Source organism: uncultured Rhodococcus sp., from assembly GCF_963525155.1.
Taxonomy (GTDB): domain Bacteria; phylum Actinomycetota; class Actinomycetes; order Mycobacteriales; family Mycobacteriaceae; genus Rhodococcus_F; species Rhodococcus_F qingshengii.
Map to the genome: position 1 here is coordinate 1 of NZ_CAURKP010000025.1, position 48,552 is coordinate 48,552.

Consider the following 48,552-nt stretch of genomic DNA (forward strand, 5'->3'; position numbering starts at 1 on the left):
CCGGAACACAGTTGCCGGAGCCTATCGCTTGCTCGTGGCGGCGGGAGTTGTGGAGACACAGGGCCGGCGCGGCAGCTTCGTGCGAGCCATACCGTTCCTGAAAGGAGAAGGCGGTATCGCTCTTCCTGGCAGCGTGGATCTCGCCAGCGGAAATCCTGATCCGGCATTGCTGCCTGATCTCAGAGCCTCGTTGGACCGGACCACTTACACGCCCCGGTTGTACGGCGCCGCAGCCACCGAGCCTCTACTCGATTCCTGGGCACGTTCCTCGATCGAGGACGAGGTTCTAAGGCCGTGCTCGATCACCATCACCAACGGTGCCGTTGACGCGGTCGAGCGACTGTTGACCGCTCATTTGACCCGAGGTGACGCCGTCGCGATCGAGGATCCGTGCTTCCTGGCGAGCATCGGAACGCTCAAAGCCAACAGCTTCCGAGCGGTACCGATGGACATCGACACTTCGGGTATTACCCCGCAAGGGCTGCTGCGTGCTCTCGAAAGTGGTGTGCGCGCGATTATTTGCACCCCTCGTGCGCACAACCCCACCGGGGTCAGCATGAGCGCCGACCGAGCGGCGATTCTCGGAAGCATCCTGGCCGAGTTCCCTCACGTTCTGGTAATCGAGGACGATCACTTCTCTGCCGTGTCCAGCAATCGGTACTGTCGGCTCGCTCCGATGAGCACGACGCGGTGGGCGCTTGTTCGTTCCGTGTCGAAATTTCTCGGGCCCGACCTGCGCGTGGCAGTGGTCGCCTCGGACCTCGACACCGGCATTCGGCTGAGCACTCATCTCCGGTCGGGCGCCAACTGGGTCAGTCACCTGCAGCAGCGCTTGAGTGCTGAACTGCTGAGTGATCCGACGGTGATCGACGGCCTCGCCAATGCTCGCGCTGTCTACGAGCGCCGCCGAACCCTTCTGAAATCTGCACTGTCAGAACATGATATCGAGGTTCCTGACACTTTCGACGGACTCAATGTCTGGGTTCCGCTGGATCGGGATTCCGAACCGATTGTCGAGCGACTCGCCGAGTCTGGCTGGCTCGTGCGGGACGGAAGTCAGTTCTCGGCGACGCCGGGTCAGTGCCACCGGGCACTTCGTGTGACCGCCTCCACCATCACCTCTGACCAAGCACGCGAGTTCGCCAGTGCCCTGGCTGAAATATTGGCGAGCCCGTAGTTGTCCAGCTGCACTACGGTGCGAATCTGAGTCTCTCGCTTCTCGACGAAACTACCGGCGACGGCTGGATCGATAGGATCGGTTCGAGCGACGACGAAGGGTGTAATTGTGGCGAGGGCGGTTGTTGTCGGTGCGAGCCGAGGTCTTGGTCGTGCGTTGATCGAGGGTCTGAGGAGCGATGGCGACGAAGTTCTCGGCATATCGCGTCGGCGTCCTGACGGGTTCGACGTCTCCGAGTGGATCGAAGCCGACCTGACCGATCCTGTTACGGCAGCGAATTCGATCGATCAGGAGCTTGTCGGTGGTGTAGATACCCTGATCTGCAACGTCGGAATTTGGGAAGGGGATGCCTTCACTTCCGATTATGCGTTCACAGATCAATCCGATGTCGAAATGCTCGAAATGATCAACGCCAACATCACGGCCACAATTCTCCTGCTCAAGCGCCTGATCCCGAGAATGATCGGCCGTCCTCGACCTCGGATCATCTTGACCGGGTCCACCTCGGGACTCCCGCGAAGCGGTAGGCCGGAGGTTGCGTTCGGTGCATCGAAGTTCGCGATCAACGGCATTGCCGACGCGTTGAGAGAGGGCTACCGGAAGGACAGACTCGCCGTGACTGTCCTTCATCTCGGATATCTCAATACAGAAGACGGACTCGACGTGCCCCGAGACGTCGCTGCCGCCAGGGGAGAGGGATCTCTGGTCCCGGTACAGGACGTTGTGGATACGGTGCGCTCGATCTCGAGTTTGTCGTCTTCGACGTCAGTGCGGGAAGTAGTCCTCACTGCGATCGACGATCCGCGATTCTGATTTGCGGCTGTCGACTCAACCTGGTTGCTGAACAGACGTATTCAGAGAATCTAGACCCCGATCAAGAAGTAAGCTCCGGTCAGATACGTCAGGGTGAGGCCCGCCAAGGCCCACGCCATGTACGGCCGAATGTAGAGGCGCCGCAGGCGGTGCAATCGCAGGGAGGCTCGCAAGAACGCGCCCACGGTCCCGAGCAGCAACATCAGGCTCGGGACGAAGACCGCCAGTCGGCGATCCTTCTGTGAGCACAGCAAGGTGTCGGTACCGAAGCATTCGCCCCGCCGGGAGCCCAACCACACGATCGCGATAACCAAAACCGTGGTAGCCAGAACGACTGACACGCCGTACGTCAGGGTTCGCCTGTTGATCTTTCGCTCTCGACGCTGAATTACATCTGACGCGTCAGAACTGTCGGTCATCACACCGGCTCCTGTACATCGCACCTCACTTCGTGGATCGGCGGTGGGAGAGGGCGTACAGCACTACTCCGACGGCCAAGAGTAATGATGCGCGTAGCCACGTCGCAGCGCTCTGCTGGGTGAGCAACGCAACGCACGTACCGAGAGCGAGGATCGGGAAGATGATCGGCGTTCGGAAGTGTTTGTGTTGCACTGCGTCACGGCGCAGAACCAGGACGGCGATGTTGGTGCTGATGAATACGAAAAGCAGCAGGAGTACCACCGTCTCCGCCAGGGCTGACAGCGATCCGGTGACGCAGAGAGCCATGGCAACTGCTGTGGTCGCGATAATCGCCACCCAGGGGGTCCGTCGCTGCGGCAGTACCCGAGCGAAGACGCTCGGGAGCAAGCCTTCCGATGCCATCCCGTATGTCAGCCTGCTCGCCATGATCATTGTCAGCAGTGCGCCGTTGGCGACGGCGACCAACGCGATCAGGCTGAACAGGCGAGGCGGAACGCCGACGTCGGCAGCTGACACAACTTCCAGCAGTGGCCCGGAGGATGCGGCAAGTTCGTCGGCGGGCAGGACCACCGAGACAGCCAGGCCGACAAGGACATAGGCGGCGCCGGCTGTCAGTAATGCTCCGAACAGTGCGCGTGGGTAGACCTTGCTCACGTTCTTCACTTCTTCGGCGACGTTCGCGGACGTTTCGAAGCCGACAAAAGAGTAGTACGCGAGGAGTGCCGCAGCCAGCACCGCGAGTGCAGGCGATCGGCTGTCGTCGAACTCCACGACGCGGCTCAGGGTTCCGTCGCCGCGCCCGAGAACTATGCAAGCGAGGACGACAACGAGGACGAGCCCGGTGACCTCCACGACTGTCATGACGACGTTGGCGCGCATCGACTCCTTGATGCCTCTGGCATTGAGAAGTCCCACCAGGAGCAGGAAGACGAGCGCCGCTGGAACGGTTGGGACGTCGATGAAGGCTTTGAGATAGTCGCCCGAGAATGCGAGGGCGAGTCCCGCCGCACTGGTTACGCCGGCCGCCAGCATCGAGAAGCCGACAAGGAACGAGATCAGTGGTTTCCGATACGCCCGTTGGGCGAAGACGGCTGCGCCGCCCGCTCGCGGATATTTGGTGACCAGTTCGGCATACGACGTTGCTGTCAGCAATGCCATGACGAGCGCTACGAGCAGTGGTACCCAGACGGCTCCACCAACTTCACCGGCGATGACGCCCACCAACGCGTAGATACCGGCGCCCAGAACATCTCCGAGGATGAACACGAAAAGGAGTGGGCCGGTTATCGCCCGGGTCAGAGTGTTCGTACCGCCGCCTTCGTCGCGGCGTGCGGTTTCGTCCACGTTCTCGGCCCTCGCGGCGCGTCGCATGTGCAAGGTTCATCCTGTCTTCATGGTGACGTGCCGCCACCTCAGGAGCAGTCATGTACCCATTGGCCGAGGTTTCAAACGTAGGTCGCCCGCCTTCCCGTGCTTTGCTTGTAGGGGAATCGCAGAAGTAGTGACTGGAGGACGAAGTGGCCGAAACGACGGTTGCCGCGGTGATGGACGAGTTGGCTGCTCTCGAAGATCCGAAGGCGCGTGCGGTGAACGAGAAGCACGGTGACGATCACGGTGTGAACCTCACAAAACTGCGCGCTGTTGCGAAGCGATTGAAGACTCAGCAGGAACTCGCACAACAGCTTTGGGCGACGGGCGATACCGCGGCGCGATTGTTGGCCCTTTTGATCTGCCGCCCGAAGGCGTTCGAGCGTGACGAGTTGGATGTCATGTTGCGAGAGGCCCGCACTCCGAAGGTGCAGGACTGGCTCGTCAATTACGTGGTGAAGAAGAACCCGCATGCCGAGGAGTTGCGGGTGGCCTGGACCGCTGACCCTGATCCTGTGGTCGCTAGCGCCGGGTGGGCTCTGACCACCGAACGTGTCGCGAAGAAGCCCGAGGGACTTGACCTTTCAGGGCTACTCGACGTCATCGAGGCGGAGATGAAGGATGCTCCTGACCGCCTGCAATGGGCGATGAATCACTGCCTGGCTCAGATCGGGATCGAACATGCCGAGTACCGCGCCCGGGCAATCGAGATCGGTGAGCGACTGCGGGTGCTCGAGGATTACCCGACTCCACCGAACTGCACCTCGCCGTTTGCGCCCATCTGGATCGCGGAGATGGTGCGACGACAGAGGGCAAAGTAGAGCGCACGACAACTGAGGATAGGGTTACCTTCGTGCTACGTTAGGCGCCGTCACCCGCTCGGGGTGTCTGAGCAGGTCGATCGACCGGGAGGTCCTGGCGTGGCGAGAATTTTGGGACGAGGGCTGTCAGAGCGACGAAGTGGTGGCAGCCGTGTCCGCCGGATGGTAGCCGTCGTGGCGGCGTGCGGGCTGGCGGCCGGAATGGCGGCCTGCAGCAGCAACGGCGACAAAGACAGCACCGACGACAAAGACAGCACCCGGACTTCATCCGCAGTCGACGCCGCGTTCCCGGTGACGATCACGTCGGCCCTCGGCACGGCCGAGATCAAGGAGGAGCCCAGGCGGGTCGCAACCTGGGGATGGTCCAATCAGGACGCCCTCCTGGCGCTCGGTGTCGTCCCGGTCGCGATGCCCACTTTCTCCGGACCTCAGTACGGGGCCGACGCGCAGGGCATTCTGAAGTGGGACGCCGAGGCACTCGACAAGCTCGGTGGCGAGCAGCCGATCTTGTTGTCGGGTGACGGAACGGGCGAAGCACCTGTCGAGCAGTTCGCCAAGGCTGAACCAGATCTCATCTTCGCCCTGTACTCCGGGCTCACTCAGCAGGAATTCGACGCACTGTCGAAGATCGCGCCGGTGGTTTCCTTCCAGGACGAGCCGTGGACCGCGTCGTGGCAGGACCAGGTGACCATCGCTGGTCAGGCGCTGGGTAAACAGGCCGAGGCCGGCACGCTCATCGACAAGACCAACGCCGCGATCAGCGCGACGGCTGCGAAGAACCCTGCGTTGCAAGGTAAGACCGTCACCATCGGACTCCCGAACAGTCCGAGCACCTTCGCGGTGAGTAAGAACGCCGACGTGCGTGTCGAGTTCCTCGAGCAGCTGGGTCTGAAGAACGAGCCGACGATCCAGCAGGCCGATCCCGCCAAGGATCCCGAGGCCGTGTACTTCGAGCTGAGCACCGAGCAGGCGCCGCTGATTGCGTCTGACGTGCTGTTCGTGGTGGCCTACGACAAGGACTCTCTGAACGCGTTCCTCGCCGAGCCACTGGTGGCAGCTCAGCCGGTGATCGTCGATGGGCGTACGGCATCCACCAAGGACTTCAGCGTCGACAAGAACTTCGCGTTCGGCGGACTGACGGTCCTGACCATCCCGTACATCCTCGACGACGTCGCCACAGTTCTGAACACCGCTGCCGGCAACGCCAAGGGCTGACCGGCCCGCTAGCGGGAAGTTCGAAACTGTGTCCGGTACCGCTGTGGACTGGTACCGACCAGGTCTCGGAAGCGTTCGCGGAACGTCGTGACGGCATTGAATCCGACCTGTCCCGCAACACGTTCGATCGAGTGGTCGGTAGTCTCGAGCAGAAATTGCGCTTGGCGGAGCCGCGCGTGATGGAGCCACTGCAACGGCGTCGTACCGATTTGTTCCTGGAAGCGGCGGTTGAGCGTGCGGGTGCTCATCGTTGCCCTGGCCGCGATTGTCGTGATGTCGAGCTGCTCCCCGAGATTCTCTTCCATCCAGTTCAGTAGTGGTCGAAGGGTTGTTCCGCTGGGTACGGGAGGCTCGTGAACGATGAATTGTGCTTGCCCTCCGGCACGTTCGAGCGGCATCACACTCAGCCGCGCCGTGTCGGCGGCGACCGCGGACCCGTAGTCCTGACGAACCATGTACAGACACAGGTCGAGTGCGGCCGCGGCGCCGGCGGAAGTCAGGACGTGCCCGTTGTCGACGTAGAGAACGGCAGCGTCGACGTCGACAGCCGGGTGCCGGCGGGCCAACTCCGACGCAGCCGCCCAGTGCGTCGTCGCGCGAAGTCCGTCGAGCAGGCCTGTGTCGGCGAGGGTGAATGCGCCGACGCACAGTGAGGCGATGCGCGTGCCGCGATCCGCGGCAGTTCTGAGGGCTTCGATGATCTCGGGGTCGATCGGCACGTCGAGATCGGCGGTGCCCGGGATGATGATCGTGCTTGCCTGGGCGAGGCGTGAGAGTCCGTGCGGTACTCGCATCGTGAACGTTCCGGTCTCCACCTCCTCGGTGAGCGCGCACACGGAGGTCCGGTACGCCGGTGCACCCGAGGGGAGCCTGCATCGTCCGAAGACTTCGAGGGGTGCCGCCAGGTCCATCGGCACCACTCCGGGCAACGCGAGAACTGCAACGTCATGCATGTCTGAAACGTAGCGTATGTGGCGCGAGATTCTGTGATCGCGTGTCGTGAAATATCCTCTCAACTGGTATTTCACAGAATATGTGAGGTTGGCTGAAAGCCGTCGAAGGTTGGCTTTCAGCCGTCGCCGCAGGGGTCAACTTCCTCCTACTGTCGTAGGAACAGCGACGCGCACAGGAGCGCGTCGCACAAAATCGGAGGTTGCAGTGCACGCGCAGATCGTGTTGTTCGACGGATTCGATCCCATGGATGTCGTGGGTCCGTACGAGGTGCTCTACGCCGGGGGTCTCGCCAGCGGTGGGGCGTTGAGTGTCGAACTCGTCAGTGCGGAGGGGCCTCGGACTGTCCTGAGCGGAAGTGGTGAACTCGCTATGACCGCCACTGCAACCCTCGATGTCGAACACGCGGATCTGATCATCGTTCCCGGAGCATCGGGTCTCTTCGAACCCAATGCGGACCAGCCGGGCACCAGTTTGCCGGAAAGACTCGCGGCCACAACGGAAACCGAACTGCCTGTCATGATGCGCCGTGCACTCGACGATCCTGGTGTGCTCGTTGCGACCGTCTGTGGAGGATCATTGGCGCTGGCGATGGCGGGGCTTCTCGAAGGGCGTCGCGCCGTGACGCACCATCTTGCCGTGGACGCATTGGCGGCCGGCGGTGTAATTCCGATCCAGGCGCGAATCGTCGACGACGGTGACCTGATCACCGCCGGCGGTGTGACATCCGGTCTCGACCTGGGCCTGTACCTGTTGGAACGATGCCTCGGGCCCCGGATAAGTCTCGAGGTCGAAGCGCTCTTCGACTACGAGCGTCGTGGAACGGTGTGGTCGGCCAAGGGCGCCGAGCCTGTAATCACCTTCGCCCCGGACGCTGCGTGAATACGCTTGTGCGTACCGAAACGCGAGAAATCCCATGACCGGAATCCTGCTGTCCCTCCACGTGATTGCGGCCATTCTTGCCATCGGCCCCGTCGCTGTGGCGGCGAGTATGTTCCCGGTGGCGAGCCGCGCCGCGCTCGCCGATCCGGACAGCGCCAGTGTTGCGACGACGGGCATGCTGCATCGCATCGTTCGGGTGTATGCCACGATCGGCGTTGTCGTTCCGATGCTCGGTGTCGCCACCGCCGTCAATCTCGGAGTGCTCGGTGACCTGTGGATCCTCACCTCGATCGCACTCACCGTCGTTGCCGCCGTGATACTCACCGCGGTCGTGCTTCCCGCCCAACGGCTGACAATGGCGGCGATCGAAGGAACCGGGTCCGTTGTGGATGTCGCAACGCGGCTCACCCGTCGACTGGGCACAGCGACGGGGATCTTCAATCTGCTCTGGGTCGTTGTCGTCGTGCTGATGATCTTTCGGCCAGGATCGACAACCGGCGTGTGATCCGAGGCGATATTTCCCGTGTCGGAGACAGCGACGCTTGACCTTGACACAGTGACAAGGACTCCAATGGTCGACGAAGGAGGTGGTTGTCGTGAACACAACCAACCATGGTGGACAGAATGCTCACCTCGTCGACGCATTGGCCGCGGCTGATCCCTCGGTTCGGCTGCGCGCCGCGCTCGCTGTCGGCACGCGCCCGGACCCTGAGCTGACGGATGCCCTGATCGATCGGTGCGCCGTCGAGCCGGACTTCTTCGTCCGCGACATGCTGACCTGGGCATTGTGCCGCTTGCCGGCCGAAATTACGGTGCCGAGGCTGATCCGTGAGCTCGGGTCCGATGGTTCGCAAGCCCGCAGTCAGGCGCTCCACACCTTGTCCAAGATCGGCGATCCGATCGCGTGGCCCGAGGTCTCTGCGCTGGTGCACGACCAGGACGACGAGGTCGCGCGCAGTGCGTGGCGCGCCGCAGTGGCACTCGTGCCGGCAGGAGTCGAGGGTGCACTCGCAGCGGATCTGGCGACCGAACTCGGGCGGGGTGAACTGCAGATGCAGCTCAGTCTGAGCCGTGCTCTGACCGGGCTCGGCGAGGCTGTACTCCCGGTGCTCGACGCGGCCGGTATGAGCCCGAATCCGCGTGTCCGGGCGCATGCTGATGCTACAAAGCAACTCTGGCACGACCCCGACGGTGGGTTCGCACTCTCTCACGAGTTGGCGAAGCGCGTCGCGGCAATCGGCCCGGACGCGTAGGAAGGGGAGACGGATGTTGATCGGCGAGGTCTCGCGGCGTTGTGGTGTCAGCACACGGATGCTGCGTCACTACGACACCTTGGGACTGGTGAAGCCGACGGGCCGCACGTCCGGCGGCTACCGGGAGTACTCCGCCGACGACATCCGTCGACTCTTCCACGTCGAGAGCCTGAGGACGTTGGGGCTTTCGCTGAACGAGGCCAAGCGTGCACTGGACGAACCCGACTTCGCCCCGGCCGATTTGGTGGGTGAACTCGTGCAACACACTCGGCAACGGATCGCGGCGGAGGAAGAATTGCTGACCAAACTCGAAAGGGTCGACGCATCCGCCCCTTCGGAGTGGGACGACGTCCTGCGCATGGTCTCGCTGTTGCGTGCACTCGAATCCGAGTTCGCTGCCCACCGTCAGCAAGCGATCCTGTCGCAGGATGCGAATGCGGCATTGCCCGTCGACGCACTCGTCGAGGCCATCCTGTCGGAGAAGGATGCCAACGTGGCCGGCGCGTTGCAATGGGCGTTGGCGAGGACCGAAGGTGCGGGCCTTGCAGGTCTCGCGAAGGGGCTCGAATCGGAGGACGTCCAGGTTCGGCGCCGCGCGATGTCCGCCATCTCCGGGATCCACACCGAGGAAGCAACGCGGTCTCTGAGGTTTGCTCTCGATGATTCGGACGCGAAAGTCCGCGCCGACGCTGCTCTCACCCTCGGAACTCGCGGAGAGGCCGTTTCGATGCCCGTTCTCCTCGAGATGGTCGCCGACGGGCAACGCGACGTCGAGGCCGGCGAGGTATTGGGCCTTCTGGCGGAGCGCTCACCTGCAAGCGGCGAAGTCGTCGCAGCAGTGCAGGACAGGCTCGACAACACCGACGACGCCCCGACGAGGTTGCGAATCACGCAGGCAATCGCTGAGATTCCCGGCGCGGCGGCCCGGGAAGCGCTCGCCCGGCTGACACGCGACAACGACAAGACGGTCGCGTCCACGGCAGCCGCGATCCTCGCGATGCGGGACCGTGGACCACGCCGACGCGAACGACCGCGTATCGGGAACTGAAATCGGAGAACTAGGGCACCTCTGACAAATGCGGGCCCGGGTGGTCAGCGCCGCAACGATTTTGCCGCGGCGTTGCCCTTCAACGCTGCACAGAGCAGGACAAGGAGCACCGCTAGAAACACGACTGTTGAGGCGACAGCCGACACCACAGATCCGAAACCTGTCACGACACCGATGACGACCTGCATGCACAGTCCCACTACGGCTGTCCACGCCGTCCGGCGTAGAAGGGGCCACGCAATCCGATGGGCCAATTGCCACGCCTCGGGGCTCGAGATCGTCGCCTTCGTGCGTATGCCGACAACGGGATTCGGTTCATCACCGACGAGTCGCGGCATGAGCCCAGCAACGAACGCGAGGATAAGCGTCGACGACGTCAGTGAGACCGTCAGACCCAGTAAGTCAGGCGATTCCATCCGTCCAGCCCCCAATCGGCAGATGTTGACGCAGCGGACATTCCAGTCTGGGGTGCCGCTGGGACACATCCGACTGTATGCGAACGAATGTATGTACTGCTGATCGGGTGACGCACTTTCAGGCTTTGTCGGATGAGCAGTGGACTCGATCTCGGACTAGTTTTCAGACAAGCCCTAGTGTGGATTGCCTAGGCAGAAAAGGTTTCCCGCCGGATCTGCCAACACGTGCCGGATGATCCGCCCGAATCAAGTCGAGGTGAACCGTATTCCTTTGGCTGCGAGCCTGATCGATCTCAGGCAAAGCCTCGAAGCTGCTGCGCACCCGCTGCGCGGTGATCAACGGATATGGTTTCTCACGTGGTGGATCAACGGCGAATGAGTTTGCGACGCAGGTACCTGAGCCTCGGCCTCGGCGAACTGGCGGCCGCGGCCGTATTTGCCGCTGTGGCTGTCGGCGTCGTGATGCCTCGGCTCGAATGCCCGAAAGACTCCGCTGCGTTGTGGTCGGCGCTGGCCCCACTGCTCGTGGTTCTCGTACAAGCGGGTGTCTATTGGCTGCTTGCCCGAGGCTGGGTCGAGCAGGCGCCGATGCCGGCCCGCCTCGCAGCGCTCTACCGCGTGTTTCGGGTCCTCGATGTTCTCTTGTTGGCGATAGCTCTTCTCGGCGTTGTCATCTGGCTACCAGATCACTCCGGCGCGGCCGTGGGCGTGGTGGCGGTGTGGGCTTTCGGCGTCGCCGAGTACGCCAACTACTTCGTGGCTCGTCTCGCCTACCCGCTGCAGCGGTGGCCTTTCGAGGTCGGCAAGTTGCGGAGGCCCCAACTTGTGCACGACCTGCATTCGGCGCGGTGATACCGGCGATGAAGCCTGCCTTTGCCGCAACGGCAAAATTTGATGCGGGATCGGAGTGAATTCGGAAGGATCGGTTCTGCCCACCCAGGAATGAAGCCTCTATGTCGTTCTTCACCGAGTAAGGAGAACCACCATGGCAGCGTCGCGTCGCAGCCGCCGTGATGCCCCACCACCCCGGTCCGGAAATAGCGAGGTCGATACGCTACGCGCGTTTCTCGACTACTTGCGTGATTCGATCGCTGCCAAGGTCGAGGGTGCTCCGGAACCTCAGGTGCGCACCACAATTGTTCCGTCTGGGACAACCTTGCTCGGGCTGGTCACTCACTTGACCTTTGTCGAACGATCGATGTTTCTCGCAGAAAACGTGACGGATTGGAAAGCGACGTTTCAGCCGTCATCGGAAGACAGCGTGGACGGTGTCGTCAGTCGCTATCGCGAGACGGTCGAGCGTGCCAACGCAGTTCTCGACGGATGCACAGATCTTGCCGCGCCCATCCCGCGACCGGGGGCGAAACGACCCGCTCCCAGTGTCCGCTGGGCGCTCGTGCACATGATCGAAGAGACCGGACGCCATGCCGGGCACGCTGACATCCTCCGCGAACTGATCGACGGTGCGACCGGCCGGTGACATCGCAACAATGGATAGAATCCGTCGGTACAAGTGGCAGATCCTGGACGACAACCGTGGCGGTGAGGTCTTCCATCCCGCCCACAGCTTCCGCGCTTCATCGAGGCAGATGTCCACGACCGCCCACTGGTACAGCGTCGACAGTTCCGTCGGGAGTCGTTACTTCCCAAGCTAGTCCGGTGGCGGCCGAGGGAATGAGCCCGTCGATCCATTTGGCCACGACACCGACGACAACTTTCTCGAGTTCCACACGTGACCACTTTCGCGGTCGATGCGGAGCCGGCGGTTCCCAGCCTTCCTCGCCCCAGATCACGCCGAATATCTCTCTCTCATAACCGATTTGCTGATTCAGGCTGAATGCGTCTGGACCCTCGAATCGTGCCCAGACGCCGAATGTTCCCTCGCCGTCCTGATCGACCGAGACATCGATGACGATCCCTTCGGTGCGCGGGGTTGCCGCGTGGTGAATCGCAGCCAGTCGATCGCTCACTACCGCCGACACGGTATCGAGGACAGACCTCAGCGCGTCGCTGTACTCAGCAGGTTCCATCGGCACAGGATATAGAAATTCAGGCAATCGACTTCGAAGTCAGTGCCCCCGACATGGCCGCCCATTGAAGAAGAATGACCGTCTTACCGTCGACGATTTCTCCGCCGGAGATCATGTCGAGTGCCGTGTCGAACGGCAACTCCAGGACTTCGATGTCCTCGCCTTCGTCTGGCACCCCGCCACCGCTGCCGGTTCTGTCCGCCGGACTGTATCGAGCGGCGTAGAAATGCACTCTCTCGGTGACGGATCCGGGGCTCATGTACAGATCGAACAGATGCTGCACCTCACCGATCGCGACGCCAAGCTCCTCGCTCGTCTCTCGCCGAATGGCTACTTCCGGCGTGTCGTCGTCGAGCAAACCGGCTGCGGTCTCGATCAACATGCCGTCGGGGTGTGCGTTGACGTAAGCGGGAAAGCGGAATTGCTTCGTCAGCAGGACGGTGCGCCGTTCTGGGTCGTACAGCAAGATCGTCGCGCCGTTCCCACGGTCGTAGGTTTCTCGTTGCTGTGTCTCGACAGTGCCGTCCCGTCGCCGGTACGTGAAGGTGCTGCGACGCAACACATGCCAACCGTCTGAGGTGACCTCGACTCGTTCGACCTCGACATTCGGATTACCGTGCAGCCCGAAGCCTGTTCGGTCGAGGCCGGTGCGACCCCGGCTGTCCGGAATGTCGACGCCGGCGCAACCCGCCGTTGCAGTTGGGTGTATCAGCCGGTCGCTGAGAGGTTCGGTCATGTCATCCACCGTAGCGAAGATCGGCACCTCGCCGTTATTGGGTAACAACAGCTTCAGCGTTGAGCGGCGTCGCGGCGGAAACTCTCAGTCCAACTGAGAAGTCCCGCCCCCGTCCGGAGACGGGAGCGGGACTCGGGTGTCAGCGAACTCGGCAGCGCGTCAGACTGCTTCCTTTGTCGCCTGCGCTGCGAGGGTGAGCGCGATGTCGACGATCATGTCCTCCTGACCACCCACCAGACGGCGGCGTCCAGCTTCGAGCAGCAGTGTGCGAACGTCGATTCCGTAGCGCTCCGACGCAGTTTCGGCGTGGCGCAGGAAGCTCGAGTACACACCGGCGTAGCCGAGAGTGAGGGTTTCGCGATCGACGCGGACCGGCCGGTCCTGCAGCGGTCGGACGATGTCGTCGGCGGCATCCTGCAGGGCGAACAGGTCGCAGCCGTGCTCCCACTCTTCGATGTTGGCGACGGCGATGAAGGCCTCGAGGGGGCAGTTGCCGGCACCGGCGCCGTGACCGGCAAGCGAAGCATCGACGCGGGTGACGCCGTTCTGCACTGCGACAACGGAATTGGCAACCGAGAGTGAGAGATTCTCATGGGCGTGGATACCGATTTCGGTGCCCTCGTCCAGGATGTCGCGGTATGCACGAACACGATCCGCGACGTCGTTCATCACCAGACGTCCACCCGAGTCGGTGACGTAGACGCAGTGCGCGCCATACGATTCCATCAACTTGGCCTGCTTGGCCAGTTCTTCGGCAGGCGCCATGTGGCTCATCATCAGGAAGCCCGAGACGTCCATGCCGATCTCGCGGGCGGTTTCGATGTGCTGCGCGGAGACGTCGGCCTCGGTGCAGTGCGTGGCAACGCGAACCGAGCGAACACCGAGGTCGTAAGCATGCTTGAGTTCACTGATCGTGCCGACACCCGGAAGCAGCAGCGTGGTGAGACGAGCGTGCTCGAGTACCTCGGCCGCTGCTTCGATCCATTCCCAGTCGGTGTTCGAGCCGGGGCCGTAGTTGAGCGAGCCGCCGGCGAGGCCGTCACCGTGTGCTACTTCGATCGCGTCGACGCCGGCAGCGTCGAGAGCTGTGACGATCCGCTTGACGTCGGTGGGCGAAATGCGGTGGCGGACAGCGTGCATGCCGTCACGAAGGGTGACGTCCTGGACGAAGATCTTGCGGTTGCTCACTTGGTTGCTTCCTTCTGCTGGGCGATGCGCTCCGCGATCTGCATTCCGGCGGACGTCATGATGTCGAGATTGCCGGCGTACGCAGGCAGGTAGTGTGCCGCGCCCTCGACCTCGAGGAACACCGACACCTGGTGGGTGGGGCGATTGCCGTCGACGAGCAATGTCTCGACGGGCTGGTCGGCCGGGATCTCGGTGATCTGGACTTCCTGCTTGAGTCGGTAGCCGGGGACATACGCGGAGACGTCGCCGACCATCTTCTCGATCGACTGACGGATCTCGTCGTGAACAGCCGGGTCCGGTGCGTCGACGAGGCAGAAGACCGTGTCGCGCATGATGAGCGGCGGCTCAGCGGGGTTGAGGATGATGATGGCCTTGCCGCGACGAGCGCCGCCGACTGCCACGATCGCCTCGGACGTGGTCTCGGTGAACTCGTCGATGTTGGCGCGCGTTCCGGGACCGGCCGACTTGGAGGCGATGGACGCGACGATCTCCGCATACGCCACCGGGACGACCCGAGAAACAGCGGCAACCATCGGGATGGTGGCCTGGCCGCCACACGTCACCATGTTGACGTTGGGTGCGTCCAAGTGCTCGTCCGCGTTGACAGCCGGTACGACGTACGGTCCGATCGCGGCAGGCGTCAGGTCGATCATGCGCTTGCCGAGGGGAGCCAGCCGCGCGTTGTTGGCCACGTGAGCCTTTGCCGAGGTGGCGTCGAAGACGATCTCGATCTCGTCGAAGTTCGGCAGACCGACAAGGCCTTCGACGCCTTCTGCCGTGATCGGCACGTTCAGACGCGCCGCGCGAGCGAGGCCGTCCGACGCGGGGTCGATACCGACCATCGCGCCCATCTCCAGGTAGTCGGAGTTACGCAGCACCTTGATCATCAGATCCGTGCCGATGTTGCCCGATCCGATGATCGCGACCTTGACCTTGCTCATGCGTTGTCCTCTTCGCTGGAGAAACTGGTGGTGACGGAACCGAGCCCGGAGACGGTCACGGTGACTTCGTTGCCTGCGGTGACCGGTGCCATGGGGCCGAGAGCGCCGGACAGGATCACCTGCCCTGCGGTCAGCGGCTGCCCCAACTCACGTGCAGTGCGGGCGAGCCAGACGACGGCTTCGATCGGATCGCCCAGGCAGGCGGTTCCGACGCCGGTGGACACCTCGGTGCCGTCGACGGACATCGACATGACGACGCCGGCAGGTTCCACCTCGTCGAGGGTGCGTCGTTCGGTTCCCAGGACGTACACGCCCGAGGACGCATTGTCGGCGACGGTGTCACCGAACTTGATGTCCCACGACTCGATGCGGCTGTCGCAGATCTCGATCGCGGCGACGGCGTAGTCGATCGCACCGCGCACCTGCGCGTTGTCCAGCGGTCCATCCACGAGGTCGGCACCGAGCACGAAGGCAACTTCCGCTTCGACCTTGGGCTGGATCAAACGGCTCATGGGGATGGCGCCGCCGGCGGGGAACTCCATGTCGGCGTACAGCACGCCGAGGTCGGGCTGGTCGACACCGAGCTGCTGCTGGACTGCCACCGAGGTCAGGCCGATCTTGCGGCCTACGACCACGGCCCCCGCCTGCCGACGGATTTCGTCGACGCGGCGCTGGACAGCGTAGGCGGCGACGAGGTCGTCGGCGCCGATCAGATCGCGTACTGGCGCGCAGGGAGTGCCGCTCGCGATGGCGGCTGCGAGGCGGTCCGCAGCAGCTGCGATGTCGGTCTCGCTAGCTGTACTGGTATTCGTGGGCTGGCTCATGGCCACTACTTTCGCCGCGGCACCGAGATTGCGCCAGGGAACTGTCTCACTCAGCGATACGCTGGGGAGGTGACTGGCAGCGCAAACCTCGACACCGTGCTCGGCAAGGCGGTGACGATCCTGCGCGCCTTCCGGGCCGACGACCACGTGTTGCCTCTGGCCACCCTGGTCCAGCGGACGGGCCTGCACAAGGCGACGGTGCACCGCCTGGCCAACGAACTGGTCGCGAACCGGCTACTCGACCGTATCGACGGTGGCTATCGGCTCAGCGGCGGCCTCTTCGAACTCGGCATGCTCGCCTCTCTCGAACGTAGCCTCCTGGAGATGGCGATGCCGTTCCTCCAGGACCTGTACGAGCGGACCCACGAGACAGTCCACCTGGGGGTCCGTGACGGCCACGACGTCGTATACGTCGCGAAGATCGGCGGACACCGGCAAGCCAACTCACCGTCCCGGACCGGTGGCCGGATACCGCTGTATTGCACCGCAATCGGCAAGGCGCTCCTGGCATTCTCCGACAACGAGTTTCGCCGCGAGGTGCTGTCGGAGCCGATGACGCGCCGAACCCCGCACACAATTGTTGCGCCCGGCATTCTCAACACCCAACTGAACCGAGTGGTCGAGACCGGTATTGCGTTCGAGCGCGAGGAATCAGCGCCGGGTCTCGCATGCGTTGCGGCGCCGGTATTCGGAACCAATGACAAACCCGTCGCGGCCATCAGTGTCACCGGTCCCACCAGTCGCTTCGTCCCCGAGAGCCAGGTGTCCTACGTGCGCGCTGCTGCCGAAGGCCTACACAGCACGATCGCTCGCCGCGAACGATTGCGGTGATCTGGCCGTCCCGACCCGGACGAGCCCGGTCAATGCGTGCGGCAATGGCCCCTCGTGTAGGACGCCGAGACGTTGGGTCGCGCGGGTGAGGGCGACATAGAGTTCAGACGCACCGCGTGGGCCGTCGGCGATGATTCGCTCCGGTTCCACGACGAGCACGGCATCGAACTCGAGGCCCTTCGTTTCCGAAACCGGCACAGCGCCGGGCACACTCGCAGGTCCGATGACGACGCTCGTACCCTCGCGTCCGGCCTCGTCCTGATTGAATTCGTCGATGGCGGAGGCTAGTTCGTCGGCGGAGATTCGCTTGGACCACGGTTGGACCCCGCAGGCGCGGACGGACTCGGGTGGCTGGACGTCTGGCGCGAACTCGGCGAGCAAGGCGGCGGCGACGCTCATGATCTCGGCGGGGGTGCGATAGTTCACCGACAGGGATCGGTAGATCCAGCGGCCGGGAACGTACGGCTCCATCATCGTCGCCCACGAGCGAGCACCTGCGGGTGAACGTCGTTGCGCGAGATCGCCTACCACCGTGAAAGACCGGTCCGGGCAACGGCGCATCAGGACTCGCCAGTCCATCTCGGACAGCTCTTGTGCCTCGTCGACCACGATATGCCTGTACGTCCAGTCTCGGTCAGCAGCAGCGCGTTCGGCGAGCTCCCGGGTATCGCGTTCGACGAAACGATCCGCCAGGTCCTCGCCGTACAGCATGTCCTGGGCGAGGAGATGATCCTCGTCGTCCATCAAGTCTTCGCGACTGATCATCATGTCCAGCACGCCCGCTGCATACGCAGCCTCGTCGCGGCGTTCACGTTCGGCACTCTGGTCGACGGGCTTGTCCCGGCCGAGCATGTCCACCAATTCGTCGAGAAGCGGAACGTCGGACACCGTCCAGGCATCGCCCTCTCGGCGCAACAGTGTCTCGTCTGCGCCTGCCTTGCGTAGGCGTTCCGGCGAAGTAAACAGCTGTGTCAGTAGCTCTTTCGGTGTCAGGATCGGCCAGAGTGCGTCGAGTGCGGCGGCAAACGCGTCATTCTCCGCCAACTCTGCGGTCAGATCTGCGCGCACTTGTTCCCAGGCTTCACGGTCACTGCGTGTCAACCATCCCTTGCCGATCCGCGCTATCGCCCGCTCGGTCAGTGCCCAGGTGACGATTTCGGTGAACACAGTGCGAGCGTCGTTGTGGGGGAGTCCGCTCGAACGAGCTTCTTCTCGGGCCCACTCCGCAGTTTCGGCGTCGATTCGCACTGTGACGTCCGCCAATTCGATCAACAACGGGTTCTCGGGCAATCGCTGATGATCGGCAATCGCTGCGCCGAGAACGTCCAGGATCTTCAGCGAGCCTTTGAGCCCAGCGGCCTCAGGAGCGTCCTCGGCGGTGACGCGTAAACCCGGAACGAGATCACCGGTGGTCATGAACACCACGTCGGACTCGCCCAGCGAGGGCAGCACGCGGCCGATGTGGTTCAGGAACGCCGGGTTCGGCCCGACCACGAGAACGCCGTGACGTTCCATTCGCTCTCGCTGCGTGTAGAGCAGGTAGGCGACGCGGTGCAAGGCGACGACGGTTTTCCCGGTACCGGGGCCACCTTCGATCACCAGCACCCCGGGGTGTTCGAGTCGGACGATGTCGTCCTGCTCGGCCTGGATCGTGGCCACGATGTCGCGCATGCCCTCACCTCGCGGTGCGTTAACCGCAGCGAGCAAGGCGGAATCGCTGTGGGTGTCGTGTTCCGCGCCGTCAGGGCGCCCGAGTACCTCGTCGGTGAAATCGACCACGTGTCGACTGCGTGTGTGGAACTGACGGCGTCGACGCATGTTCTCCGGGTTTGCAGCGGTGGCAACGTAGAACGGGCGAGATGCCGGCGCCCGCCAATCGAGCAGCACCGGTTCGTAGTCGTTGTCCGCATCGAGAAGGCCGATTCGGCCGATGTACGAAGTCTCACCCGACAGCGAGTCCAACCGGCCGAAGCACAGGCCGTTGTCGGCTACGTCCAGCCTCTTCACCTCTTTGGCGAGCGCGCGCACCTCGGCGTCGCGTTCCATGAGTGCTTCGCCGTTTCCGCGCAGAGCGGTGTTGTACCTGCCCTTGACTCGGGCGCGCTCCGCATCGAGGCGAGCGTAGAGCCCCTCCACATAGTTCCGCTCGGATCGCAGTTCTTCTTCGTATCCCTGGGTTGGCACGTGCCCTCACTTCCGCTGGCTGTTCCGATCCCGTAGTGGGTCGTGCGGGATCGGAAGAGCCATTCTGCGGCACTACCCGGGCCTTGCCGCAAGGCCCCCGGTGCGATATACATTGATAGTGGAAGGGAGTGTCGATCCTCCCCCGGCTTTTTCCCACAGATCCTCTCGCGACCCCCCCAGCCTGATGCACGGCTCCCAGCCTGGTCGATGTTTGGACCCCGAGTGTCACGGGTACAAATCCAGTGACCGGTGTTCCAAAAACGGTTCCCCTCATGAACTTACGTGGATCGAGGGATTGTGAAGGCGATACTGGCAACGGCCGCGAGCATCCTTCTGGTGGTTGCCTTGGCCGTCGCCGTCTTGCTTCTCCTTTCCGGATCACCGCGCGAAGGTACTTCGCACGAGCTCGCCGATACGGTTCACACGATCGGTGGGAAGCCGACAACCTGCACCGAGTTGTTCGGTGAAACATGCAGCTTTGCTTTGCAGTCGGACTACAACCAGTGGGGACAAAACCTCGAGGGTTTTGTCAATGCCGGGATCCTCGGACCTTTCGCCCGCAGTATCGGCTTCGTGGCGGAGGCGAAACTGAGCTTGCAGGCATGCGAGGTCAGCGCAACCGCCGGGCGGACGATTCTCGATTTCTACACTCTCGCCGAGATCGACCACCCCACGGCCACCACCACCGACCTCTTCCCCTTCTGGAACGAGTCCCGCCAATTCCTGTGCCCGGTAAACAGTTTCTGAGAATGCTGTTTGCTATTTGAGATGTTCGAGACGCATCGCTCGATCGGAGCCAGGTTGGGCGCAAGCGCGCGAATCGTGGACAGCGTTCCGCCCACGGGGGGATCGGTCTGTAACTGGCTCATGAGCACTGAATAACACACGAGAGTGAACGGCACTCCCCTCGGTGGCCGCTTCTTGTACGCGTTGCGGCGTGTCGGTGCACGGATGTTTATGCGAATTTCGACGGGGTAGGGCCTTCTGTGGGGGATTCCTACCTGTGTGGGATTCCTGAGCAACAATCCGAAACGTATTGGAGGGTCAACGTGCCAGATGACAAGAGCGGTCCCAGCGAGGGAATCAAAGGCGTCGTAGAGGACGTCAAGGGTAAGGCCAAGGAAGCCGTGGGTGCGGTTTCCGGAAACGACAGTTTGACCCGAGAGGGCCGCGCCCAGCAGGACAAGGCCGAAAGCCAGCGAGAAGTCGCGAAGAAAGAGGCAGAAGCCGAGAAGGCTCGCGCAGAAGCGGCCGCGGACGAAGCGCGACAGAAGTCCGAGCAATAGCCCTGACGCACTCGTCACCCTCGGCCGGGGATTGATCCCAGCCGGGGGTGAGTCGTGGCTCCGCGTTCAGTTTGAAATCTCTACTTACATAGGGCGTAACAAGATTCTTGCGCCCAGCATGACGATCAAGAGGAGCTGTTCGATGCCTTCATCTCAGTCCGTCCCAGGTGCACCGGCCCCGAAAGCGCCGGACCTGAAAGAGCCGGTCAAGCCTCGACAGCCGTTGCCGCCCAAGGATGACCAGCGGCAGCCGGAGGTGCGTACCGTCGCGGGTGCCGAGGAGAAGGTGAAGGGAAACGGTCGCGGCCAGCGGGGGGAGTACCTCACCACCGCAACCGGTACACGTCTCTACGAGACCGACCACTCACTCACTGCCGGCGAGCGCGGCCCGACTCTTCTTCAAGACCACCACCTGCGTGAGAAGATCACACACTTCGATCACGAGCGAATTCCGGAGCGCGTCGTCCACGCCCGCGGGGCGGCCGCACACGGAATGTTCCTGGCGAATGGCGCAGCCGAAAACATCTGTAAAGCATCGGTGTTCGCTTCCGGTGCTCGAACCCCGGTGTTCGTGCGGTTCTCGACGGTGCTGGGTTCACGAGGTTCGGCGGACACCGTACGCGACACACGCGGTTTCGCCACCAAGTTCTACACCGACGAAGGTGTCTTCGACCTGGTGGGCAACAACATCCCGGTGTTCTTCATCCAGGACGGCATCAAATTCCCGGACATCATCCATGCCGCGAAACCCCACCCGGACCGCGAGATCCCGCAGGCGCAGAGCGCGCACGACACATTCTGGGATTTCGTGTCGCTGCACACCGAGGCCACGGCGCACACATTGTGGAACATGTCCGATCGCGGCATCCCGCGCTCCTATCGCATGATGGAGGGCTTCGGTATTCACACGTTCAGGCTCGTGAATGCCGACGGCGAGACGAATCTGGTGAAATTCCACTGGAAGCCGGCCGCCGGAGTGCATTCACTCGTGTGGGAGGAAGCGCAGATCGCCGGCGGTGTGGATCCGGATTTCCATCGACGCGATCTTGCCGACGCCATCGAGGCGGGCGCATATCCGTCCTGGGATCTGGGCGTGCAGGTGTTCCCTGATACCGAAGACGAAATGTTCGAAGGCATAGATCTATTGGATCCCACCAAGATCGTGCCCGAAGAACTCGCGCCGGTTCAGGTCATCGGAACGATGACACTCGACGCCAATCCGACGAACTTCTTCGCCGAGACCGAGCAGGTTGCATTCCATCCGGGTCACTTGGTTCCGGGTGTCGACATCACCAACGATCGTCTCCTGCAGGCACGTTTGTTCTCGTACCTCGACACCCAGATCACGCGACTCGGTGGCCCCAATTTCGATCAGATCCCGATCAACCGGGCTCACGCGCCTGTCAACGACATGCTTCGCGACGGCTTTCATCAGGACGGTGTACATACCGGAGTTGCGCCGTACCATCCCAATTCGTTGGACGGTGGGTGCCCGTTCTTGGCCTCGGCGGAGAGCGCGGCCTATATCGAGGTGCCCGAAGAAGTTTCAGGGCGAAAGGTGAGGCAGGCGCCGGCGTCGTTCGACGATCACTTCTCGCAAGCTCGACTCTTCTATCGCAGTCTCTCCCCTGTCGAACAGGAGCACGTCGCGCAGGCGTATACCTTCGAATTGGGTAAGTGCTACGAGGAGAACATCAAGACCCGGAATCTGGGCATCTTGGCAAATATCGACGCGGGTCTCGTGTCGATCGTCGCAGGGGGGCTTGGCCTTCCGGTTCCCGAACCGACCGAGCCGTTGAGTGATCCGGAGCTCAGCCCTGCACTGTCCCAGGTTGGTGCGGAATGGCCGGTAGACGGAAGGATCATCGCACTACTGGTCGATGAGAACTCCGATCTCGAAACGGTTGTCGCGGTTCGAGACAAGATCTTCGACGCCGGCATGGTGCCGCTGATCCTCGGCCCGCACGGTGGAACCATCGGGGACGGTGACGACGCGGTGACGGTGCAGCGAACGTACCTCACAGCTCGTTCGATCGAATTCGATGCAATCCTGCTGAGCGGCGACGTTTCTCGGATAGGCGAGGGAAAGTTGGATCCACGGGTGGAGACTCTGCTGAACGAAATGTATCGTCACAGCAAGGCAATTGGTGGTTGGGGAGAGAGCATGAGTGCGCTGGCTGCGGCCGGTATCGACGAGTCTGCATTGGGAGTCGTCGTCGATGCAGACGCGGAAGGAGCGCTCGCCTCGCTGGCTCAGCTTCTGAAGACGCACCGCGTGTGGGGGCGTTTCGAGGTGCCGCCTACATCCTGAGTGCCGACGTACGTTCACTCCGACGGTGTGGCCGAATTGCCAGTTCGGCCACACCGTCGGAGTGAAGACGAGTGAAGGGACGAAACAGTGGCTCGCAAGGACTCACAACCTCAACTCAAGGATCAAGAACTCTACGAAGAGCTACGCGAGAAGGGCGATTCCAAGGAGAAGGCGGCCCGAATCTCCAATGCGGCCGCCAATCGAGGGCGGTCGAATGTCGCCAAGTCCGGCGGACAATCCTCGCCGTACGAGGAGTGGACAGTCGACGAGCTGAAGAAACGTGCCAAGGAACTCGATCTGCACGGCTATTCGAAGCTGAACAAGGGTGAGCTGATCGAGCAGCTCCGCACTCACTGAGCTGTGTTCTGCTCGAGTCGTATTCTGCTTGAGCAGAATACGACTCGAGCGGTCGGTTCAGTGCCCTTCGTGATCGAAGAGTTCCTGACCTTCCAGTCGTTTGACCCGTCGGTGTTCCATCAAGATGGCCAGTGTTCCGACGATGAAGGACACCACGCACACGACGCCGGCAATGACTGCCCAACCACGAAATCCGTAACCTGCTGCCACCAAGGTCAATCCGAGTGTTGCCAGGCCCAGCCCGATCAGCAGGTATCCGGGATAGTTGCGACCGTCGCTGATTGCCTCCCCTACGTGCGATCGATTTGTGTGTTCGTCATCTACCGGTGAACTTTCGCTCGCGTTTGTCACGGCACACTCCATCCTGAGCTCATGAAGACTTGCGATTCTTCGCTCGTCGTCGGTCCACAGGGCAACTACCCGATCGGTGACTGGATGAAACGGTTGGAGTAGTGCCGAAAGGGGTAGAAGGTCGTACGCTCGAAGTATCGGAAGTGGATGAAAACCGGTGCGAGGAAGGCCTATGAACGCGAAGCCGACTCCCGACATATTCTCGGTAGGTACACCGACTCTCGGTGTCGAAGAGGAGTTCTTGCTCTGCGATCCGCAGACTGGACATCCCACTCTGCGCAACTCCGAGGTTGCTGCCGCCGGGCGGGAACTCGGTATCTCGCTGCAACTCGAACTCACACGCTGTCAGGTGGAGACGTCCACTTCGATCGGAAGCCATATTCGTGATCTTCGTGATCAACTCTGTGAGTCCCGTGCCGTCACCGCCGACGCCGCTGCCCGTGTGGGTTGTCAACTCATCGCAGTCGGGACGCCGTTCTACGATCCGCCGGTAGACGAGATCACTCAAACGTCGCGATACCAGCGAATGGCCGGTCAGTTCGGAGCGATCACCGAAGGTGTGATGTGTGGTTGCCACATTCATGTCGGTGTGGAAGATCGAGAACGATCGGTCCAGATCATCAACCATCTGCGCCCTTGGTTACCGACCTTGTTGGCATTGACGGCGAACTCTCCGATCAGCGCCGGTCGCGATACCGGTTATGCGAGTTGGCGTTACGTTCTGTTCGGCCGATGGCCCAGTTCGGGTCCGCCGCCCTGCTTCGAGTCCGTGGCGCACTACGAAGATGCTGTTGCAGCGATGCTGGAGACAGGGGTCATTCTCGATCCACACATGGTTTATTGGGATGTACGTATGTCGGATCACCTTCCCACCGTGGAGATTCGGATCAGCGACGTGCCCGCCACCGTGGAGGAGACGATGACTCTGGCCACACTGGTGCAGGCACTCGTCGGTACCGCATCCGCCGCGATCACGAAAGGTGAAGCAGCGCCTGCCGTCGATCACGAGCTACTCCGCGCGGCTTGCTGGCGGGCGGCGCGTGACGGACTCGACGGGAGGTCGTTGGACGTGGAATCCGTGCGCTTGCTGACTGCACACCAAGCGGTTCGGCAATTGGTGGATCACGTCGAACCTGCGTTGACTGCATTCGGAGAATTCGAGCAAGTCACGGCCTCCTTGGACAAGGTGTTCAGCAACGGAAACGGGGCGATCGTGCAGCGCCGTCAACTCACGCGTCGGTCACGTGTGGCTGATGTGATCGACGAGTGCGCTCGACGCACTTTCGAAGGGTGTAGTTCGCAAGGGGTCAGTGACATGTAGGCGGCGGGAACCTACCGGCTACGGGGAGGCGTTGACTTCCAATTTTGTGCCGAGTTCACTGGAAATGAGGACTTGTCGACTCCCCGTGCGGAAATCATCCCGTCTGCAGGCCGCGTCGCGAGTCGCATGATGGCGAAGGGTTAGTCATGACAAACGAATCTGGTGAACGGGCGTCCGAAGAACCGCAGTCTGCGCGTGGAGCCCCGGGCTCCCGAGGCACGGGCTCGAATGAACCAGGCGGCGGTCCGGTCGATCGCCCTTCCGGCTCGTTCGACGACGAGGAGACTATCTCGGGGGTAGAAGGAACCGAGACGACGCCCGCCGAGCCCACCGCATCCGAACCGGCTGTGCCGCCCTACGAGGGACGTCAGGAAACCGCAAAGAAGTCGGCCTTCAAGGAGGCCGAGAGTTCTGGTGGGCCGAATACTGGAGGGGCCGGCGAACCTGTCGTCGATTCTGAGTTCAAGGCACCACCGGCGGAAGAGACTCCTGGTGGAAGAACTGCATCCCCTGCTGACGAGCAACCCGCCGCGGAGGCGACTGAATCGGCTTCCAGCGAAAGCGGAGTGGGGCCGGCACATCAACCGGGGGTTGGGAGGAGTGAAGACAAGAGGGACAACATATGAATGGCGATCCGCGCCCCGGACTTTCCGTCGGACAAGGACCTTGACGCGCTGTGCAGTCGACCGGCCACCGTGGTCGAAGAGCGTGGTCTGACGGTCGCCACTGCGGATCGTTGACTTGGGTGCGGCGCTGGCGCTGGCCGTCACCGGTGAAGCCGGTCCTGATGCCCAGGAGAACGTTCGATCCGGAACTGTGTGGTTCGGAATCGTCGACCATGGGACGGCCGAAACGGAGAAGCAAGTTTTCTCGGGCGACCCCGAAGCTGTCCTCGGTGCAACTGTCGAGCACGCGATCCAACTACTTCTGCGTCACGCATCCGATCGCCACACTCCGAGTTCGAGAGTTGTGTACTAGTCGAGTTTTCAACTCTTCGAACGGTTCTTCTTGTGACGACCTGTGTGTTTCGCAGGCGCCTGCGCGGTTGGAACCAGATGACCGTCGGCCGTGTATTTTTCGACTACGAGGTTCTTGCTGACTCCTCGGTTCGCATCCACTGCGCAAGTGATTGCTTCCTTGTCGGAGTTGAAAGGTTCCTCGGTCGAAGAGCCGTCGGGCATCGTGATTTTGTACCGATCCATACATCGACTATTGCGGGTTGATCCGTCTCCGACAACCCGAGCTCACGGAAATATCGGTCTGGAATCAGGTGGATCAGCGGGTCCAATACTCCTCGGGACGTTGACCCGGACGGAATCCGTAGTGCGCGAGCATCGCGGTCGCTTCCGGAAAATTGGCTGCCAGAGCTTCGGGCACATGTGCATTGCTGCCGAATGTCACCGCTTTACCTCCCTCTTCGCTCCACCATTGGGGTATCCAGGGCCACAGCCGACGGGTGTTCATCTCGAGGATCCGGTCGCTGTCGGCGATGGCGCGCATCGCATTTCGGAATCCCTCTTCGAATCGACGGGGATCGAAAGGTCCGGCACTTTCGATCGGCCATGCACGCACCGCGTAGTCGATATGGGTGAACACCTCGAAGGTCCGAGAGCCAGCCACCATACGCGGGATCTCATCGAGGTATGCCCACATGACTTCGTCGGCGCTCCACTTTCGAAACAGAGTGTTCGGTTCACTCCGATCGTCGCCGACTTCGAGGGTGTGCAAGGAACCCAATACCCGGTCGATGACACCGAGATCAAGGAGGTGTGACGCCTGCGCTTCGTGCAGGTGCGGTTGTCCGAACTCGACGCCGGTGAGTATCCGCAATTCAGGAAAACGGTGTCGGCATCGTTCGATGCTGTCGAGATAGCCGTCGACGTCGAGGATCGGTGCGCGGACATAGCCGTCGGTGCTCAGCAGGTGATGTTGATGGGGCATAAGATCTGCGGCGGTTGTGCGCCACCGAGCATCGAAGTCGAGATACTCGGTGAACACCAACGCCGGCAATCCGATTGCTTCGGCACGCGCGCAAGTCTGTTGCATTCGTCCGGATGCGTGCGACAGCGGTCCGCCGGTGTCCCACGACCACTCGCTGTGAACATGACAGTCCGCGGGTAGTTGCATGTTCAGTTCGTACCAGAGCCGGGAGTTTCGGGGGGCGGTTAAGGCTCGGACTGTCGCGCGAATTCGCTCTGTGCAGTTGTTCCCCAGATCTCGGAGGACTGAGTCTCGGGCTCGCTGTCCAGCTTTCGGACGTCGTGAATGAACTCCACACCGTGCAGTTCGTCGGACGGAACCGACAGAAGCTTGCACGTGGTGCTGACGAAGAATCGCTGGACATCTTCCAACTCGAGACGCCCACCGGGCCGGTACCAATGCGCGACCCCGGTACACATCTCGAGTATCGCGAGTCGGCTCAATGCCAGATCTTCGATGTCGAAGGCGCCCACGCGTTGTCCGCGTTCGAGGATCTGTCCGAAAAGTTGCTCGTACTCGTCGCGCAGGGTCTGCAACTCGATGCGGTTGTCTCCGGTCAACCCGCGCATCTCGTACTCGGCGACGCGGGCAGTCAGTTGGTTGACGGCGGTAATGCCGACGTGTGACGACACCAGGCCGGCGAGCTGGACTACGGGATCGGCGCTTCGGCGCATTGCCCGCTCTCCCGACTGCGTCAGCTCGTCGAGGCAAGACCGAATGATCGAGGCCAACAGTGACTCTTTGCTGCCGACGTAGTGGTAGAGCGTTGCCGAGTTGATGCCGGCTTCGGCTCCGAGCTCACGAATGCCGGTGGCGGCGAATCCTTTCGTCGCGAACAGCGTGACTGCCGCCCGTTGAACGCGCCCCAGGTCCATGATCCTCATTTCGGTTGGTTGCCCAATCATGCTAGCATCGCCGCCGAAATCGACCGGCTGTCAATCAGTCGATTGATAGCTGTTTGTGTACTGGCAAATTGCATCTCAACTAATCAATCGATCGATTGAAAAAAGCTTGACTGTGCCCTGGATCACTGCATAGTCTCCTTGTCGAGCCTCCCTCTCGGTGCGAGAGCTAACAGGGCACTCCATACAAGGAGCAATGACATGAACGACGCGAATCCCCCATCTCCCGCAACTGTCGACAGGCCTGCCCTGCGGCGTGTGGCCGGATCGGTTCTGGTCGGCACCACGATCGAGTGGTACGACTTTCAGATCTACGGCGCCTCCGCCGCGTTGGTCTTTGCGCCGCTGTTCTTTTCGGACGCAGACCCCGCGCTGGCGACAATTCTTTCCTTCGCCACCTTCGCGGTCGGCTTCCTGGCGCGGCCACTCGGCGGTGTTGTGATGGGCCACTTCGGCGACCGCATCGGACGCAAGAAGGTCTTGGTGCTCGCACTTCTCTTGATGGGAGCAGCGACGTTCCTGGTCGGCGTCCTTCCGACCTCCGCCCAGATCGGTGTGTGGGCCCCGATTCTTCTCGTATTGCTGAGACTGATTCAGGGCTTCGGCGTCGGGGGTGAGTGGGGCGGTGCAGTTCTGACTGCTGTGGAATACGCACCCAAGAACCGCCGCGGCTTCTACGGCAGTATGCCGCAGGTCGGTGTGCCTGCTGGCCTTCTGCTGGCGACGGCCGTCATGTTCGGCACCAAGGCGCTCACCGGGGACCAATTCCTGGTGTGGGGGTGGAGGATTCCCTTCCTGCTGAGTATCGCGTTGGTCGCCGTTGGGCTTTACATTCGCACCGCGTTGGAAGAGACTCCCGCATTCGCTCGCGTGAAGCAGCAGAACACTGCGGTCAAGATTCCGATGGTCGACGCGTTCAAGAACTACCCTCGTCAAATCATTCTTGCCGCAGGTTCGATGATCAGCACGGGCGCTTACTTCTACATCCTCAACACCTACAGCCTGACCTACGCCGATCAGTTCGATCTGCTGTCCGGAAACCTCATGCTCGGAGCGGTCATGGTGTCCGCGCTCGTTGCAGTCATCTTCATTCCGATCTTCGGTCAACTGTCCGAAAGATTCGGCCGACGCCGGATCCTGATGGTCGGCATCACCGGCATGGGAGTGTGGGTCTTCGTTGCATTCGCCGCGATAGATACCGGCAACTTCTGGATCACCACCGGCGCATTGGCAGTCGGCGCATTCATGCTCAGCATCTCGTACGGGCCGCAGGCGACGTTCATCGCGGAACTGTTCGACGCACGGGTGCGGTACAGCGCAGCGTCCATCGCTTTTCAGATCGGGGTGCTCTTGGGTGGCGCAATCGCGCCGATGGTTGCCGCCATGTTGGTTCGCGCAACCGGCGGATCGTTTGCGGTCGCTGTGTATATCGCTGCCCTGTCGGTTATTTCGCTGATCAGCGTCTACTTCGTCCGTGACACCGACCTCGACGAAGGAAGTCGCGACATGTACATCGATGACAACGGGGCGTATCTGCCGCCGGTCGATCAACGCTCCACGGTTGTCAACTAATAGAGGAAACTTCAATGATCACAAAGAGTTTCGAAGAGATCTCTGTCGGAGACATTGCGGTGACGGACCCGCGGGTCGTCACCGAAGACTATGTGCGAAGTTTCGCCGACCTCACCTGGGACCGCCATCCTCTTCACCTCGACCCCGACTACGCGCAGCAGACGCGCTTCGGTCGCCAGATCGCCCACGGTGCCCTCATGTTGTCCACCTTGCTCGGTCTGGTGGAGTTGGACCCCCGTTACCTGCAGTGCTTCTACGGGCTCGATCAGGTCAGATTCCACCGGCCGACTTACCTCGGCGACTCGGTGCATGCGGTGTCGGAAGTGCTGTCGGTGCGCCCTCGCTCGGACGGTGAGACCGCGATCGTGACGTCGAAAGGCTCACTGGTCAACCAAGACGGAGACCTTGTCTTCTCCGGCGAGTTCTCATTCCTGGTAGGCGAGACCCATTCCCTCGACCTCGAAGTGGGTGCTCGGTGAGTTCTCGGCGGCATATGTCATGGTGGCAGGACCTCGAAGCAGAACACTTCGAATGGGCTGTGCCAGAGCACTTCAACATTGCGCACGCATGTGTCGATGTACAGAATCCCGATGATCTGGCCCTCGTCGTAGACACCGGTGGGCACTGGGCGCGGTACACATTCGGTGAAGTCGCCACGATGAGCCGAAAGTTCGCGACCGTGCTCGCGGATCTCGGCCTGGTCTCAGGCGATCGCGTCGGTGTGATGGTCCCACAGGGAATCGAGGTTCTGGCGACACATCTGGGCGCCTTCCGGTCCGGAATGGTCACCGTTCCACTTTCGGTCAAGTTCGGATCGGATGCGTTAGTACATCGGATGCGTGACTCCGGCGCGAAAGTTCTTGTGGTCGACAAGGACTGCTATGAAAGAGTTGCCGACGGAATCGGTGAGATACCGGGTCTCGAAGCCGTAATCGTGGTCGGAAGGCTCGATCAGCTCTCCGATTCGACGCCCGTGCAAATCCTCGATTTCCACAGCCTCGTCGACAAGGCCGCAGAAAGCGCGGAATTGGTGGCTACCGGCCCCGATTCACATGCCATCATCATCTACACCTCAGGGACGACCGGGAATCCGAAAGGCGCGCTCCACGGGCACCGAATTCTCCTGGCGCACATGCCCGGTATGCGGACGGCGTTCGACAATGCTCCGCAGCTGGGAGACGTCTTCTGGACGCCGGCAGACTGGGCCTGGATCGGTGGTTTGTTCGACGTACTGTTCCCCGCACTTGCGTTGGGGTGCCCCGTAGTTGCGACGCCCGACAAATTCACGCCTTCGCGTGCGGTCGAGATTCTGAGCCGCCACAAGGTGACGGGCGCCTTCATTCCGCCCACTGCGCTCAAGCAGATGCGAAGTATCGGCATCGACAAGACTGCTGCCCGTGGTATTCAGTTGCGGGCATTGGGAACTGGTGGTGAGGCGCTCGGTGAAGCCCTGCAGGCCTGGGTTGCGAGCACGCTCGGTGTAGATGTCAACGAGTTCTACGGGCAGACGGAAATGAATCTGACCATCGGGACTTCGCGGTCGAAGTGGAGTCCCGCCAGCGGCTCGATGGGTCGCGCCTTCCCCGGCTTCGAAGTCACCCTCCTCGATCCACTCGGCGAGCCGGTCGAGATTGGTGAGGTAGGCGAGATCTGTGTGAAGGCAGGCAATCCCGGACAGTTCCTCGGATATTGGAACCAGTCGTCGAAGACCGATGAAAAGGTGTACGACGGTTGGATTCACACCGGTGATCTGGGTCGGACTGATGACGCCGGGAACTTCTGGTACCAGGGACGTGCCGACGACGTCATTTCGTCCGCGGGGTACCGAATCGGCCCCGGAGAGATCGAAGAGTGCCTGCTCTCGCACGACGAGGTAGCCATGGCAGGTGTCATCGGTGTTCCGGATCCGTTGCGAGGCGAAGCGGTTCACGCTTTTGTCGTACTGTCCGAGGGGTCGAACTCCTCGGAGGAGCTCCGTCAGGAGTTGCAGACCCACGTGAAAAGTCGCCTTGCTTTCTACCAGTACCCGAGGGAGATCACGTTCATCGACAGCTTGCCGCTCACCACTACCGGCAAGATCCTCCGACGTGAACTCCGAGCGCTGGCCACCTCCGCGAACGGACTCGGCTAGCAGAGGGCTACATGTTGGGTAGGACCACCACGAAGAACCAGCCGCTCAGTGCCAGACCGATGAATCCGGTGAAGAGGCCGACTATTGCATCCCATGGCAGCTGGCGGGCATTCGAGAGCAGATGCCCGCCAGACTTCTTCGGGTGACGTCGGAGCGCGAAGATTCCTGTTGTGATCGCGCCGACGCCCAGCAGGATACCGAAGCCGAAAGCCCAGAACAGGAGTACCGACAGCGCGCCGAGCATCTCAGACCGCTCACTCCAGCGTGCGATGCGCTGTGTTTCGGTGGGCGGAGGCCACTTGTGTGAAGGCGACAGAGCTGCTCCGAAACGGCGGGTGTGGTGACGAATTGACTGGTCGCTGAGAAACATTGTCCACCACGCCTGGAGTTGAGTCGATGTGCCGCTGGTATGTACTCGTCTACCCCGTCTTCGTGGATATATGCCCCTGATTTCGAGGCTAGGTGCTTGCCGCTTCTTCCCAGGAGTTTCCGTTCCACACGATGGAGATGGGGTATTCGTTGTTGACCCCGTTTTCCCAGTAGTCGATGACGCCGTGGCGCTCCGATTCGAGTTCGATCCAGCCGATGGTGAATCCCCCTCGAAGTACGCGTTGAGCCCGGCGGTCGATCTTGTCCAGTGAACTGCAGAGTCCTCGCACGCGGGAGTCGATCCAGCCCGCAGAGGCATCAAGAACGGTGATCTCGACGATGCTCGCGTCGCTCAGCGGAATCTCGATGAGAAGCTCGCCGGAATCTCGTACCTCTCGGGTCGATCGATTCTCGTAGGCGTGCAACAGCTCTCGCGGTTCGAACAACGAAGGGTCGCCGTCGGACCGTCGAGACCAACCGAAACGCTGCACGGACACATTGTCTCCCACGAATTGCAGGAATGTCATTCGATGTGAATGAGGCCGTCCAGGGCGTCCAGTACCCGGTCCAGCCCGAACTCCCAGGCCGCCTCGGGGCTGTACGGGGAGTTCTTGGCCTCGCCGGCCGCCCCTCCGACTCGCTGCGCCAGCGGGAAGTCGTCGCCGAGATAAGCAGCCAGACGCTGGTTCCAGGACGACCACACCTCGGCCATGTCGGCTGCTCGGGGGTCAGGGCGCCGCGCTTGCGCCGAGGATCGGGCGAAGTCGGCGACAAATGTCAGGGCGGAGTCCCGGTCGATGTCGGTCAGTCCCGTGCCGTCGAAGGCGTGAAGTTCGTGGTCGTACTTCGCGATAGTTCCCGGACCCAACGCGGAGCGCTGATCGGAGATGTCCAGGAGCCACCAATGCTCCGTATAGAGGGCAAGTTCTTCCTCGGCGACCCGACGCACACGTTGGCGCCAGGTCATGTTCCCGTACGGCAGGAGTGGGCTGCGTCCGTGTACGGCGTCGACCATGAGCACCAGCAGATCGTCGCGGGATCCGACGTGGGTGTACACCGCCATGCCCGAGATTCCGAGGTCGGCGGCCAATCGGCGGACCGTCACGGCGTCGAGGCCGTCGGTATTCGCGACGGAGATCGCGACGTCGACCGCCTGTGAGGTGGTGACCTTCGCTCGCGGGCCGCGGGTGCCACCCTTCGGTGCGAGGGGGTGATCGCGCCAGAGCAGGTCGATCAGTTCGCGTGCCATCAGTCGTCTCCAGAAATCGGGAATACCTCAACGGCGGTATACCTTATACGGTGCATACTGTATGCACTGCATAAGGTTTATCGATCATGGGAGGCCCACGATGAAAATCACCAGCACTGCTCTGTCCTTGAACGTCGCCGACACCGACGCATCGGCAGACTTCGCGAAAACCCATTTCGGTTTCACCGAGGCCATGGCCGATGACGGCTTCGTTTCCCTGAATCATCCGGATGCCGGGGTGAACGTGGTCTTCCTGCGCACCGGGCTCGGGACGTTCAAGCCCGACTTCGTCGCAGGTCCGGCCGGTCAAGGCTTGCTCATTGCATTCGTGGTCGACGATGTCGACGCCGAGTTCGCCCGCATCGCTGCTGAAGGTGCCTCCGTCGTCACCGAACCGGAGACGGAACCGTGGGGTGAGCGTTACTGCCAGTTCGTCGACCCCAACGGAATCGTGTGGCAACTCGTTCAGTGGGTGTGAAGAACCCGAGCGCTCGGCTCCGCGGCGCGCGGCACAGAACGTAGCCAGAGGGCGCGTTCGACGGACTGGGCTTGGAAGCGCTGCGGTGAGATCCCGTGCGCAGTGCGAAACGCTCGGCTGAATGCGGGCAGGTGCGCGTAACCCAGGTTCCTCGACACCGTGCCGGGTGCAACCCCGAGTTGGAGTTGGGTGCGTGCCTGGGTCATCCGTGAAAGCGATCGCCACTGCGGATACGTGGTGCCGGTTTCGATACGGAACTCCCGGCGCAGCCTGGCCGCGTCGGTACCGAACTCTTGCGCCCACTCGTCCAGAGTGCGAGGGTCGGCCGGGCGGGCGGCGATCGTCGCTGCCAGTCGTGTGGCAATCGAATCGGCGGGCGAGGTGTTCGAAACCGGTTGTGCAAGAGGGCCGGTGGCGATGATGTCGAATGCCGTGGCGCTGTCGTGGCCGCGCGGGCGCAAGGGCGTGTATGCGGCGACGAAAGTGTGCAGCAATGCCAACTCGTCAGCGGGGGAGAACTGCACGGTCTCGAGGGCGTCGGCAGATACGGTCGACCCGTTCGAGGAGCGGAAGCCGAGCGGTAGCAGCAGTGAACCCGTCGGAACCGTGACGGTATTGAGGACGCCTGCGGGCAGAATCATGGCCTCTCCGGTGCGCAGTTCCCAGCTGCGGTCCGCGACGTCCACCCGGGCTTGGCCTCGGTAGACCCACACGGCGACGTGGGCGCCGTTGACGCGCGGCCACGTCGCATTGGCCGGTATCGGCGGCGCTGTTTCCCCGGGCTGCCTGGGCTCTGCGAGCATGCGGACCAATGCTTGATCGTTGTCGGTGTCCACGCTGCGATCGGTTGGACCGGAGAGGGCCCGGCGGCGATAGTCACTCGGGCTCTCTCCCATCTGGGCCCGGAACGCACGCGTGAATCCGCTGCCCGTTTCGAAGCCGACTTCGTTTGCAATCCAACCGATCTCGCGGTCCTGCTTCAGGTACTCCAACGACGCGGCGATCCGAGCTCGTAGCCGCCAGCGCGTGAAGGTGAGGCCGGTTTCTTCCACGAAGTACCGCTGGAGCGTTCGAATGCTGATCCCGGCACGCTGCGCGAATTGTGCCTCGGTGTCGTCGGTGCCAGGTGTTCGCAACAGGGCGTGCGCGATCTCGAACGCTTCCCGTGATTGCGGCAATTGCGGCAGCGAGGTGGCCCCGTCGTCGGCCCGGGTAATCATTTCGAACAAGGACGACGGGTGTGCAGCGTCGCCGCGCAGATAGCCCAGGTTGTGAACGAACTCGTGGATCAGTCTGTCTTCCCATCCGGGCGGAACGCGCAGACGCGTCACGGTAACCGGCCCGGCGCTGACGCCGTTCGAGGGTGGAAGCAGGATGGGGAACGCGACGGATTCCGAGTCCGTCTCCATCGAATATCGCACGCCCGCCGGGATCCACAGCAACTCGCCTGCCGGCACCTCGTAGACGGTCGATCCGGTCCTGACGCGTCCACTGCCTGCGAGAACCCAGAACAACAGGGGTGAGCGGCCGATGCTTGGCTCGGTGCGGCACGCGCGGATCGGCCCCAAGTTGATTGCGTCCGACCTTCCCGATAGTGGTAACACGTTGGCGCTCCTGGACAACCCTTGCGACTTAAGTATGGCTAACTTTACCTCTGCCGACTGCGTTCGCAGCGGCGCACTCTCGTATCTTCAGAAAGCCACATACTCATGCGCAGATCTCTACGCCCGACGGCGGCAGTACTCGCCGCGGTCGTCGCCCTCGCTCTTGCCGGCTGCTCGAATTCGTCAGGTAGTGACACCGGAACCGAGGGCACCCAGAAAACCTCCGGGGCCACCGAGGGATGGCCGCGCACCGTCGATCACGGCGGCCGTAGTACCGAGATCACTGCAAAGCCGACTCGGATCGTGTCCACCTCGCCGTCGTTGACCGGCACGCTGCTTGCGATCGGAGCGCCGGTGGTCGCGAGTGCGGCGACAACGCCGTCGGGAATGACCGATGACCAGGGGTTTTTCTCCCAGTGGTCGGGCGTGGCGGCTGATCGTGGCGTCGAGGTGCTCTACCGAAATCTCGAGCTGGACCTCGACGCGATCGAGACCTTCGAGCCCGATCTGATCATCGGCTCCGCTAACGGCGGCGACTCGACACTCGATGCCTACTCACAGCTGAGCGACATCGCACCCACTGTTCTTCTCGACTACGGCGCCAGCTCCTGGGAGGAGCTCGCTGATCAGCTCGGGACTGTCACCGGACTCGAGAGCGAGGCCGCCAAAACCGTCGACGAATACGACAGCTGGATCACCACCCAAGCCGCGAAGATCAAACTTCCCGAGCAGCCGGTGACGGCACTGGTCTACATGGGTGCCGACGGTGTCTGGACGTTCCGAGCGGACAGCCCGCAGGGCAATCTGCTGGCCTCGCTCGGCTTCACCTATGCCGAGCCCGCTGAGCAGTTTGTCGCTCCGGACAAGCGGGGTGCCTCCGGCGTCGCGATCGTCAGCTCCGAAAACATGTCTGCCGCACTAGACGCGGCGCAGACGCTGTTTGCCGTCTCGATGGGGCCCAAGGACGTGGAGAAGCAACTCGCGGCCGACCCGCTCCTTGCGAATCAACCTGCGGTCAAGGGTGATCGGGTCTACGCGATGGGAACGGCAGCTTTCCGTCTCGACTACTTCAGTGCAAAGCAGACGGTCGAGTCGCTGGTGTCCACGTTCGGTGGATGACCGCGTGGGCGTTTCTGCGCAGTCCCGGACCGAAGCGCCACCGCGGTCCGGGACGGCCGCGCGTGCGGGGTTGTTGGTCCTCGTCTCCATCGTTGTAATCGTGCTGGCATCCGTCGGCGGACTCGTCATCGGCTCACGCAACATCCCCGTCTCCACTGTCCTCGATGCAGTTCTTTCCTACGACGCCGGTAACAACGAGCACCTGATTGTGATCGAATCACGTTTGCCTCGAACAATTCTCGGGCTTGTGGTCGGGGCCGCGCTCGGACTGGCCGGCGCGCTGATGCAGTCGATCACCCGCAACCCTCTGGCCGATCCGGGACTACTCGGTGTGAACGCCGGAGCATCAGCAGCAGTCGTGATTGCGATTGCCTATCTGGGGGTGACTTCAGTCGGCGGCTATCTGTGGTTCGCGCTTGTCGGCGCGGCCGTTGCCTCGGTAGGTGTGTACATGTTGGGGTCGGCGCATCGCAGCGCCGCGACCCCAGCGCGCATGGCGCTTGCCGGTGCCGCTGTTGCGACGGCGATCACGGCTCTCACCAGCATGGTTCTCATCAGTAACGAGGCCGCATTCAATCAGTTCCGATTTTGGGCAGTGGGTTCGTTGCAAGGCCGCGGCGGAGACGTGATCGTCACTGTTCTGCCCTTCGTCATCGTCGGTATCGTGTTGTCGTTGTTGCTGATTCGTCCACTCAACGCAATCGCGCTCGGCGAGGATGTCGCCAAAGGGCTCGGTGCCAGCACCGGACCCGCACGGGTCGGATCCGCTGTCGCAGTCATCCTGCTGGCAGGGGCCGCCACTGCGGCGGCTGGACCGCTCGGATTCGTGGGCCTGGCTGCGCCGCACATCGTGCGCGGTGTCGTCGGGCCGGATCTGCGATTTCTTCTGCCGTGCGTGCTCGTTGTCGCCCCGGCATTTCTGCTCTTGGCCGACGTTCTCGGTCGCGTTGCCACCGCGCCGGGAGATCTGCAGACGGGGATCGCCGTGGCGGTGCTCGGTGGCCCCTTGTTTGTTGCGCTCGTTCGCTCGCGGCGGGTGGCGTCGCTGTGAACGCGATTGCAGCGCAGCCGGTTCCACCGCTGTTCCGCGGTTGGGTGGTTCGAATCGGGTCGTACTCGTGGCGGATAGTTCCGCGAGTGCTGTTCGTAACCGTGACAATCAGTGCGGCATTGGCGGCGCTCTCGTTTGCCACGCTGATGTATGGAACCCTGGATCTGTCCTTGGGCGAAGTATGGCGTGCCCTGCACGGCGAAGGCGCCCCAGCGGCGGTTCGGTCCGTCCAGAATCGCAGGCTGCCGCGGCTGATCACGGCGATCGGTGTGGGCGGAAGCCTCGGTGTGGCCGGCGCGGTTTTCCAGACGCTTTCGCGCAATGTTCTCGGCTCGCCGGACATCATCGGTTTCACCACCGGCGCTGCGACTGCAGCCGTGGTTCAAATCGTGTTCTTCGGAGGCGGGGTACTGCAGACCGCGGGCGCGGCTGTTCTCGGCGGCATGCTGACGGCGCTGCTGGTGTACGCGCTGGCGCGCAAAGACGGAGTCAGCGGCGGTCTTCGACTTGTCCTGGTCGGTATCGGCGTGGGCGCGATGCTGAGCGCCGTGATGTCGTTCCTGGTGGTGCGTGCGGATATCGACGACGCCACCGTTGTGCAGCAGTGGACGGCCGGCTCGCTGACCGGGCGCGGTTGGCCACACGCGGTCAGTGTTGCCATCGCCGTCGGTGTTCTCGTTCCTGCTCTCGTCGTGGTGTCCCGGCGCGTCACCATGATGGAGATGGGCGACGACGCAGCGTCCTCGCTCGGAATCTCCGTGGAGCGATACCGATTTGCCGGCATTCTGCTTGCGGTCGCGCTCACCGGAGCGGCGACCGCGGCTACCGGCCCCATCGCATTTGTGGCGCTCGCCGCTCCCCAGATCGCACGACGGTTGGCACGGCGCAGCGGTGTTCTTGTCGTGACTTCCTTCCTGCTCGGCGCAGTTCTGCTGGCGGGCGCCGACTTGATCGCGCAAGCGGTCGAGGTCGGTCTCCGCACTCCGGTCGGTCTCGTCACCAGTCTGCTCGGTGGTGCCTATCTGATCTGGCTGCTCGCTCGTCAGGCCTGAAAAAAACTCGCTACGAAAGAGATTCATGACTACTGCCACCCCAACATCGCGGTTGCGCGCCGAGAAGATCGAACTGCGGTACGCCGATCGAACCATCGTGGACGAGTTGAGTCTCGAGATCCCCGATGGAGGGTTCACCGTCGTCGTCGGACCGAACGGGTGTGGCAAGTCGACATTGTTGCGTGCGCTCGGCAGAATGCTCACACCTCGATCGGGTCGTGTTGTGCTCGACGGTAACGATATTCGGTCCTATCGAACCAAAGAAGTCGCCCGGCGAATCGCCCTGTTGCCACAGTCCCCGCTCTCGCCTGGAGCGATCAGTGTCGCAGACCTCGTATCCCGCGGCCGATATCCGTATCAGAGCATGCTGCGACAGTGGTCACCCGAAGACGAGCATGTTGTCTCCGAGGCCCTGAATGAAGTCGGAATGCGATATGCAGCAGACCAATTGGTGGACGAGCTGAGTGGGGGACAACGTCAGCGGGTATGGATCGCCATGACGCTCGCGCAGCGCACCCCGGTGTTGTTGCTCGACGAACCGACCACCTTTCTCGACATCGCCCACCAGATCGAGGTTCTCGACCTCTGTTCCCAACTGCACCAGTCCGGTCGAACGTTGGTCGCGGTCCTGCACGACCTGAACCTCGCGGCCAGATATGCCACGCACGTAGTTGCCATGCGGTCCGGAAAAATTGTCATGCAGGGCAGTGCCTCGGACGTCTTCACCCCTGAGCTACTGCGCGAAGTCTTCGACCTCGAGGCTCTGGTTCTCGAAGACCCGGAAACCGGACGGCCACTTGTTGTTCCGCGTGATCGAAGACCTGTCAGTCAGCTACCCGTCCACAACTGAACCACCGATCAGGAGATATCAATGACTACCGCATCTCGACCTGAAGAAACTGAAACGTCTGCGTCGGCAAAGGCGCCACGCGGAGAAGACCACGACCGCGGTCTCAACGACGTGGTTGCCGTCGTCGAACGCGTCGAACGGCCGACCGAGAGCATCTTGCGCATCGCCGTCCAGTTGACTTCGTCGGCGGACGACCCGAATTGGTTGCGGCCCAACGTCGCATTTCGCATCCAGCTCGGTCCGCAGTACGGCGACGTCTCTCGCGTCTACACGGTGCGCACCTGCAACGCACCGAGCGGTTCGATGACCTTCGACGTAGTGCTGCACGGCCACACCAGCCCGATGATGAGGTGGGCCGCCGACCTGCGTGTGGGTGACACGTTCTCACTCACCGGTCCTCGCCCACACTTCCTCGTTCCCGAGATCGCCGGGCGCCGCGTCGCACTGTTCGCCGACGACACCGCGATACCTGCCCTCTATTCGATTCTGCTTCAGTGGCCCGAGGGACTGACCGGCGTCGGCTGGGTCGCCACCGGTGACGCCGAGGCTTTCGCGGAACTACCCGTGATCCCCGGCCTCGAGCTGCACCATGTCGAAGATGGACTCGCCGAGTACGCCCTCGAACTCGATAACCCAGGAGACTACGCGGTGTGGGGTGCCGGGGAACGGGACGAGATGCGAGCCATTCGAGCGCATTTCCGTAAGACAGTCGGCCTGGCGAAGGACGATGTAGTTGTCTTCGGGTACTGGAAGCGAGGGGTCAGCACTACCGAGATAGATCAGAACCGACTTCGGAACTACACGAGCATCCTCGAAAACGGCGGCACGCTCGCAGACATCGACGATCTGGCAATCGGTATCTGATGCGACTGTTGGTTTCGTCAGCCCACCGCGTGTTCTTCCGGCGCCAGGGAATTGCCCGGTGCGATGTTCGAGCAGTTGTTCGGCAACTGATTTCCGTTGAAACGGTCGTTGAGCCAGGTGATGGCGCCGGGGAGCCACAGCGCGCCACCCGGAACGTGACTGATGGTGTCGTACTGGTCGTACTGGATGGACAAACCTGCGTCGCAATAGCGAGTGGCGAGTGAGCGGACGTCCCCGGCAACCATGACTCCGTCGCCAGGGCCGACGCCCGGTCCACCTGGCTGGGTGCCCTCGAGGGCTCCGTTTGCGGCTTGAGCGATGAACATCGGGATGGTGGGTATCGGCGCGTTGCCCATGTTGATCTTGTTGGCGACGTCGACATACTCGGGCACTGAGTTGGGGTTCGCATACTCTGGTTTGGCAAGGTCCTGCCAAGTCACCCCCGGGTACTGCAGGATGACGTTCCCGATCGAGGCATCCTCGATGCGAGGTAGGAGTTCGCGTCCCCGATCCCCGAGATACGGGTCGAAATCTACGTCGTAGGCACGGGCAAGTCCGACGACTGCCATCCCGACAACGCCTGCCCAACCGATGCTTCCGTTTGCGTACCGGAGGTTGTTTGCCGGGTTGACCAACAGACCACCCTGGGCGGCGCCGATCAGGTCCTCGTTGATGTCCGGGGCGTAGTCCGGAGCGAGGATGGACGCCCAGTTGGTGGCGATTGCTCCGCCCGAGTATCCCATCAGACCGATCTCGGCTGAGTCGGAAATACCTGTCTCGGGAGTGTTGCGAGCGGCACGGAGGGAGTCGAGAGTCATCATTCCGTATTCGGGTCCCGCCGCGAAGTCCGCGTTCGGGCCCTCGGTGTCGGGAATGACGACGGTGTAGCCCAGCGTCAGTAGAGGACCGAACATGACGGCTTCGCCGGAAGCGAGAGTCCCGCCGAAGGCGACATTGCGCCCGCTGGCGGTAAGGCTGCCGATCGGGGTGTCCCCCGCGATTGCCCGTGACGGCCCGTCTTCCGGGTTCAGCGAATCGTAGGCCGACTGGAACGAGACAACTTTGTCCGGCTGGGCATTGGGTGGTCGAAGAATCGATGTGACATTCGCAGACGGCCGGCCGAGAGCGTCGGTCGACCGGTACAACACCTGTACGGCTTGCAACGGGGTCGGAATGTTGACGACGTGATAGGGCAAGGTTCTCGTTTTGAGCACGGCCCCAGGCTGATACGACGACAGCGGTGCCGAACCGTCGTACTGATAGAAGGAATCCGCCGACGGTTGCGCGGCGACAGTAGGTGCTGTGATGCCTGTGAGTGCAATGGCTGTCAGCGCCACCGCTCCCTGAAAGAGAATCTTTGATGCCACGATCGACCCTTCGGTTTCGTATGTCTCTCGGTACTTGACGGGCTGGTGTGATGACGACCACACGCTATCTTACTTTTGAGTAATAAACGAGAGGCTTGCGCTGTTTGTTTGAATCATGCATGGACGCAATGTGATTGAGATCTTTGAAGTGGCCTTGCTAATTCTGTTCAGGATGCCATGTGTACGATACGACTAGTAGCTGTCGCGACGAGCTGCTGCCTTGGGCTGTTCCGGGTCGTCCGATTCCGGGAAATGCTCTGTGCTGCAAGGTCTTGAAGGACTAAGGAGTGGACATGGGTAAGCGCGCTCCCGATGACGGCATGTTTCGGGACTCGGGTGATGCCGAGACGGGATTGCTGACTCCTCCGAGGGGTGCACGTAGTGAGGCGGCTCACGAGAAGGCCCTCAGATCAGCAGAAGCTCTTCTGAAATCCGGTGGAATGAAGGCCGCGACCATCGATGCGATCTCCGAACAATCCGGTGTCAGCAAGGTGACTCTGTATCGGCACTGGCCGTCGCGGCAAGCTATCGCTGCTGAAGCATTTGGTGTGCTCATGGCTCGTCATCTGACATTTCCCGAGACTGATAGTGCGCAAGCCGATTTGAACGACTATCTGGGTGACATCGGAAAGTTCTACCGAGGTCCACTCGGGTCGATCTTTGCCGAACTTGTCGGCGCGTGTGCCAACGATCCGACGACGGCGGCATACTTCCGCACGTTCTTCCTCGACGAACGCCGTCGAGGTTTCGCCGCACTGATTCGGCGATGTGTGGATTCCGGCTACTTTCGCGAAGACATCGACACCGAGGAAGCGATCGATCTGTTCTTCGGGCCGTTGATCTACCGGATGTTGGTCGGGCACGCGGGTATCGACGACAACACTGTGCGCTCGATCATCGATCACGCAGTTCGTGGACTCCGGAGTGGTGCATAGACGGGTTCTCCGTTGAGAATCCGCAGCGCAGGGGAGGGCGAATTGCCCTCCCCTCACTGCGATGTGCCTCAACACTCGGGTGTCAGCTGAGCATCTTCAGTACTAGCTGGTACTCACCGTTGATCTCGGCGTTGCGAAGCGGCTTGGCGGCGTCGACCACGATTTCCGTGGCGTCGTCGTGCGCCTTCAGTAGGCCGATGGTCTCGGCAATGTAGTCATCAAGTGGCAGAGCTGATTCCGAGTTCTCCTGACCCATCAGCGTGGTGCGGACTCCTGGTGGGATGAGTTCGATGCACCGGATCGAGGTATCGGCGAGTTGTACGCGCATGCTCTCGGTGAAGAGATGAACCGCCGCCTTTGTCGCGTTGTACGTGGGCGTGATGGGCAGCGGGACGAAGCCGACGGCGGATGAGACGGTGACGATGGTGGCATTGGGCTTCGTCATCAGATGCGGGATGAACTGGCCGGCCAAGCGAATTGTTCCGAGAAGGTTTGTCGTGACGGTTCTCTCGGCGATGTCGAGGAAGTCCGGGTTCTTCAAGTCTTCTGGGTACATGATTCCCGACATCGTCACGAGGACGTTCAGATCGGGAAATTCCTCGGTGACGGATTCATGCGCCGTTCGAATGGATTTCGGGTCGTCCACGTCGATAACGACTGTGCTGATGCCCGGGTACTTGTCCGAGATCTCTTGGAGCAGAGCGGATCGACGCCCTCCGACGATTACCTTGTTCCCCTCGTTCTGCAATCCCACTGCAAGTGCGAGGCCGATACCGGAGGTTCCGCCGGCAATGAAGATGGTATTTCCCGAGATTTTCAATTTGTGCTTCCTTGGTTTGTCGTGGGCGTCGACGTGGCGACAGTGATGGATTTGAGTTGGGTGTATTCGTTGAGCGTCTCGAGGCAGAACTCTCGCCCCAGGCCGCTTTCCTTGAATCCCCCGAAGGGGACACCGCCTCCCAGATTGAAGTACTGATTGATCCAGACGCAGCCCGCATCAAGACGATCCGCGGTTTCCATCGCGTTCTTCAGGTTGGAGGTATAGATCCCAGCAGCGAGACCGTACGGAGTGTCATTGGCTTCTGCGATCACGTGCTCGTAGTTGTTCCATCTGAGGACGCACAGGACAGGTCCGAAGATTTCGTCCTGTGCGATTCGCATCGAGTTGGTGACCTCGAGAATCGTCGGCGCGACGAAGTTTCCGGCTTCGAATCCCGGCACTTCTACCAGATCCCCGCCTGTAAGTAGTTGTGCGCCTTCGTCGATCCCGGATTTGATCATGGAGATCACACGTTCGGCGTGTTCCTGGTGGATCAATCCGCTCAGTTCGGTGTCCTCGTTCAGTGGCGGCCCGACTCGCAATGATCGGAATCCTGCGACGAGTTTTTCCAGGAAGGTGTCATAGATATCCTCGTGGATGAAGAGACGTGTTCCGGCCAAGCAGGATTGGCCGTTGCACATGAGGACACCTGCGGTGGCATCGGCGACCACTGCATCGATGTCCTCGATATCAGGAAACACGATGCTGGGACTCTTGCCGCCGAGTTCGAGTGTGGTCGAGATCAGCCGTGAGGCTGCGGCGTGTGCCACGAGTCGGCCGACTTCGGTGCTTCCGGTGAAAGCGAGTTTGCTGACCTTCGGATGGTCTATCAGGTCTGCGCCGGCTTCCTCGCCAAGACCAGGGACAACATTGAAAACGCCTGCGGGTAACACGTCGGCGGCGATCCTGGCCAGCTCCATGACGGAAACGCAAGCATTTTCATCAGGTTTGAGGACCACTGTGTTTCCCGCAGCGAGAGCAGGTGCAATCTTGAACGCCGTCATTACCACGGGATCGTTCCAGGGAATGATCTGTCCACATACGCCCAATGGCACTCGCTTCGCGACCAGGTATCCCGATGCCAACTCGCGGCCGAAGCCATGGTGGGCCAGCGAGATTGACGCAAAGTATCGCAGGTGTGAGACGGCGGCTCGATAGTCCTCGCGCATCTCACTGATATGGCGCCCGGTATCCATACATTCGAGCTGGGCAAGCTCTTCGGCCTGATCCTCCACGAGCGCGGCAAACTGCAAGATTTTGGCGGATCGTTCTTCAGCGGTCAGGTTCGCCCATGCAGGAAATGCCCGCCTGGCGGCTTCGACCGCGTCGTCGATCTCTGTGGGCCCGCACCGAGACAGTGTGGCGAGTAGAGCGCCGGAAGCGGCGTTACGGGCCTCGAATGTGGATGTGCCCATGGCTCGGAACGCTCCGTTGATGAACGCACCGTATTCACGAACTGCTTGACCTTCCATGGAACCTCCTAGATCGGTCAATCACTGACTGACGAAGTGTACTGTACGTTTCGTACACTTGGCGATGGTCGGTTCTCGAACCGGCCTCTCGTTCGCCGCTGGTTTCCGTTGGCTACTCTCGCTTTGATCAACTCGAGAATGCGGCGGTGAGAGGTGGGGCGGTGACGGCGAGGATCACCGAGGGCGTGTTCTTCACTACGCCGCCGGATCTGCCGCGAGGTCGGCATGAACTGAGCAGGGATGACGTACTGACTGCGCAGCGCGAGCGACTGATGATCGCCACGACGGAACTGATGGCGGACTCGGGTTATCAGGGCGTCGGGGTGCGTCAGATCGCCAAGCGGGCAAGAATTTCGCCAGCCGCGTTCTATGAATGTTTTCCTGACAAGGATGCGTGCGTCTTTGCTGCGTACGGCAGGTTCATCGAAGTTCTGCTCACTCGTATTCGCGGGATCTTTCCGGTCGGTTCCTTTGCTTGGGACCGCCACGCCATCGCTGATATCGTCGAGGGTTATCTGACTGCGCTGAACGCAGATCCCGTTGTGGCTCGGGCATTTCAAGTAGAGATGGATGCTCTCGGGCGACGCGCGCGCGTGCAACGAAGAGCTGCACTGGTCGGGATGTCCGAAGTGCTGAAAGCGGAGCGTGAGCGAGCCCCGGGCAATCCGCGAGTCCCGCTGAGCGCTTATGTCGGAGCGGTGTATGCCATTCGGCAGCTTGCATCCGATGCGCTCGACGAGCCGGAGAAGGGGTCGATCGTAGCCCTGTCGGCCGAGGCTGGCGTGTGGATCGAGGCCATGCTTTCCGCCGTGTCGAACTGAGCCTGGCTGGCCGAGAAGTGCCTGAAGGGCACGTCCCGAACAAGTTCTGCGTGACTTGCGTCATACGAACCTGTATAAAAGAAACGTCTGTAACTTTTATAGTTCGAACAGAGAGACTCCTTCATGATCCTTCGTCGCGTGATACCCGCAATCGCGGCTTCCGCACTGCTCGCAATCTCGAGCCTCGCTCAAGCGAACGCGGAACCATTCACTGGTTCAACCGGTTCCGTGGGCTCTCTCGGCTCGACGGGTCCTGTTGCGGGATGTCCCGAGTCGATCGATCCGGCATCGTTCGCCACGGCTGACGATCTGCGTGACCTCAATGCAAAGATTGCCGGCTTCGGCCTCCGATCGACGGCAAGCGCCGAGCACGAGAGCATGATCGACTGGGTCGAAGACAGCATGCGTGCACTACCTGGCGTCGCGATTGATTCGGACGATTATCAGATCAAGCGCTGGCAGCCGTCACCGTTGGCGTCAGATGGTCCTGGCCGCGACCTGGTGGCTGCCGGCAAGCTGGCTGTATTGCAGCCGGATGCTGCACCGGAAGTACTACGGACAGCAGGCGCGGTCCCGTACTCACTGCCCACGGGCGAGGAAGGCCGGACGGCTCCACTGGTCTATCTTCCACCTGGAACCGCGATCACGCCGGAGAACTCGAAGGGTCGCATCGTGATTCGCGATGTCCAGAGCCCAGCAGTGCCGTATGCGACTTTTGCTGCTTTCTCGCATTACATGACTCCCGACTTCCCGGTGGCGGGTGACTACGAACGGCCGTTCACTGCGGCGCTCGAAACGGATCCATTGGCAGCAGGACTCGCGGGTGCGGCCGGGCTCATTCTCGCGTGGAACGTTCCTGCAGAACAGATTCAAGGCTACTTCGATCCTCACACCGGCACACACTTCACCGTGCCCGCGGTATGGGCAGGCGTCGACGAAGCTGTCCGACTCAAGCAGTTGGCGGAATCCGGAACCGAGGCGAAGATCTCTGTTCTCGCGGACGTCGACACGGCTCCCACTCGAAATCTGATCGCCACGATTCCCGGGCAGAGCCAGGAAAGAATTGTGATCAACACCCACACCGACGGCGCAACCTGGGTGCAGGAGAACGGCAGTGCTGCGGTTCTGGCACTCGCACAGTATCTTTCGCGTCTGCCACTCGAATGCCGTCCACGTACCTACGAGTTCGTCTTTGCCAGTGCACATCTGCATATGTCTCGAGAGGGAACAGATCGGTACGCGACGGAGCTAGACAAGGAATACGACAGCGGATCCGTCGCCTTCGACTTCTCTGTCGAGCACATGGGTACGCGGGAGATTCTGCCTGTCGATCGCACAGATGGACCCGGCCAGAGGCTTGAATTCACCGGGGTCGGTGAGCCGTACTCGTGGTTCGCCGGAAGTGAAAGTCCGGCACTGGTCGCCGCATTGGTGGCAGCGGTCAAGTCTCATCCGCTCGACCGGACGGCAGTTCTGCGGGGCTTCGACCGGCCGCAGCCTGCCCGAGTTCCCGTGTTCTGCAGCTTCGGAGGCCTCGGCACGAGCTTCCATAATCGTCTGATTCCGACCATCGGAGGAATCTCCGGTCCCTGGTCGCTGTGGGCTCCGTCGTTCGGCGCCGACGCGATCGACTTCGAACGTATGCATCAGCAGACGCTGGTCATGGGTGACACCCTGCTCGTGCTCGACAGCACTCCCCGTGAGGAACTCGCGGGTGGCTATCCGGCGGAGCGAGCAGCGCGTGCGGCCGGTGCGCAGACATGCACTCACTTGCTGCCTCCGGAAGATGCACCCATTCCGCAGTGATAACGATGGGAGCGGCTGAGCGATAGTGGTTGTCGCTCAGCCGATTTCCTAGACGACCGGCAGATTTTTCATGGCCTGTGAGACATAACCGGTGCCAATTTTGACGCCACCCAGCCACTCGGTCAGACGAACTGCCTCGGCGTCGAGCGCCCGTTGCGCATCCGCGGACACGGATTCGAGTACTCGAACGTGGACCACTCCGGCGGCGTCTTGGATCCAGCAGCCCACGACACGACCGTCGACCCAAGCTGTGGTGCCGGCATTACCTCGGGTGTCGAAGAGTTGGTTGCGGTGCGGGCCGAGATAGAAGTCACGGTTCTTCCACCCCATGATCGTCGGGTCGAGCACCGGTAGGAGTGCCACCCAAGGACCTGGATCAGGCACCGTGGCGACGTCATCGGGTAGCAACCAGCCGGTGTCGCCTCCGTCGAGTGAGACTGCAACGGCGTCGAGTTCGGCGAGGGCGGCCCGGACGACCGTCTTCGTCGAGCCCAGCCACCAGACGATGTCGTCTTCCGTGCCCGGCCCGAAGGTGTAGAGCCAACGGCGGACTATTTCTCGATAGCCGTCTGCGGATTCGAGATCGACGGGGGCGTCGTCGAGCCAATGTCGAGTGAGAGTCCACAGTGGGCGTGAGACGGGGAAGCGGGCGGTGTTGGTGCCGCGCATGATGTCTGCGGTCGCCCCGAGATGCGTGAGAACCCTGGGTGCCGACCAGATTTCACCTGCCGAACCCTCGACCTTGACGTCTATCATCGGCACGGCCTGACGAATCTCTACCGCTGAAAGCCCTTCAGGCCTATCGGTGAGCAACTTCAGCACTTCCGTCCGTGCGCGATCGAGCCAGTCGTTGCCGTCGACGGCGAGTCCGGCCTTGACGACATCCTTGGCCATTCGTGCCCGCTCGGTGTTCGCGACGCGGGCGGACGCACTCGACCACGCGGCCGGCAGCAAGTCGCGGGGAAAGGTGAAGAGTGTGCGGCGCATTGCCAATTGCTTCACGAGACTGCGTTGGTCGTACAGGGCGCGGTCGACGTCGGCGGCGTCCACGGACCGAACCCTCGCCCAGCAAGACAGATAGACCGTCGCTGACTCGGTGGCGTGCAGTACCGTCATCGCCCGCGTGGCAGCTTCCGGCGAATCGACGTGGAACATTGGCTCCAGCGCATGACGTACTCCTATGCGAGCACGACGTTCGTCGTCGGAGACATGGCGCATCAGGCCATCGTGTCACAGTCCAGGTGCGTCGTATCAGCTAGTTGCGCGAGGGTTCGGTTGCGCCAGTAGTCGTCGTGTCGGAGATGTGTGATTGCACCCGGGGTGGTCGCGAAGGTCGCAAATCCTGCGGCGTCGACGGGAATCTGTAGCCAGGCGGAGACGACGAAT

The 48,552-nt window shown here is 61.9% G+C and carries 50 protein-coding genes; 29 read left to right on the plus strand and 21 right to left on the minus strand.

Going from position 1 to position 48,552, the window contains the following annotated elements; genetic code table 11:
- A partial coding sequence (locus tag RWT78_RS08305; protein WP_314675238.1) for an aminotransferase class I/II-fold pyridoxal phosphate-dependent enzyme occupies window positions 1–1,177 on the plus strand: 1,177 nt, incomplete at its 5' end.
- A gap of 108 nt (window positions 1,178–1,285) precedes the next feature.
- A complete protein-coding gene (locus RWT78_RS08310; protein WP_314675239.1) occupies window positions 1,286–1,990 on the plus strand; it encodes an SDR family oxidoreductase in 705 nt (234 codons plus the stop codon).
- 50 nt (window positions 1,991–2,040) lie between these two features.
- Here the strand turns inward: RWT78_RS08310 and RWT78_RS08315 are convergent, their stop codons facing one another.
- Together RWT78_RS08315 and RWT78_RS08320 are read right to left on the minus strand one after the other, a co-directional pair.
- Window positions 2,041–2,409 carry a hypothetical protein gene (locus RWT78_RS08315; protein ID WP_064113535.1) on the minus strand — a complete coding sequence of 123 codons (369 nt, stop codon included), beginning with the start codon at window positions 2,407–2,409 and terminating at the stop codon, window positions 2,041–2,043.
- A 25-nt stretch (window positions 2,410–2,434) separates the two neighbouring features.
- Window positions 2,435–3,781 (minus strand): APC family permease, encoded by a 1,347-nt coding sequence (locus tag RWT78_RS08320; RefSeq protein WP_007735660.1) that lies wholly within the window; start codon window positions 3,779–3,781, stop codon window positions 2,435–2,437.
- Window positions 3,782–3,927: 146 nt separating this feature from the next.
- Here RWT78_RS08320 and RWT78_RS08325 point away from each other — a divergent pair, with 146 nt between their 5' ends.
- Entirely contained in the window at window positions 3,928–4,599 is a 672-nt protein-coding gene (locus tag RWT78_RS08325; RefSeq protein WP_030537444.1) for a DNA alkylation repair protein, read from the plus strand.
- Window positions 4,600–4,698: 99 nt separating this feature from the next.
- On the plus strand, window positions 4,699–5,814 hold the full coding sequence (locus RWT78_RS08330; RefSeq protein WP_314675243.1) for an ABC transporter substrate-binding protein: 1,116 nt from the start codon (window positions 4,699–4,701) through the stop codon (window positions 5,812–5,814).
- Between the two features lie 8 nt (window positions 5,815–5,822).
- Here RWT78_RS08330 and RWT78_RS08335 read toward each other — a convergent pair whose 3' ends face one another.
- Window positions 5,823–6,767: a helix-turn-helix domain-containing protein gene (locus RWT78_RS08335; protein WP_314675244.1), complete on the minus strand. Its 945-nt coding sequence runs from the start codon at window positions 6,765–6,767 to the stop codon at window positions 5,823–5,825.
- A gap of 205 nt (window positions 6,768–6,972) precedes the next feature.
- Here RWT78_RS08335 and RWT78_RS08340 point away from each other — a divergent pair, with 205 nt between their 5' ends.
- From RWT78_RS08340 to RWT78_RS08355, 4 genes are all read left to right on the plus strand, one after another.
- Window positions 6,973–7,647 carry a DJ-1/PfpI family protein gene (locus RWT78_RS08340; protein ID WP_314675245.1) on the plus strand — a complete coding sequence of 225 codons (675 nt, stop codon included), beginning with the start codon at window positions 6,973–6,975 and terminating at the stop codon, window positions 7,645–7,647.
- Between the two features lie 34 nt (window positions 7,648–7,681).
- Entirely contained in the window at window positions 7,682–8,152 is a 471-nt protein-coding gene (locus RWT78_RS08345; RefSeq protein ID WP_003943264.1) for a DUF2269 family protein, read from the plus strand.
- An 82-nt stretch (window positions 8,153–8,234) separates the two neighbouring features.
- Window positions 8,235–8,900: a HEAT repeat domain-containing protein gene (locus tag RWT78_RS08350; protein ID WP_172827070.1), complete on the plus strand. Its 666-nt coding sequence runs from the start codon at window positions 8,235–8,237 to the stop codon at window positions 8,898–8,900.
- Window positions 8,901–8,913: 13 nt separating this feature from the next.
- Window positions 8,914–9,948 (plus strand): MerR family transcriptional regulator, encoded by a 1,035-nt coding sequence (locus tag RWT78_RS08355; RefSeq protein WP_314675249.1) that lies wholly within the window; start codon window positions 8,914–8,916, stop codon window positions 9,946–9,948.
- A gap of 44 nt (window positions 9,949–9,992) precedes the next feature.
- Here RWT78_RS08355 and RWT78_RS08360 read toward each other — a convergent pair whose 3' ends face one another.
- Window positions 9,993–10,364 (minus strand): SdpI family protein, encoded by a 372-nt coding sequence (locus tag RWT78_RS08360; RefSeq protein WP_064113540.1) that lies wholly within the window; start codon window positions 10,362–10,364, stop codon window positions 9,993–9,995.
- A 375-nt stretch (window positions 10,365–10,739) separates the two neighbouring features.
- On the opposite strand from RWT78_RS08360, the gene RWT78_RS08365 reads away from it, so the two are divergent.
- Both RWT78_RS08365 and RWT78_RS08370 read left to right on the plus strand, forming a co-directional pair.
- On the plus strand, window positions 10,740–11,216 hold the full coding sequence (locus RWT78_RS08365) for a hypothetical protein (RefSeq protein WP_314675252.1): 477 nt from the start codon (window positions 10,740–10,742) through the stop codon (window positions 11,214–11,216).
- A gap of 133 nt (window positions 11,217–11,349) precedes the next feature.
- Entirely contained in the window at window positions 11,350–11,844 is a 495-nt protein-coding gene (locus tag RWT78_RS08370) for a DinB family protein (protein WP_064443541.1), read from the plus strand.
- A 97-nt stretch (window positions 11,845–11,941) separates the two neighbouring features.
- Here the strand turns inward: RWT78_RS08370 and RWT78_RS08375 are convergent, their stop codons facing one another.
- The 5 genes from RWT78_RS08375 to RWT78_RS08395 all read right to left on the minus strand — a co-directional run bounded on the left by RWT78_RS08375 (window position 11,942) and on the right by RWT78_RS08395 (window position 16,083).
- Window positions 11,942–12,394, minus strand: a complete 453-nt coding sequence (locus RWT78_RS08375) for a DUF6389 family protein (RefSeq protein ID WP_314675254.1) — start codon at window positions 12,392–12,394, stop codon at window positions 11,942–11,944.
- 19 nt (window positions 12,395–12,413) lie between these two features.
- Entirely contained in the window at window positions 12,414–13,130 is a 717-nt protein-coding gene (locus RWT78_RS08380; RefSeq protein WP_051649632.1) for an NUDIX domain-containing protein, read from the minus strand.
- Window positions 13,131–13,289: 159 nt separating this feature from the next.
- Complete coding sequence (dmpG, locus tag RWT78_RS08385) at window positions 13,290–14,318, minus strand: 4-hydroxy-2-oxovalerate aldolase (protein ID WP_003943058.1); 1,029 nt, start codon at window positions 14,316–14,318, stop codon at window positions 13,290–13,292.
- A complete protein-coding gene (locus RWT78_RS08390) occupies window positions 14,315–15,259 on the minus strand; it encodes an acetaldehyde dehydrogenase (acetylating) (protein WP_003943168.1) in 945 nt (314 codons plus the stop codon). The genes dmpG and RWT78_RS08390 overlap by 4 nt, the downstream gene beginning before the upstream one ends.
- Complete coding sequence (locus tag RWT78_RS08395; RefSeq protein WP_047272343.1) at window positions 15,256–16,083, minus strand: 2-keto-4-pentenoate hydratase; 828 nt, start codon at window positions 16,081–16,083, stop codon at window positions 15,256–15,258. Before RWT78_RS08395 ends, RWT78_RS08390 begins: the two co-directional genes overlap by 4 nt.
- Before the next feature lie 69 nt (window positions 16,084–16,152).
- On the opposite strand from RWT78_RS08395, the gene RWT78_RS08400 reads away from it, so the two are divergent.
- On the plus strand, window positions 16,153–16,914 hold the full coding sequence (locus RWT78_RS08400; protein WP_003942865.1) for an IclR family transcriptional regulator: 762 nt from the start codon (window positions 16,153–16,155) through the stop codon (window positions 16,912–16,914).
- Here RWT78_RS08400 and helR read toward each other — a convergent pair.
- On the minus strand, window positions 16,876–19,098 hold the full coding sequence (gene helR, locus RWT78_RS08405) for an RNA polymerase recycling motor ATPase HelR (protein ID WP_314675260.1): 2,223 nt from the start codon (window positions 19,096–19,098) through the stop codon (window positions 16,876–16,878). The two genes, RWT78_RS08400 and helR, sit on opposite strands and share 39 nt — an antisense overlap.
- Window positions 19,099–19,380: 282 nt before the next feature.
- Between helR and RWT78_RS08410 the strand changes: the two genes are divergently transcribed.
- From RWT78_RS08410 to RWT78_RS08425, 4 genes are all read left to right on the plus strand, one after another.
- Window positions 19,381–19,845 carry a hypothetical protein gene (locus RWT78_RS08410; protein WP_223304477.1) on the plus strand — a complete coding sequence of 155 codons (465 nt, stop codon included), beginning with the start codon at window positions 19,381–19,383 and terminating at the stop codon, window positions 19,843–19,845.
- Between the two features lie 302 nt (window positions 19,846–20,147).
- Window positions 20,148–20,384, plus strand: coding sequence for a CsbD family protein (locus RWT78_RS08415; RefSeq protein WP_003943084.1), 237 nt, complete (start codon window positions 20,148–20,150; stop codon window positions 20,382–20,384).
- 142 nt (window positions 20,385–20,526) lie between these two features.
- Complete coding sequence (locus RWT78_RS08420) at window positions 20,527–22,695, plus strand: catalase (RefSeq protein WP_314675263.1); 2,169 nt, start codon at window positions 20,527–20,529, stop codon at window positions 22,693–22,695.
- An 87-nt stretch (window positions 22,696–22,782) separates the two neighbouring features.
- A complete protein-coding gene (locus RWT78_RS08425) occupies window positions 22,783–23,052 on the plus strand; it encodes a Rho termination factor N-terminal domain-containing protein (protein ID WP_003943161.1) in 270 nt (89 codons plus the stop codon).
- A 57-nt stretch (window positions 23,053–23,109) separates the two neighbouring features.
- Here RWT78_RS08425 and RWT78_RS08430 read toward each other — a convergent pair whose 3' ends face one another.
- Entirely contained in the window at window positions 23,110–23,415 is a 306-nt protein-coding gene (locus RWT78_RS08430; RefSeq protein WP_314675265.1) for a hypothetical protein, read from the minus strand.
- 160 nt (window positions 23,416–23,575) lie between these two features.
- Between RWT78_RS08430 and RWT78_RS08435 the strand changes: the two genes are divergently transcribed.
- Both RWT78_RS08435 and RWT78_RS08440 read left to right on the plus strand, forming a co-directional pair.
- Complete coding sequence (locus tag RWT78_RS08435) at window positions 23,576–24,724, plus strand: glutamate--cysteine ligase (RefSeq protein ID WP_314675267.1); 1,149 nt, start codon at window positions 23,576–23,578, stop codon at window positions 24,722–24,724.
- A 741-nt stretch (window positions 24,725–25,465) separates the two neighbouring features.
- A complete protein-coding gene (locus RWT78_RS08440; protein ID WP_314675269.1) occupies window positions 25,466–25,702 on the plus strand; it encodes a CinA family protein in 237 nt (78 codons plus the stop codon).
- 297 nt (window positions 25,703–25,999) lie between these two features.
- Here the strand turns inward: RWT78_RS08440 and RWT78_RS08445 are convergent, their stop codons facing one another.
- Window positions 26,000–26,851 (minus strand): PHP domain-containing protein, encoded by an 852-nt coding sequence (locus tag RWT78_RS08445; RefSeq protein ID WP_314675271.1) that lies wholly within the window; start codon window positions 26,849–26,851, stop codon window positions 26,000–26,002.
- 38 nt (window positions 26,852–26,889) lie between these two features.
- On the minus strand, window positions 26,890–27,588 hold the full coding sequence (locus RWT78_RS08450) for a TetR/AcrR family transcriptional regulator (protein ID WP_314675273.1): 699 nt from the start codon (window positions 27,586–27,588) through the stop codon (window positions 26,890–26,892).
- A 219-nt stretch (window positions 27,589–27,807) separates the two neighbouring features.
- Between RWT78_RS08450 and RWT78_RS08455 the strand changes: the two genes are divergently transcribed.
- Genes RWT78_RS08455 through RWT78_RS08465 form a run of 3 tightly spaced genes read left to right on the plus strand, consistent with a single transcriptional unit; the run spans window position 27,808 to window position 31,309 of the window.
- Window positions 27,808–29,178, plus strand: a complete 1,371-nt coding sequence (locus RWT78_RS08455) for an MFS transporter (RefSeq protein WP_054831393.1) — start codon at window positions 27,808–27,810, stop codon at window positions 29,176–29,178.
- A gap of 14 nt (window positions 29,179–29,192) precedes the next feature.
- Window positions 29,193–29,657, plus strand: a complete 465-nt coding sequence (locus RWT78_RS08460; RefSeq protein ID WP_003943225.1) for a MaoC/PaaZ C-terminal domain-containing protein — start codon at window positions 29,193–29,195, stop codon at window positions 29,655–29,657.
- A gap of 14 nt (window positions 29,658–29,671) precedes the next feature.
- Window positions 29,672–31,309 carry an AMP-binding protein gene (locus tag RWT78_RS08465; protein WP_399551553.1) on the plus strand — a complete coding sequence of 546 codons (1,638 nt, stop codon included), beginning with the start codon at window positions 29,672–29,674 and terminating at the stop codon, window positions 31,307–31,309.
- Window positions 31,310–31,316: 7 nt separating this feature from the next.
- Here RWT78_RS08465 and RWT78_RS08470 read toward each other — a convergent pair whose 3' ends face one another.
- From RWT78_RS08470 to RWT78_RS08480, 3 genes are all read right to left on the minus strand, one after another.
- On the minus strand, window positions 31,317–31,553 hold the full coding sequence (locus tag RWT78_RS08470) for a hypothetical protein (RefSeq protein ID WP_003942917.1): 237 nt from the start codon (window positions 31,551–31,553) through the stop codon (window positions 31,317–31,319).
- Window positions 31,554–31,767: 214 nt separating this feature from the next.
- Window positions 31,768–32,205 (minus strand): hypothetical protein, encoded by a 438-nt coding sequence (locus RWT78_RS08475; protein WP_054825057.1) that lies wholly within the window; start codon window positions 32,203–32,205, stop codon window positions 31,768–31,770.
- On the minus strand, window positions 32,202–32,927 hold the full coding sequence (locus RWT78_RS08480; RefSeq protein WP_314675279.1) for a TetR/AcrR family transcriptional regulator C-terminal domain-containing protein: 726 nt from the start codon (window positions 32,925–32,927) through the stop codon (window positions 32,202–32,204). The genes RWT78_RS08475 and RWT78_RS08480 overlap by 4 nt, the downstream gene beginning before the upstream one ends.
- 100 nt (window positions 32,928–33,027) lie before the next feature.
- On the opposite strand from RWT78_RS08480, the gene RWT78_RS08485 reads away from it, so the two are divergent.
- Window positions 33,028–33,405 carry a glyoxalase/bleomycin resistance/extradiol dioxygenase family protein gene (locus tag RWT78_RS08485; RefSeq protein ID WP_003943112.1) on the plus strand — a complete coding sequence of 126 codons (378 nt, stop codon included), beginning with the start codon at window positions 33,028–33,030 and terminating at the stop codon, window positions 33,403–33,405.
- Here RWT78_RS08485 and RWT78_RS08490 read toward each other — a convergent pair.
- The gene (locus RWT78_RS08490; RefSeq protein WP_314675280.1) at window positions 33,393–35,009 is read right to left on the minus strand and encodes a helix-turn-helix domain-containing protein; all 1,617 of its coding nucleotides are present in this window, start codon (window positions 35,007–35,009) and stop codon (window positions 33,393–33,395) included. The genes RWT78_RS08485 and RWT78_RS08490 overlap by 13 nt on opposite strands.
- 105 nt (window positions 35,010–35,114) lie before the next feature.
- On the opposite strand from RWT78_RS08490, the gene fepB reads away from it, so the two are divergent.
- The 5 genes from fepB to RWT78_RS08515 are packed head-to-tail and all read left to right on the plus strand — an operon-like array spanning window position 35,115 to window position 39,945.
- Complete coding sequence (gene fepB / locus RWT78_RS08495; RefSeq protein WP_314675281.1) at window positions 35,115–36,128, plus strand: Fe2+-enterobactin ABC transporter substrate-binding protein; 1,014 nt, start codon at window positions 35,115–35,117, stop codon at window positions 36,126–36,128.
- The gene (locus RWT78_RS08500) at window positions 36,121–37,179 is read left to right on the plus strand and encodes an iron chelate uptake ABC transporter family permease subunit (RefSeq protein WP_037130499.1); all 1,059 of its coding nucleotides are present in this window, start codon (window positions 36,121–36,123) and stop codon (window positions 37,177–37,179) included. The genes fepB and RWT78_RS08500 overlap by 8 nt, the downstream gene beginning before the upstream one ends.
- Entirely contained in the window at window positions 37,176–38,231 is a 1,056-nt protein-coding gene (locus tag RWT78_RS08505; RefSeq protein ID WP_314675285.1) for an iron chelate uptake ABC transporter family permease subunit, read from the plus strand. Before RWT78_RS08500 ends, RWT78_RS08505 begins: the two co-directional genes overlap by 4 nt.
- A 25-nt stretch (window positions 38,232–38,256) precedes the next feature.
- Window positions 38,257–39,081 carry an ABC transporter ATP-binding protein gene (locus RWT78_RS08510; RefSeq protein WP_003943123.1) on the plus strand — a complete coding sequence of 275 codons (825 nt, stop codon included), beginning with the start codon at window positions 38,257–38,259 and terminating at the stop codon, window positions 39,079–39,081.
- A 21-nt stretch (window positions 39,082–39,102) separates the two neighbouring features.
- On the plus strand, window positions 39,103–39,945 hold the full coding sequence (locus RWT78_RS08515; protein ID WP_314675288.1) for a siderophore-interacting protein: 843 nt from the start codon (window positions 39,103–39,105) through the stop codon (window positions 39,943–39,945).
- Between the two features lie 17 nt (window positions 39,946–39,962).
- Here the strand turns inward: RWT78_RS08515 and RWT78_RS08520 are convergent, their stop codons facing one another.
- Window positions 39,963–41,312 (minus strand): lipase family protein, encoded by a 1,350-nt coding sequence (locus tag RWT78_RS08520; protein ID WP_314675291.1) that lies wholly within the window; start codon window positions 41,310–41,312, stop codon window positions 39,963–39,965.
- A 293-nt stretch (window positions 41,313–41,605) separates the two neighbouring features.
- Between RWT78_RS08520 and RWT78_RS08525 the strand changes: the two genes are divergently transcribed.
- Window positions 41,606–42,247 carry a TetR/AcrR family transcriptional regulator gene (locus RWT78_RS08525; protein WP_021346000.1) on the plus strand — a complete coding sequence of 214 codons (642 nt, stop codon included), beginning with the start codon at window positions 41,606–41,608 and terminating at the stop codon, window positions 42,245–42,247.
- Between the two features lie 82 nt (window positions 42,248–42,329).
- Here RWT78_RS08525 and RWT78_RS08530 read toward each other — a convergent pair whose 3' ends face one another.
- The gene (locus RWT78_RS08530) at window positions 42,330–43,067 is read right to left on the minus strand and encodes an SDR family NAD(P)-dependent oxidoreductase (protein WP_314675294.1); all 738 of its coding nucleotides are present in this window, start codon (window positions 43,065–43,067) and stop codon (window positions 42,330–42,332) included.
- Window positions 43,064–44,539 carry an aldehyde dehydrogenase family protein gene (locus tag RWT78_RS08535; protein WP_314675296.1) on the minus strand — a complete coding sequence of 492 codons (1,476 nt, stop codon included), beginning with the start codon at window positions 44,537–44,539 and terminating at the stop codon, window positions 43,064–43,066. The genes RWT78_RS08530 and RWT78_RS08535 overlap by 4 nt, the downstream gene beginning before the upstream one ends.
- A gap of 161 nt (window positions 44,540–44,700) precedes the next feature.
- Between RWT78_RS08535 and RWT78_RS08540 the strand changes: the two genes are divergently transcribed.
- Both RWT78_RS08540 and RWT78_RS08545 read left to right on the plus strand, forming a co-directional pair.
- On the plus strand, window positions 44,701–45,360 hold the full coding sequence (locus RWT78_RS08540) for a TetR/AcrR family transcriptional regulator (RefSeq protein WP_133727338.1): 660 nt from the start codon (window positions 44,701–44,703) through the stop codon (window positions 45,358–45,360).
- A gap of 123 nt (window positions 45,361–45,483) precedes the next feature.
- Window positions 45,484–47,166: a hypothetical protein gene (locus tag RWT78_RS08545; protein WP_314675301.1), complete on the plus strand. Its 1,683-nt coding sequence runs from the start codon at window positions 45,484–45,486 to the stop codon at window positions 47,164–47,166.
- A 48-nt stretch (window positions 47,167–47,214) separates the two neighbouring features.
- Here the strand turns inward: RWT78_RS08545 and RWT78_RS08550 are convergent, their stop codons facing one another.
- Window positions 47,215–48,384 (minus strand): winged helix DNA-binding domain-containing protein, encoded by a 1,170-nt coding sequence (locus RWT78_RS08550; RefSeq protein WP_314675303.1) that lies wholly within the window; start codon window positions 48,382–48,384, stop codon window positions 47,215–47,217.
- Between the last annotated feature and the right edge of the window lie 168 nt (window positions 48,385–48,552).

Excerpts from the sequence above, each read along its gene's own strand:
- RWT78_RS08435 (WP_314675267.1), top strand. The coding sequence starts at position 23,576 with ATGAACGCGAAGCCGACTCCCGACATATTCTCGGTAGGTACACCGACT.
- RWT78_RS08390 (WP_003943168.1), bottom strand. The coding sequence starts at position 15,259 with ATGAGCAAGGTCAAGGTCGCGATCATCGGATCGGGCAACATCGGCACG.
- RWT78_RS08485 (WP_003943112.1), top strand. The coding sequence starts at position 33,028 with ATGAAAATCACCAGCACTGCTCTGTCCTTGAACGTCGCCGACACCGAC.
- RWT78_RS08335 (WP_314675244.1), bottom strand. The coding sequence starts at position 6,767 with ATGCATGACGTTGCAGTTCTCGCGTTGCCCGGAGTGGTGCCGATGGAC.
- RWT78_RS08470 (WP_003942917.1), bottom strand. The coding sequence starts at position 31,553 with ATGCTCGGCGCGCTGTCGGTACTCCTGTTCTGGGCTTTCGGCTTCGGT.
- RWT78_RS08320 (WP_007735660.1), bottom strand. The coding sequence starts at position 3,781 with ATGCGACGCGCCGCGAGGGCCGAGAACGTGGACGAAACCGCACGCCGC.
- RWT78_RS08480 (WP_314675279.1), bottom strand. The coding sequence starts at position 32,927 with ATGGCACGCGAACTGATCGACCTGCTCTGGCGCGATCACCCCCTCGCA.
- RWT78_RS08375 (WP_314675254.1), bottom strand. The coding sequence starts at position 12,394 with ATGGAACCTGCTGAGTACAGCGACGCGCTGAGGTCTGTCCTCGATACC.
- RWT78_RS08475 (WP_054825057.1), bottom strand. The coding sequence starts at position 32,205 with ATGACATTCCTGCAATTCGTGGGAGACAATGTGTCCGTGCAGCGTTTC.
- RWT78_RS08510 (WP_003943123.1), top strand. The coding sequence starts at position 38,257 with ATGACTACTGCCACCCCAACATCGCGGTTGCGCGCCGAGAAGATCGAA.
- RWT78_RS08355 (WP_314675249.1), top strand. The coding sequence starts at position 8,914 with ATGTTGATCGGCGAGGTCTCGCGGCGTTGTGGTGTCAGCACACGGATG.
- RWT78_RS08360 (WP_064113540.1), bottom strand. The coding sequence starts at position 10,364 with ATGGAATCGCCTGACTTACTGGGTCTGACGGTCTCACTGACGTCGTCG.
- RWT78_RS08545 (WP_314675301.1), top strand. The coding sequence starts at position 45,484 with ATGATCCTTCGTCGCGTGATACCCGCAATCGCGGCTTCCGCACTGCTC.
- RWT78_RS08525 (WP_021346000.1), top strand. The coding sequence starts at position 41,606 with ATGGGTAAGCGCGCTCCCGATGACGGCATGTTTCGGGACTCGGGTGAT.
- fepB (WP_314675281.1), top strand. The coding sequence starts at position 35,115 with ATGCGCAGATCTCTACGCCCGACGGCGGCAGTACTCGCCGCGGTCGTC.
- RWT78_RS08445 (WP_314675271.1), bottom strand. The coding sequence starts at position 26,851 with ATGCAACTACCCGCGGACTGTCATGTTCACAGCGAGTGGTCGTGGGAC.
- RWT78_RS08315 (WP_064113535.1), bottom strand. The coding sequence starts at position 2,409 with ATGACCGACAGTTCTGACGCGTCAGATGTAATTCAGCGTCGAGAGCGA.
- RWT78_RS08515 (WP_314675288.1), top strand. The coding sequence starts at position 39,103 with ATGACTACCGCATCTCGACCTGAAGAAACTGAAACGTCTGCGTCGGCA.
- RWT78_RS08365 (WP_314675252.1), top strand. The coding sequence starts at position 10,740 with ATGAGTTTGCGACGCAGGTACCTGAGCCTCGGCCTCGGCGAACTGGCG.
- RWT78_RS08345 (WP_003943264.1), top strand. The coding sequence starts at position 7,682 with ATGACCGGAATCCTGCTGTCCCTCCACGTGATTGCGGCCATTCTTGCC.
- RWT78_RS08535 (WP_314675296.1), bottom strand. The coding sequence starts at position 44,539 with ATGGAAGGTCAAGCAGTTCGTGAATACGGTGCGTTCATCAACGGAGCG.
- RWT78_RS08550 (WP_314675303.1), bottom strand. The coding sequence starts at position 48,384 with ATGCGCCATGTCTCCGACGACGAACGTCGTGCTCGCATAGGAGTACGT.
- RWT78_RS08450 (WP_314675273.1), bottom strand. The coding sequence starts at position 27,588 with ATGAGGATCATGGACCTGGGGCGCGTTCAACGGGCGGCAGTCACGCTG.
- RWT78_RS08455 (WP_054831393.1), top strand. The coding sequence starts at position 27,808 with ATGAACGACGCGAATCCCCCATCTCCCGCAACTGTCGACAGGCCTGCC.
- RWT78_RS08395 (WP_047272343.1), bottom strand. The coding sequence starts at position 16,083 with ATGAGCCAGCCCACGAATACCAGTACAGCTAGCGAGACCGACATCGCA.
- RWT78_RS08465 (WP_399551553.1), top strand. The coding sequence starts at position 29,672 with ATGTCATGGTGGCAGGACCTCGAAGCAGAACACTTCGAATGGGCTGTG.
- RWT78_RS08370 (WP_064443541.1), top strand. The coding sequence starts at position 11,350 with ATGGCAGCGTCGCGTCGCAGCCGCCGTGATGCCCCACCACCCCGGTCC.
- RWT78_RS08430 (WP_314675265.1), bottom strand. The coding sequence starts at position 23,415 with ATGGAGTGTGCCGTGACAAACGCGAGCGAAAGTTCACCGGTAGATGAC.
- RWT78_RS08420 (WP_314675263.1), top strand. The coding sequence starts at position 20,527 with ATGCCTTCATCTCAGTCCGTCCCAGGTGCACCGGCCCCGAAAGCGCCG.
- RWT78_RS08380 (WP_051649632.1), bottom strand. The coding sequence starts at position 13,130 with ATGACCGAACCTCTCAGCGACCGGCTGATACACCCAACTGCAACGGCG.
- RWT78_RS08460 (WP_003943225.1), top strand. The coding sequence starts at position 29,193 with ATGATCACAAAGAGTTTCGAAGAGATCTCTGTCGGAGACATTGCGGTG.